General features: G+C 65.4%; 57 protein-coding genes and 1 other RNA gene (2 of these 58 cut by a window edge). 25 read left to right on the top strand and 33 right to left on the bottom strand.

Annotation, left to right across the window (positions count from 1 at the left end; all coding sequences use genetic code 11):
• Positions 1–208: the end of a carbon starvation CstA family protein gene (locus GGR61_RS08650; protein WP_184621140.1), read on the top strand. It extends 1865 nt beyond the left edge of the window; only the last 208 of its 2073 coding nucleotides appear in the window; its start codon lies off the left edge, out of view; it ends in the stop codon at positions 206–208.
• The gene (locus GGR61_RS08645; protein WP_184621139.1) at positions 208–432 is read left to right on the top strand and encodes a CstA-like transporter-associated (seleno)protein; all 225 of its coding nucleotides are present in this window, start codon (positions 208–210) and stop codon (positions 430–432) included. Before GGR61_RS08650 ends, GGR61_RS08645 begins: the two co-directional genes overlap by 1 nt.
• Before the next feature lie 645 nt (positions 433–1077).
• On the opposite strand, the gene GGR61_RS08640 is transcribed toward GGR61_RS08645, so the two are convergent.
• The gene (locus tag GGR61_RS08640) at positions 1078–1782 is read right to left on the bottom strand and encodes an HAD family hydrolase (protein WP_184621138.1); all 705 of its coding nucleotides are present in this window, start codon (positions 1780–1782) and stop codon (positions 1078–1080) included.
• 244 nt (positions 1783–2026) lie between these two features.
• On the opposite strand from GGR61_RS08640, the gene GGR61_RS08635 reads away from it, so the two are divergent.
• Positions 2027–2788, top strand: coding sequence for an ankyrin repeat domain-containing protein (locus GGR61_RS08635; RefSeq protein WP_184621137.1), 762 nt, complete (start codon positions 2027–2029; stop codon positions 2786–2788).
• Positions 2789–2824: 36 nt separating this feature from the next.
• Positions 2825–4012 carry an XVIPCD domain-containing protein gene (locus GGR61_RS08630; RefSeq protein ID WP_184621136.1) on the top strand — a complete coding sequence of 396 codons (1188 nt, stop codon included), beginning with the start codon at positions 2825–2827 and terminating at the stop codon, positions 4010–4012.
• Between the two features lie 193 nt (positions 4013–4205).
• Here GGR61_RS08630 and GGR61_RS08625 read toward each other — a convergent pair whose 3' ends face one another.
• From GGR61_RS08625 to GGR61_RS08585, 9 genes are all read right to left on the bottom strand, one after another.
• Positions 4206–5456, bottom strand: coding sequence for a DUF819 family protein (locus tag GGR61_RS08625; protein WP_184621135.1), 1251 nt, complete (start codon positions 5454–5456; stop codon positions 4206–4208).
• Between the two features lie 223 nt (positions 5457–5679).
• Positions 5680–5895: a hypothetical protein gene (locus GGR61_RS08620; RefSeq protein WP_184621134.1), complete on the bottom strand. Its 216-nt coding sequence runs from the start codon at positions 5893–5895 to the stop codon at positions 5680–5682.
• A 640-nt stretch (positions 5896–6535) separates the two neighbouring features.
• Positions 6536–7144, bottom strand: coding sequence for a nucleotidyltransferase family protein (locus tag GGR61_RS08615; protein WP_184621133.1), 609 nt, complete (start codon positions 7142–7144; stop codon positions 6536–6538).
• Between the two features lie 1003 nt (positions 7145–8147).
• Positions 8148–9161: an XdhC family protein gene (locus GGR61_RS08610; RefSeq protein WP_184621132.1), complete on the bottom strand. Its 1014-nt coding sequence runs from the start codon at positions 9159–9161 to the stop codon at positions 8148–8150.
• A complete protein-coding gene (paoC, locus tag GGR61_RS08605; RefSeq protein ID WP_184621131.1) occupies positions 9158–11365 on the bottom strand; it encodes an aldehyde oxidoreductase molybdenum-binding subunit PaoC in 2208 nt (735 codons plus the stop codon). Before paoC ends, GGR61_RS08610 begins: the two co-directional genes overlap by 4 nt.
• Position 11366: 1 nt before the next feature.
• On the bottom strand, positions 11367–12317 hold the full coding sequence (locus GGR61_RS08600) for a xanthine dehydrogenase family protein subunit M (protein ID WP_184621130.1): 951 nt from the start codon (positions 12315–12317) through the stop codon (positions 11367–11369).
• Entirely contained in the window at positions 12314–12964 is a 651-nt protein-coding gene (gene paoA / locus GGR61_RS08595) for an aldehyde dehydrogenase iron-sulfur subunit PaoA (RefSeq protein ID WP_184621129.1), read from the bottom strand. The genes GGR61_RS08600 and paoA overlap by 4 nt, the downstream gene beginning before the upstream one ends.
• A 209-nt stretch (positions 12965–13173) precedes the next feature.
• A complete protein-coding gene (locus GGR61_RS08590) occupies positions 13174–13350 on the bottom strand; it encodes a hypothetical protein (protein ID WP_184621128.1) in 177 nt (58 codons plus the stop codon).
• 21 nt (positions 13351–13371) lie between these two features.
• Positions 13372–14379 carry an NAD(P)-dependent alcohol dehydrogenase gene (locus GGR61_RS08585; protein ID WP_184621127.1) on the bottom strand — a complete coding sequence of 336 codons (1008 nt, stop codon included), beginning with the start codon at positions 14377–14379 and terminating at the stop codon, positions 13372–13374.
• Between the two features lie 245 nt (positions 14380–14624).
• Between GGR61_RS08585 and GGR61_RS08580 the strand changes: the two genes are divergently transcribed.
• The gene (locus tag GGR61_RS08580) at positions 14625–16139 is read left to right on the top strand and encodes a sensor domain-containing diguanylate cyclase (RefSeq protein WP_184621126.1); all 1515 of its coding nucleotides are present in this window, start codon (positions 14625–14627) and stop codon (positions 16137–16139) included.
• A gap of 94 nt (positions 16140–16233) precedes the next feature.
• On the opposite strand, the gene GGR61_RS08575 is transcribed toward GGR61_RS08580, so the two are convergent.
• The gene (locus tag GGR61_RS08575) at positions 16234–17241 is read right to left on the bottom strand and encodes a LacI family DNA-binding transcriptional regulator (protein WP_184621125.1); all 1008 of its coding nucleotides are present in this window, start codon (positions 17239–17241) and stop codon (positions 16234–16236) included.
• 95 nt (positions 17242–17336) lie between these two features.
• On the opposite strand from GGR61_RS08575, the gene GGR61_RS08570 reads away from it, so the two are divergent.
• Genes GGR61_RS08570 through GGR61_RS08550 form a run of 5 tightly spaced genes read left to right on the top strand, consistent with a single transcriptional unit; the run spans position 17337 to position 21967 of the window.
• Positions 17337–18389 (top strand): sugar phosphate isomerase/epimerase family protein, encoded by a 1053-nt coding sequence (locus tag GGR61_RS08570; RefSeq protein WP_184408937.1) that lies wholly within the window; start codon positions 17337–17339, stop codon positions 18387–18389.
• Between the two features lie 26 nt (positions 18390–18415).
• Positions 18416–19648, top strand: coding sequence for a nucleoside permease (locus GGR61_RS08565; RefSeq protein ID WP_184621124.1), 1233 nt, complete (start codon positions 18416–18418; stop codon positions 19646–19648).
• Positions 19645–20769 (top strand): Gfo/Idh/MocA family oxidoreductase, encoded by a 1125-nt coding sequence (locus GGR61_RS08560; RefSeq protein ID WP_184621123.1) that lies wholly within the window; start codon positions 19645–19647, stop codon positions 20767–20769. The genes GGR61_RS08565 and GGR61_RS08560 overlap by 4 nt, the downstream gene beginning before the upstream one ends.
• Before the next feature lie 19 nt (positions 20770–20788).
• On the top strand, positions 20789–21652 hold the full coding sequence (locus GGR61_RS08555; protein ID WP_184621122.1) for a sugar phosphate isomerase/epimerase: 864 nt from the start codon (positions 20789–20791) through the stop codon (positions 21650–21652).
• A 36-nt stretch (positions 21653–21688) separates the two neighbouring features.
• Positions 21689–21967 (top strand): cytochrome c, encoded by a 279-nt coding sequence (locus GGR61_RS08550; protein ID WP_184621166.1) that lies wholly within the window; start codon positions 21689–21691, stop codon positions 21965–21967.
• Positions 21968–21977: 10 nt separating this feature from the next.
• Here GGR61_RS08550 and GGR61_RS08545 read toward each other — a convergent pair whose 3' ends face one another.
• The 4 genes from GGR61_RS08545 to GGR61_RS08530 are packed head-to-tail and all read right to left on the bottom strand — an operon-like array spanning position 21978 to position 25953.
• Positions 21978–22721, bottom strand: a complete 744-nt coding sequence (locus tag GGR61_RS08545; RefSeq protein ID WP_184621121.1) for a DUF1080 domain-containing protein — start codon at positions 22719–22721, stop codon at positions 21978–21980.
• 44 nt (positions 22722–22765) lie between these two features.
• Positions 22766–23341 carry a gluconate 2-dehydrogenase subunit 3 family protein gene (locus GGR61_RS08540; RefSeq protein ID WP_184408932.1) on the bottom strand — a complete coding sequence of 192 codons (576 nt, stop codon included), beginning with the start codon at positions 23339–23341 and terminating at the stop codon, positions 22766–22768.
• Positions 23341–25026 carry a GMC family oxidoreductase gene (locus GGR61_RS08535; RefSeq protein WP_184621120.1) on the bottom strand — a complete coding sequence of 562 codons (1686 nt, stop codon included), beginning with the start codon at positions 25024–25026 and terminating at the stop codon, positions 23341–23343. The genes GGR61_RS08540 and GGR61_RS08535 overlap by 1 nt, the downstream gene beginning before the upstream one ends.
• Positions 25027–25056: 30 nt before the next feature.
• The gene (locus tag GGR61_RS08530) at positions 25057–25953 is read right to left on the bottom strand and encodes a TIM barrel protein (protein ID WP_184621165.1); all 897 of its coding nucleotides are present in this window, start codon (positions 25951–25953) and stop codon (positions 25057–25059) included.
• 133 nt (positions 25954–26086) lie between these two features.
• Here GGR61_RS08530 and GGR61_RS08525 point away from each other — a divergent pair, with 133 nt between their 5' ends.
• Entirely contained in the window at positions 26087–26404 is a 318-nt protein-coding gene (locus GGR61_RS08525; protein WP_184621119.1) for a hypothetical protein, read from the top strand.
• A gap of 554 nt (positions 26405–26958) precedes the next feature.
• Here the strand turns inward: GGR61_RS08525 and GGR61_RS08520 are convergent.
• A complete protein-coding gene (locus GGR61_RS08520) occupies positions 26959–27336 on the bottom strand; it encodes a hypothetical protein (RefSeq protein WP_184621118.1) in 378 nt (125 codons plus the stop codon).
• A 157-nt stretch (positions 27337–27493) separates the two neighbouring features.
• On the bottom strand, positions 27494–28018 hold the full coding sequence (gene ssb / locus GGR61_RS08515; RefSeq protein ID WP_184621117.1) for a single-stranded DNA-binding protein: 525 nt from the start codon (positions 28016–28018) through the stop codon (positions 27494–27496).
• 274 nt (positions 28019–28292) lie between these two features.
• Here ssb and GGR61_RS08510 point away from each other — a divergent pair, with 274 nt between their 5' ends.
• Entirely contained in the window at positions 28293–29291 is a 999-nt protein-coding gene (locus GGR61_RS08510; RefSeq protein ID WP_184621116.1) for a polyprenyl synthetase family protein, read from the top strand.
• A 506-nt stretch (positions 29292–29797) separates the two neighbouring features.
• On the opposite strand, the gene GGR61_RS08505 is transcribed toward GGR61_RS08510, so the two are convergent.
• The 5 genes from GGR61_RS08505 to GGR61_RS08485 form a co-directional block, all read right to left on the bottom strand.
• Positions 29798–30598, bottom strand: a complete 801-nt coding sequence (locus GGR61_RS08505) for a dienelactone hydrolase family protein (protein WP_184408926.1) — start codon at positions 30596–30598, stop codon at positions 29798–29800.
• Positions 30599–30741: 143 nt separating this feature from the next.
• Positions 30742–32151 carry a UDP-N-acetylmuramoyl-L-alanine--D-glutamate ligase gene (gene murD, locus GGR61_RS08500; RefSeq protein ID WP_184621115.1) on the bottom strand — a complete coding sequence of 470 codons (1410 nt, stop codon included), beginning with the start codon at positions 32149–32151 and terminating at the stop codon, positions 30742–30744.
• Positions 32132–33487 (bottom strand): UDP-N-acetyl-alpha-D-muramoyl-L-alanyl-L-glutamate epimerase, encoded by a 1356-nt coding sequence (gene murL / locus GGR61_RS08495; RefSeq protein WP_184408924.1) that lies wholly within the window; start codon positions 33485–33487, stop codon positions 32132–32134. Before murL ends, murD begins: the two co-directional genes overlap by 20 nt.
• Positions 33484–33942 (bottom strand): hypothetical protein, encoded by a 459-nt coding sequence (locus GGR61_RS08490; RefSeq protein ID WP_184621114.1) that lies wholly within the window; start codon positions 33940–33942, stop codon positions 33484–33486. Before GGR61_RS08490 ends, murL begins: the two co-directional genes overlap by 4 nt.
• A complete protein-coding gene (locus GGR61_RS08485; RefSeq protein WP_184621113.1) occupies positions 33926–36535 on the bottom strand; it encodes a bifunctional aspartate kinase/diaminopimelate decarboxylase in 2610 nt (869 codons plus the stop codon). The genes GGR61_RS08490 and GGR61_RS08485 overlap by 17 nt, the downstream gene beginning before the upstream one ends.
• Before the next feature lie 181 nt (positions 36536–36716).
• On the opposite strand from GGR61_RS08485, the gene GGR61_RS08480 reads away from it, so the two are divergent.
• Both GGR61_RS08480 and GGR61_RS08475 read left to right on the top strand, forming a co-directional pair.
• Positions 36717–37595 carry a PhzF family phenazine biosynthesis protein gene (locus GGR61_RS08480; protein ID WP_184408921.1) on the top strand — a complete coding sequence of 293 codons (879 nt, stop codon included), beginning with the start codon at positions 36717–36719 and terminating at the stop codon, positions 37593–37595.
• 31 nt (positions 37596–37626) lie between these two features.
• Positions 37627–38508 carry a PhzF family phenazine biosynthesis protein gene (locus GGR61_RS08475; RefSeq protein WP_184621112.1) on the top strand — a complete coding sequence of 294 codons (882 nt, stop codon included), beginning with the start codon at positions 37627–37629 and terminating at the stop codon, positions 38506–38508.
• A gap of 403 nt (positions 38509–38911) precedes the next feature.
• Here the strand turns inward: GGR61_RS08475 and GGR61_RS08470 are convergent, their stop codons facing one another.
• From GGR61_RS08470 to GGR61_RS08445, 6 genes are all read right to left on the bottom strand, one after another.
• A complete protein-coding gene (locus GGR61_RS08470; protein WP_184621111.1) occupies positions 38912–39511 on the bottom strand; it encodes a glycine zipper 2TM domain-containing protein in 600 nt (199 codons plus the stop codon).
• A gap of 152 nt (positions 39512–39663) precedes the next feature.
• A complete protein-coding gene (locus tag GGR61_RS08465; protein ID WP_184408918.1) occupies positions 39664–40098 on the bottom strand; it encodes an OsmC family protein in 435 nt (144 codons plus the stop codon).
• Positions 40099–40360: 262 nt separating this feature from the next.
• Positions 40361–40438, bottom strand: a non-coding RNA gene (locus GGR61_RS08460) — sX9 sRNA.
• A gap of 61 nt (positions 40439–40499) precedes the next feature.
• A complete protein-coding gene (locus tag GGR61_RS08455) occupies positions 40500–41447 on the bottom strand; it encodes an aspartate carbamoyltransferase catalytic subunit (RefSeq protein ID WP_184408917.1) in 948 nt (315 codons plus the stop codon).
• A 14-nt stretch (positions 41448–41461) separates the two neighbouring features.
• The gene (ruvX, locus tag GGR61_RS08450) at positions 41462–41929 is read right to left on the bottom strand and encodes a Holliday junction resolvase RuvX (RefSeq protein ID WP_184408916.1); all 468 of its coding nucleotides are present in this window, start codon (positions 41927–41929) and stop codon (positions 41462–41464) included.
• Positions 41922–42488 carry a YqgE/AlgH family protein gene (locus GGR61_RS08445; protein WP_184408915.1) on the bottom strand — a complete coding sequence of 189 codons (567 nt, stop codon included), beginning with the start codon at positions 42486–42488 and terminating at the stop codon, positions 41922–41924. Before GGR61_RS08445 ends, ruvX begins: the two co-directional genes overlap by 8 nt.
• Before the next feature lie 79 nt (positions 42489–42567).
• On the opposite strand from GGR61_RS08445, the gene GGR61_RS08440 reads away from it, so the two are divergent.
• Complete coding sequence (locus GGR61_RS08440; protein WP_184621110.1) at positions 42568–44412, top strand: DUF4153 domain-containing protein; 1845 nt, start codon at positions 42568–42570, stop codon at positions 44410–44412.
• Positions 44409–44954: a DNA-3-methyladenine glycosylase I gene (locus GGR61_RS08435; RefSeq protein WP_184621109.1), complete on the top strand. Its 546-nt coding sequence runs from the start codon at positions 44409–44411 to the stop codon at positions 44952–44954. The genes GGR61_RS08440 and GGR61_RS08435 overlap by 4 nt, the downstream gene beginning before the upstream one ends.
• A 135-nt stretch (positions 44955–45089) precedes the next feature.
• On the opposite strand, the gene GGR61_RS08430 is transcribed toward GGR61_RS08435, so the two are convergent.
• The 3 genes from GGR61_RS08430 to GGR61_RS08420 all read right to left on the bottom strand — a co-directional run bounded on the left by GGR61_RS08430 (position 45090) and on the right by GGR61_RS08420 (position 48342).
• Entirely contained in the window at positions 45090–45764 is a 675-nt protein-coding gene (locus GGR61_RS08430) for a YitT family protein (protein ID WP_184621164.1), read from the bottom strand.
• Positions 45765–46045: 281 nt separating this feature from the next.
• A complete protein-coding gene (locus tag GGR61_RS08425) occupies positions 46046–47176 on the bottom strand; it encodes a PilT/PilU family type 4a pilus ATPase (RefSeq protein WP_184408912.1) in 1131 nt (376 codons plus the stop codon).
• A gap of 128 nt (positions 47177–47304) precedes the next feature.
• Entirely contained in the window at positions 47305–48342 is a 1038-nt protein-coding gene (locus GGR61_RS08420; RefSeq protein ID WP_184408911.1) for a type IV pilus twitching motility protein PilT, read from the bottom strand.
• A 357-nt stretch (positions 48343–48699) separates the two neighbouring features.
• Here GGR61_RS08420 and GGR61_RS08415 point away from each other — a divergent pair, with 357 nt between their 5' ends.
• The 7 genes from GGR61_RS08415 to GGR61_RS08385 all read left to right on the top strand — a co-directional run bounded on the left by GGR61_RS08415 (position 48700) and on the right by GGR61_RS08385 (position 53597).
• Complete coding sequence (locus GGR61_RS08415; RefSeq protein WP_184621108.1) at positions 48700–49392, top strand: YggS family pyridoxal phosphate-dependent enzyme; 693 nt, start codon at positions 48700–48702, stop codon at positions 49390–49392.
• A 40-nt stretch (positions 49393–49432) separates the two neighbouring features.
• On the top strand, positions 49433–50281 hold the full coding sequence (proC, locus tag GGR61_RS08410; RefSeq protein ID WP_184621163.1) for a pyrroline-5-carboxylate reductase: 849 nt from the start codon (positions 49433–49435) through the stop codon (positions 50279–50281).
• A 425-nt stretch (positions 50282–50706) separates the two neighbouring features.
• Positions 50707–51117 carry an HU family DNA-binding protein gene (locus GGR61_RS08405; protein ID WP_184408909.1) on the top strand — a complete coding sequence of 137 codons (411 nt, stop codon included), beginning with the start codon at positions 50707–50709 and terminating at the stop codon, positions 51115–51117.
• Between the two features lie 109 nt (positions 51118–51226).
• Positions 51227–51868, top strand: a complete 642-nt coding sequence (locus GGR61_RS08400) for a M23 family metallopeptidase (RefSeq protein WP_184408954.1) — start codon at positions 51227–51229, stop codon at positions 51866–51868.
• A gap of 92 nt (positions 51869–51960) precedes the next feature.
• The gene (locus GGR61_RS08395) at positions 51961–52269 is read left to right on the top strand and encodes a DUF3861 family protein (RefSeq protein ID WP_184621162.1); all 309 of its coding nucleotides are present in this window, start codon (positions 51961–51963) and stop codon (positions 52267–52269) included.
• A 222-nt stretch (positions 52270–52491) separates the two neighbouring features.
• Entirely contained in the window at positions 52492–52866 is a 375-nt protein-coding gene (locus GGR61_RS08390; protein WP_184621161.1) for a hypothetical protein, read from the top strand.
• Between the two features lie 134 nt (positions 52867–53000).
• Entirely contained in the window at positions 53001–53597 is a 597-nt protein-coding gene (locus GGR61_RS08385) for a DUF1439 domain-containing protein (RefSeq protein ID WP_184621107.1), read from the top strand.
• 149 nt (positions 53598–53746) lie between these two features.
• Here GGR61_RS08385 and GGR61_RS08380 read toward each other — a convergent pair whose 3' ends face one another.
• Entirely contained in the window at positions 53747–54289 is a 543-nt protein-coding gene (locus tag GGR61_RS08380) for a type 1 glutamine amidotransferase domain-containing protein (RefSeq protein WP_184621106.1), read from the bottom strand.
• A 105-nt stretch (positions 54290–54394) separates the two neighbouring features.
• Positions 54395–54862 carry an SET domain-containing protein-lysine N-methyltransferase gene (locus GGR61_RS08375; protein ID WP_184408906.1) on the bottom strand — a complete coding sequence of 156 codons (468 nt, stop codon included), beginning with the start codon at positions 54860–54862 and terminating at the stop codon, positions 54395–54397.
• Positions 54863–55034: 172 nt separating this feature from the next.
• Between GGR61_RS08375 and GGR61_RS08370 the strand changes: the two genes are divergently transcribed.
• Both GGR61_RS08370 and sufB read left to right on the top strand, forming a co-directional pair.
• Positions 55035–55493, top strand: a complete 459-nt coding sequence (locus tag GGR61_RS08370; protein ID WP_184408905.1) for an SUF system Fe-S cluster assembly regulator — start codon at positions 55035–55037, stop codon at positions 55491–55493.
• Between the two features lie 16 nt (positions 55494–55509).
• Positions 55510–55938, top strand: the 5' portion of a protein-coding gene (gene sufB, locus GGR61_RS08365; protein WP_184621105.1) for a Fe-S cluster assembly protein SufB. 1029 nt of this gene lie beyond the right edge of the window; the window shows 429 of its 1458 coding nt (coding positions 1–429); the start codon lies at positions 55510–55512; the stop codon falls past the right edge of the window.

The raw sequence follows: 55938 nt of genomic DNA, 5'->3' as shown, positions 1-55938 counted from the left end.
TGCGCCGGCCAAGACGGTGGCGCAGATGCAGCAGATCGTCACCAATGCCTACGTCAACACCGGGCTGACGGTGCTGTTCCTGTTCGTGGTGGGCTCGATCCTGATCTACGCGGTCAAGACCATCGTGATTGCACGCCGCAACCCGCAGCGTAGCGACCGCGAAACCCCGTACGTGGCCTTGCAGCCACACCAGATGGCGGACCTGTAATGGGCACCCAACTCGTACTTGCCAGCCAATATCAGGTGCATCGCCGCATCTGGCGGCGGCTGATCCAGACCGCGCGGCTGTGCTGCGGCATTCCCGACTACGACAACTATGTGCGCCACATGCTGGAAAAACATCCCGACAAACCGGTGATGGAGTACCCCGCGTTCTTCCGCGAACGCCAGGATGCGCGATATGGCGGCAAGAGCGGGTTTCGCTGCTGTTGATCGGTGATCGGTGATCGACAGATGCAAACGCAACAGGGCGCGATGCGAATCGCGCCCTGTTGCGTTGATGTGGACGCGAGATCGCGGTTTTCTTTACGCGATTGGACATTGCGGTAGATTGGTTGCAGAGCGGTTGATCTGCGGATTTACTGCAGGGCCCTTACCGGCTCACCATCGCGCAACACGCTGCAAGCTGACGGGCTGATCGTTGGCTTGGCTGCAGGGCCCTTGCCCGCCCACCGTCGCGGGACACGCCGCAAGTCTGTGTAGGCTCTTACGCGGCATCCATGCCGCGTAAGGTCCCGCGACGGTGGGCGGGCAAGGACCAGTCGAGATGGTCGGTGTGCAGGGTGCAAGCAATGCATGAGGCGCTTCTAATTCGCTAATTCTCCTGTTGTTGCGACCCGTACCAGTAAGCCAATGCAACTAGCGAGATGGCCCGTTTTTCACCTAGCTACCGACCAACTCTCTGGTGCGGTGCCCTCACCGATTGCGGGACCGTGTGGCGGCATGGATGCCGCCACCGAGCCTACATGGACGTACTTGCGGCGTGTCCCGCAAGCGGTGAGGGCATCGCACGCTCGACCAACCAGGCTTTTGATCTAAGCACTGACTGCAGCCAAACGATGCGACGACTCGACCTCCTCAACCAGCGCGTTTTTGCGCGAGCCGCTCGAACAACGCGGGCAAATCGCGCATATCGTCGAACACCGCCAGCACACCAAGTCGACGCAAGGTGTCAGCATGTCCCTGCGGAATATGGCTGGCACCGGTAAAGCCCAGCACCTGCATCCCTGCCGCCACTGCGGCCGTCGCACCGGTGGGGCTGTCTTCGATCACCAGGCAACGCTCCGGCGCCACACCTGCCGTGCGCGCGGCCAGCAGATAAACGTCCGGTGCCGGCTTGGGCCGCTCCACCATGTCAGCGCTGAAAATGCGTCCGGCCGCACGCGCGGTGAGCCCGGCCCGCTCCACCGACGCGATCACGTTATGCCGGCGGCTGTTGGAGGCCACCGCCAGCGGCAAGGGAATCTGTTCCAGCGCTGCGCGTACGCCCGCAATCGGCTGCACCTCGGCGGCGATCAAGGCCTCGCTGCGTGCCTGGATCTGCGCCAGCAAGGTTTCTGGCAACTGCAGCGCAAAGTGTTCTTCCACCCGCCGCAATACCTCGCGCGTGGTCTGCCCGAACGTGGTTTCCAGCAGATGTTCCAACGGCTCGGCCGGCACCAAGGCCGCCAGCGCCTCGCGCATCACCCGGTCGGCCAGGATTTCGCTGTCGACAAGCACGCCATCGCAATCGCTGATCAGTAATTCGTAGACCATTGCACCCATCTGCTCGCAAAGCGCCATTATGCCGGCCAGGTTGTGACCGTTGGCTGTGGCGCAGCATGCGCGGGTGACACGCGCCATCACATCTGTGCGATGCGCCAGGCAGCCAGCCAGCCAGCGAACAGGCGCGACAAGTCCCTCCTCGCAGCGTGGCATGTCACACGATCTTACCGCGCTTCATTTTTGCAGCTGCTAGCATCGGCCCCGCTGCGCAAGGACTCACCCGCAGCGTCACCAGGAATGCGATCAGGATCAGGAGATCTCGATGCAGATGCGATTGCCTCCCCTGCTCGTTCTAGCGACCGCGTTTTTCGCGGTCTCATGCACCGCCTCGCCCGGTGCCAAGGAGCACACCATGTCAGCTACGCTGCAGGATCACACCGTCGCCTTCCGCGACCCCAGCCTTGGCGACATCGTCCATGCCATCGCGCATGGCGAGGTCGCACGCATCAGCGCACTTGCCCCCACGGTCGATCTCGCCGCGCACGGCGATCAGAACGTGACACTGCTCGAATGGGCCATCTGGAACCAGCAGCCGCGTGCGCTGGCAGCATTGCTCGATGCTGGCGCAGATCCGGCATTGCCGGGCATGGACCAGGAGACCGTCGTGCATTTGGCGGCGATGGCGCAAGACGCGGACTATCTGAAGATTCTGCTTGAGCACAAGGCGCCGATCGACGTGGTCAGCGCGCGCGCGGGCTGGACCCCGTTGTTTCGCGCGGTACAGAGCAAACGCGATGCGCAGATCGGCTTGCTGATCGAGGCAGGCGCCGACATCCAGCGCGTCGACAACACCGGCAACAGCGTGTTGCATCTGGCCGCGCAAAGCGGCGCAGCCAGTCCGGTGGTGCTGCAATTGCTCAAGGCCGGTGTGGACCCCACGCTGCGTAACGCACAGCAGAAGACCTTTCAGGCGTACTTTTTCACCACGCCGGATCGTCTGCTCAATGCCGGCGGCCAGCAGGTCAGGTCGGACGTACGCGCATGGTTGGCCGCCCATCATATTCCCGTGGAAAGCAGCCGCTAAGCGGGCTTTTCGCACGACGAACGCAAGGAGCCGCGCATGAGCTCGTCAGATTTCACTCCGTCGTCCACGTCATTCGCAGAGTCGATGCGTGGCCAGCAACCGCACCCGCAAGACCGCCAGTTTCCGGCCGTTCTGCAAGATCTCTACGCCACCGCCTCGCAGCGACGCGAAGGCGGCGCCGAAACCTTTGCGGCCCTGCCCAACGGCTGGACGCGCATGGACGACAACGCGCTGCAACAGGCAGGCATCGACCCCGGTCTGCTGCACGATGCCAAGAGCGGCTTCGATGCCGCGTTCTATCGCAACGATCAGGGTCAGGTGGTGCTCGGCTTCTGCGGCACCGACGAAAGCAAGGACTGGAAGCACAACATCGGCCAGGGCCTGGGCTTGGACGATGCGCAATATGCCTCGGCGATCCAGCTCGGCAGCCAGGCCAGGCAGGCGTTCGGCGACCAGGTGGTGATCACGGGGCACTCGCTGGGCGGCGGTCTTGCGGCGGCATCGGCAATGGTCAACGACATTCCCGCCGTGACCTACAACGCGGCAGGCGTCAACGATCGCACGCTGGAGCGCCAGGGCCTGGATGCAGCGGCAGCCAAGGACTACGCCAGCAGCGAATTGATTCGCGGCTACCACGTCAAGAACGAGATCCTCACGCATCTGCAGGAAGACAGCATCCCGTTGAAGTGGGCAATGCCCGATGCGGCCGGCCACCAGATCCAGTTGCCGGAGCCGGACCCGCTGTCGTTCGGTCAGCGCCTGGTGCCGGGCATGATGCTCAAGCATCGGCTGGACCTGCACGGCATGGAGTCGGTGATCAAGGCACAGGAGATGCAAGCCCAAGGTCAAGCGCAAGGTGCAGGCTTGCAGACCGGCAGCCAGCTTTTCAACGACGCGGTGGTGCACCTGAATGGCCAGCGCCAACGTCTGGGCCTGCGCGACGACACTGCATTTCTCAATACCGCCGCCAGCGTTGCTGCACGCGCAGGCAGCGATGGCCTGCAGCGGATCGACCACCTGCTGCCCAGCCGCGAAGGCGACAGCCTGTTTGCCGTGCAAGGGCGCATGGACGACCCCACCCATCTGCGCAGCCATGTGCAGACCGCAGCTGCGGCCAACGAACCTGCGCAGGGCAATGTCGGCCAATTGCAGCAACACAATCAGCAGCAATCCCAGCACGGCGCGCCGGCCCAGGAAGAGCAGCGCCGGACGATGCAGCAGTGAATCGCGACCGGGCACCGGTTCTCCGACCAGTGCCCGGTGTGCAACGGCTGACCTAGCGACTGGCACGCAATCCCAGGTGCGGACAACAGCCTGGAACGACAGCGCCGGAACCGCAATGAGCGCGTGATGTGCCCCTGCTCCAGTCCAGCCGCGCCCAGCCTGCACAACCACACAAGCGAACGGGTAGGCGCTGTCAGCCGGCTCCCGCCATCGCGCGCAAGGTGATGCCGACCAGATACGCCAGATAGGTGCCGGTGGCGTAGCCCATCGTACCGAGCAGGACGCCGACCGGCGCCAAGGCCGGGTGGAACGCGGCCGCCACCACTGGCGCCGAGGCCGGGCCGCCGATATTGGATTGCGAGCCGATCGCGAAATAGAAGAACGGCACCCGCAGCAATCGGCCCAACCCCCACAGCAAGGCGATATGCACCGCAATCCAGATCAGGCCGAGCAGGAACAGCCACGGCCGGTCCAGCAGCGCGAGCAGATCCATCTGCATGCCGATGCAGGCGATCAGGAAGTACAGCAGCAGCGAGCCGATCTTGGAGGCACCGGCGCCTTCCAGCGTACGCGCGCGGGTGAAGCTCAGCAGCAAGCCCACGCTGGTCGCCAGCACCACCACCCAGACGAACGGCGTGTCCAGGCTGAACTGGCTGGACCAGCGCAGGTTGGCCTTGCACCAGGCGGCCAGTGGATGGGCGAGCGCATGCGCCAGCCCGACGCCGCCAAACGCGACCGCCACAATCACCATCAGGTCGGCCAGGCTGGGAATACGCGCGTGCTCTGCCTGGAAACGCGCCATGCGCTCCTGCAGGGCATCCAGCGCGCGGGTGTCGGCACCGCTGCGTGCATCGATCTTGCGCGCACGCCCGGCCAGGAAGATCAGCGCAGCCATCCACACATAACCGACGCCCACATCCACCACCGCAAATTGCCCGAACGTGGTGGCGTCCACATCGAACACCTCACGCATCGCCAGCATGTTCGCGCCACCGCCGATCCAGCTGCCCGCCAGCGCGGCCATGCCGGCCCAGGTGTCGCCCGCGACGGTTGCCGGATGCAGCCAGCCCATCACCCAGAACGCGATCACCGCACCCAGCATGATGCTCAGCGAGGCGCCCAGATACATCGCGACCAGCTTGGGTCCCAGCCCCAGGATCGCGCGCAGATCGATGCTCAAGGTGAGCAGGATCAACGCGGCCGGCAGCAGCACGTCGCGTGCAATCGGGTTGTAGAGCCGGGTATTGGCGCCGTCGATCAGGCCGACCGTGTTGTAGATCCCGGGCAGCAGATAACACAGCAACAAGGCGGGCACGACCGCATAGAAGCGCTGCCACGGCCCCCGCGTGCGCGAGGAGGTCCAGAACACCGCACCCAAGGTGGCGGCGATCAGGCCGAAGACGACAATATCGTTTTGGATCAGAGCAGAATCGGCGGCATTCACGACGAGCGGACATCCAGACAGGCGGCCGCCAACGTGCGGATCGGACCGACAGCGGCCGATGGCATGAATCTAGCCGACCTGGCCGCGCGCGCAAACCCCGCCAGCGCCGCAGCACGCGGCCTGCTCAGGACGTTGGTGATTGACTGCGAAGGCAGCGCGACACGCACTGCCTACAATGGCGTTGCGACGCGCTTGCTGCAGATGCACGCCACGGACATCGCTTTCAGCCGTAGCGCCGCACCAAGCGGTCGCCCTCGGCAGTGTTCAGCACCACGCCACTGGGCTGGCCGGTGGTCAGGCAATGCAGCCTGGCCATCGACTCGGCATTTTCCAACGCGCCCTGCTCGCGCAGGTAACGCAACGGCGACCACTGCGGCCGCGTCACCCACCAGCTGCCCTGCTCCGGGTGAATACGAACGACATAACGGGACTCATCCATCAGGCCTCCGGCCAGTACGTGTCGCGATCGGACACGCGGCGGAGCCCCGCAGCAAAGCGCGGCCTGCTCCGTCCGAGAGTCCCGTTGGGGATGCCGGCGTGCCCTTACTCAAGGGGCCGCGGGAGAGTAGCCAAGGGCTCCGCGTCCGGCATAGCCAGGATGCACATTTACTTATGGCAAAACCGTCGGGCAGATACTGGCATTGCGGTAGGAAAATTCCTACGTGACACCACTGGTGGGGAGCGCTAGATTCGGCTGGAGCGACCAGCACGGTGTCGCTGGCAGCCGTCGGATGAGCGCGGACGGGTGCAGTGAATGGGGAAGCGCTCCATCGCGCCTCGGGGGAGGATCCACAATGTATCTGCTCAGAAAGTTTCAGTTTCAGGTCAAGGCCGCGCTGGTGCTCGGCTATGTTCTGGTGATCAGGCAAGCGCTGGTGCTGTGGTCCTGAGCGTGTCGGGGAGATAAGGCGTGTGCGGTCGGCGGTTGCCGCATGCAGCCGTCCGTCCAGCGCCGTGCACGACACGACTTCAGCGCGCGCTGCGTGCGCGAAGCAACCCCGGGATCGGCGCGATGGCGACGTGCCGATCCCGGACAGCCGCCGCGCCCGTGGTCGTCCTGCGACAGGTTTGTCAGGTGCTTAGTCGGGATCGACCCAGCCGCGCTGTTGGGCGGCGGCCAGGTCGGCGGGCGTATCCACGTCCAGGGCCAGCGCAGGTGCGCTTACACAGCCCAGCGTCAGCACGTCGAGACCGGCGAACAGACCGCGCAGGCCGCTGTCGGCCTGCAGTGGCACCTCCGCCCAGGCGGCATGCGTCACCACCGCAGGAATACCGCGCACGCCGGCGTAACCGCTGGTGGCGCAGCCAGAGACAGCGTGGCCGGCCTCTTCCAGCAGGGCGCGCAGGTGTGGCGCGTCCAGCGCAGGCTGATCGCATCCCAGGATCAGGCTGCGTCGTACTTGCGTATCGTGCTGTAGATGCTGCCGCAACGCCGCCAGGCTGGAGCCCATTCCGTCAGCCCACCTGGAGTGCCGTAGCACCTCCACATCCAGGCCATGCAACACCTCGACCAACCTGTCGGCATCGGCGCCCAACACCACCACGCAACGACGCGGAGAGGTCTGCAACGCGATGCGTGCGGCACGCCGCACCAGTGGCTCGCCATCGCGCAGCAGCAGTTGTTTCGAGCGACCCAACCGACTTCCCGCGCCTGCGGCCAATACCAATGCGGCGTGATCGGTGCTCACGCGCCAACGCCGCAGGAGGCGACAGAGCCCTGGCTTCGCGCGGCGGGCCGCAACGGTGTTGACCTATCCGGCCTTCGGCCGCGCACGTCGCACATGTGTGCAACCGAAGTGCGCAAGACAACACCGGCTGGGTTGCGATATGCGTCGTGATGGCGATCAAGAGTCATGGCGACGCGGTCTGGACTGAAGACGCGCTCAGCGTAGAGTCCCCGCTGTGGGCACGAAGTGACTAAGAGCGGCTAACAAAACGACTTCGCGTCAGCCTGCTGCAGGCCGGCTGGTCTGCGGCCTGGCTGCAGGGTCCTTGCCCGCCCAGCGTCGCGGGACACGCTGCAAGTACGTCCCTGTAAGCTCTTACGCGGCATCCATGCCGCGTAAGGTCCCGCGACGCTGGACGAGCAAAAACCAGTCGAGATGGTCGGCATGCATGGGTTTAAACCAAGCAACCAGCGGAGTCTCTGGTGCGGTGTCCTCGCCGCTTGCGGGACCGTGTGGCGGCATGGATGCCGCCACCGAGCCTCCAGGGATGGATTCACGGCGTGTCCCGCCAGCGGTGAGGGCACCGCGCATTCGACCCACTCCGTGTTTGATCTGGACTTCTGACGGCATCCACCAAGATACGGCCGACAAAACAACTGCACTCACTGACAGGCGCTCGCTAGGTTTTGTTAGCTACTCTAAATCGGCATGTGGTCCTTGTCGGGAGCACACCGTCGCCTCGCCGATTGGCGGGAGATGTCCGCAAGCGATGCATGCGTTCAAGACCGGCGGCATCCATCGCAGCTCCGTATCGATATGGCCGCACGAAGCGCAACGCGGAATGGTCGTGCGATCTCTCGCCCATGCGTCATTGGATACGCATCTCCACACGCGACCCAACGATGGCGAACGGCGCGGCATCCACCGCAATCAAGACGCCTGGCATGTCAGCGACCAGATCCGCAACCTCCATCGCTGCCGTCCCGGGATCGATGCGCCCGGCCGTGCGCGCAACGCAGCCCGCTTATCGACTCGACGCCACAGCACGCAGGTCCGCCACCGCCTGGGTCGCCTCGGCAATGATGCCGAGCGCAATGGTGTGCGGCGAAGAGCGACCCATTCGCCACCCGGCGGGCAATCGCAAGCGCGCGAGCGCCGCATCGTCGTGGCCGAGTGCACGCAATGCCTGCAGACGGCTTTCGCGTTTGCGCAGGCTTCCCAGGATGCCGATGCAGGCGACATTGGATGCAAGCCCACGGCAGGCGACCTGCACATCGCTATGGCCATCGTGCGCCAGGCTGTACAGCGCGGTGTCGGCATCCAGCTCAAGATCCTGCAGGGCATCGCCCAAGGCACGACGATCGTAGTGTTCCGGCGCCAGCCCGGGGGGCGGGTCGCTCGGCCCGTGCGGCCGCAGCACGCGCACCTCGATCCCCATCTGGCTGGCCAACGACACGAGCACCAGCAGGGCTGGGTCGGCGCCGACCAGCACCAGCCGCAATGGTGGACGGTGCGTGCGCAGGAATTCGTCCGGCCGCACGTCCTGTGCCGTGGCCGGATAACGAACCGCGCCGGAGCGGCGATCCAGCGCCACATGGAAGGGGCGACGGTGCTGGCGCGCGTTGCGCCACCGCGCCAGGTGCTCGCCCAGATCCTGCACCGGCCAGACCAGCACGCCGATGCGGCCTCCGCAGCTGAGCTGGATGTCCAGCACCTGGCTGCCTTCGCCGTAATCCAGCCAGCGCGGTTGGCCATCGCGCAATGCGGCGCCGGCTTCATGCGCCACCGCCGCTTCCACGCAGCCACCGGAGACGTAACCGGCAACACGGCCGTCGGCGCTGATCGCCATCTCACTGCCAAGCGGGCGCGGTGACGCGCCTTGCACATCGATCAAGGTGGCGATTGCCACACGCTGCCCCGCCCGGTGCCAGGCGGTGAGCGTGGGCAACAGATCATCGTGTAACGCATAACTCGGCCATGCCGGCCATACCGGCTCGGCCGGCGTCGGCTGCGCAACCGGGGCCGCCACTGCGTTCACGCGCGCAGCAACTCGGGCATCTGCGCGAGCAGCTTGTCGAGTGTGACCGGGTAATCGCGGACACGCACGCCAGTGGCGTTATAGACCGCATTGGCGATCGCAGCGGCCACACCGCAGATACCGAGCTCGCCCACCCCCTTGGCCTTCATCGGCGACGACATCGGGTCGCTCTCTTCGAGGAACACAACGTCCTGGTGCGGAATATCCGCATGCACCGGCACTTCGTAACCGGCCAGATCGTGATTGACGAAGAAGCCCAGGCGCTTGTCGACCGCCAACTCTTCCATCAACGCCGCACCCGCGCCCATGGTCATGCCGCCGATCACCTGGCTACGCGCAGACTTGGGGTTGAGGATGCGCCCGGCCGCACACACCGCGAGCATGCGACGGATGCGCACTTCGGCGGTGGCGATATCCACGCCCACCTCGACAAAGTGCGCACCGAAGGTCGACAGTTGATGGGTTTCCGACAAGTCACCGAACTCGATCTTGTCTTCCACCACCAAGGCACCATTGGCTGCCGCATCGCCGAGTGCGATGCGCTTGCCGCCCGCATGCACATGGCTGTCGGCGAACTCGGCTTTCGCTGGATCCAGCCCCAACTGCCTGGCGATGGCTTCGCGCAACTTCACTGCAGCGGCGTAGACGCCAGCGGTGGAGCTGTTGGCGCCCCACTGACCACCGGAACCGGCCGACACCGGAAAACTGGAATCGCCCAGCCGCACATCCACCCAGTCCAGCGGCACGCCCAGCATCTCGGCAGCGGTCTGCGCAATGATGGTGTACGAACCAGTGCCGATGTCGGTCATGTCGGTTTCCACCACCACGCGACCGCCTTGCTCCAGCCGCATGCGTGCGCCCGAGGTCGTCACCGGCGCATTGCGGAATGCGGCCGCCACGCCCATGCCGACCAGCCAGCGACCATCGCGCGTGCTGGCGGGCTTGGCCTTGCGCTTGGACCAATCGAAACGTTTTGCACCCTCTTCCAGACACTTGATGAGCTGACGTTGCGAGAACGGCCGCTGCGGATTTTCCGGGTCCACCTGGGTGTCGTTGACGATGCGGAACCTCACCGGATCCATGTTCAATTTTTCGGCCATTTCGTCCATGGCCACTTCCAGCGCCATCAAACCCGGCGCTTCGCCAGGCGCGCGCATCGCGTTGCCTTCTGGCAGATCGAGCACGGCCAGGCGTGTGGAAATCAGGCGATTGGCACCGGCATACAGCAACTGGGTCTGCGCGGCCGCAATTTCCGGCCCGCCGCCGGGCAAATCGCCGGACCAGGTTTCGTGCGCGATCGCAGTGATCTTGCCATCGCGCTGCGCACCGATACGGATGCGTTGCACGGTGGCTGGACGATGGGTGGTGTTGTTGGCGATCAGCGGCCGCGGCAACATGACCTTGACCGGGCGTCCCACCTGGCGTGCCGCCAGGGACGCCAGTACCGCGTCGGCGCGCAGGAACAGCTTGCCGCCGAAGCCGCCACCGATATACGGCGACATCAGACGCACGTTTTCGCGTGGGATACCGAGCGTCTTGGCCAGATCGCCCGCGCTCCAGTCGATCATCTGATTGGAGGTCCACACGCTCAGCTTGTCGCCTTCCCACATGGCGATCGATGCATGCGGTTCCATCATCGCGTGCGAATGATCGGGCGTGGTGTATTCGGCATCCAGCTGCACCGGCGCGGCCGTGAAGGCACTGTCGAAATTGCCGACTGCGCTGTTCGGCGCCCCGTCCTTCTTGGTGACCTTGGCGCCATCGCGCGCCTTTTCCAGATCGTAGGCACCGACATGGCGACCGTAGTCGACCTTGATCAGCTGGCCCGCGGCACGCGCCTGTTCGAAGGTCTCGGCAACCACCACCGCAATGGCCTGATGGTAATGCTGGATCTCCGGGCCGCCCAGCAATGTGGCGGTGTTGTATTTGCCTTTCTGCAACTTGCCTGCATTCTGTGCAGTGACGATGCCGAGCACACCCGGCGCATTGCGCGCAGCGCTCAGATCGATGCTGCGAATGCTGCCTTTGGAGATGCCGGCGCCGACGACATGACCGTAAGCCGCGCGACCAGGCAGGTCATGGTGCTCGTACGCATACGGCGCCTGACCGGTGGTCTTGAGCGGACCATCGATGCGATCGACGGGTTTGCCGACGATCTTGAGTTGATCGATGGGATTGGTACCGGCGGGAGTGTCGAATTTCATGTCAGGCCCTCGTGTCGGCCAGGATCGCGGTCAAGGTGCGCTCGACCAGCGGCAACTTGAAGGCGTTGTGTTCGGTGGGCTGCGCGCCGTCGAGCAGCACCGAGGCAATGGCTCGCGCGCCTTGCTGCGACTGCGCTTCGGCCGCCTCGCTGCGCCAAGGCTTGTGGGCGACACCGCCAACGCCGACACGCACGCTGCCATCGCGTTGCACGACTGCCGCAACCGACACCAGCGCGAATGCGTAGGAAGCGCGGTCGCGCACCTTGCGATAGACGTGCGTGCCGCCGAGCGGCTTGGGCAGACGCACTGCGGTGATCAGTTCGCCACGTTCCAGCACGGTTTCCAGGTGCGGCGTCTTGCCGGGCGCACGATAGAACTCAGACAACGGCACCGCGCGCGTCTGTCCATCCGGACCCACTGTTTCGACAACCGCATCGAGGACGCGCATGGCAATGGCCATGTCGCTGGGATGGGTGGCGATGCACTCTTCGCTCACGCCGATCACCGCCAATTGCCGGTTGAACCCGCCAATCGCCGCGCAGCCGCTGCCCGGCAGGCGCTTGTTGCACGGCTGGTTGGTGTCATAGAAATAGGGGCAGCGGGTACGTTGCAGCAGGTTGCCTGCGGTGGTCGCGCGATTGCGCAACTGCCCCGAGGCACCTGCCAGCAAGGCGCGCGCGAGCACGGCGTAATCGCGGCGCACACGGGCATCTGCCGCCAGATCGGTATTACGCACCAGCGCGCCGATCCGCAAACCGCCCTCCGGAGTGGCCTCGATGGTGTCCAGGCTCAGGCCGTTGACGTCGATCAGGTGCGATGGCGTTTCGATCTGCAGCTTCATCAGATCGAGCAGGTTGGTGCCGCCAGCGATGAATTTGGCGCCTGGCTGACGCGCCGCCTTGGCCGCAGCATCGGCTGGCGAGGTCGCGCGCTCGTAACTGAAAGCCTTCATGCGCGCTCTCCCGCGACCTCGTTGATCGCCTCGACGATATTGGAATACGCACCGCACCGGCAGATATTGCCGCTCATGCGTTCCTGCAGTTCTGGCGTAGTGAGCTTGGTCTTGCCGGTGAGATCTTCGGTGACGTGGCTGGGAATGCCGCGCTTGACCTCGTCCAGCACCGCCACTGCGGAACAGATTTGACCGGGCGTGCAATACCCACACTGATACCCGTCGTGCTTGACGAACGCGGCCTGCATCGGATGCAGTTTCTCCGGGGTACCGAGTCCTTCGATGGTGGTGATCTTGCCGCCCTGGTGCATCACCGCCAGCGACAGACACGCGTTCATCCGCTGCCCATCGACAATGACCGTGCATGCACCGCATTGGCCGTGGTCGCAGCCTTTCTTGGTGCCGGTCAATTGCAGATGTTCGCGCAGGGCATCCAGCAAGGTGGTGCGATTGTCCAGCGTCAGCGTCACCTGCTTGCCGTTGACCTCGAACGCAACCTGGCTGGACACATTGGACGGCTCGACTGCCTGAGGTTGCGACATCGCGTTGGCTGCACTGGCGGCCATCGATTGGGTTGCGGCAACGCCGGCTGCCGAGGCCGTGCCAGCAATCAGTACCTCGCGACGGGTCATCTTGATGTCTCTCATGGCTGGCATCTCCGACAATGCTGGCTAATACAGTTCTTTAGCAAATGTGCAGCGCATGTAGTCACAAGCGCGTGAGCATGCAGCCATGAACGTGCGAATGGCGCAGCAATAGGCCCTAATTCTAGTCGCCGGCTGTGCAGGCATTGTCGCTTTGCGACGCTAGCGCCCCTGAAGCGCGCTCATCATTATCCGCCGCGATCTCCATGCCCTCAGGGCCGAATGCCGCTGCGATCGATGACCGAATCGAGCACCGTGGTGTGATGCATGCACAGGCCTTTCGGTTTCAAGGCCGCATCACTGCTGGCGCGCGGCAGCCATGCGTGCACGTGCCAGCGATGCGTTCCTCCGCGTTCCGCCGAGGCGGTCACTGGCATCTGCATCGGCACCAGTGATCGCTTGCGCGCGGATCAGAATTCCAATGCGATCTTGCCCAGATGCGCGCCTGACTGCTGCAGTGCGAACGCGTCGGCAATCTCGTCGAGCGCGTACGTTCGATCGATCACCGGCCGTAGCGGCAGCACCTCCAGCGCGCGCACCAACGCTTGCTGATGCTTGCGACTGCCCACCACCAGCCCCTGCAAGCGCTGCTGGCGGCCCATCATCTCGGCGGTCGGCACCGGGCCGGCGGCGCCGGTCAAGACACCGATCAAGGCGATATGCCCACCGATGCGTGCGGCACGGATCGATTGCGCCAGCGTGCCGGGACCGCCGACCTCGACCACATGATCCACCCCGCGCCCGTCGGTGATGTCCAGTACCTGTGCGGACCACTCGCGGTGCTGCCGATAATTGAGGGTGTGGTCGGCACCGAGCGCCCGCACTTTCTCCAGTTTTTCGTCGGACGAGGATGTGGCGATCACCCTGGCGCCCATCGCCTTGGCCAACTGCAGCGCAAAGATCGACACGCCACCGGTGCCGAGCACCAACACCGTGTCGCCCGCCTTGAGGCCGCCATTGACCGCCAATGCACGCCAGGCGGTAACGCCGGCCGTCGTCAAGGTCGCAGCTTCGGCATGGCTGTAACCGGCTGGCGCATGCGTGAATGCAGTCGTATCGGCCACCACCGCAGCACGCGCATAACCATCGACGCCATCGCCTGGCGTGGTGGCAAATCCGGCGTGCAACGCCTCGCCATCGACCCACTGCGGAAAGAAGGTGGACACGACATGATCGCCGACAGCGAACTCGCTCACCTCCGGACCCACCGCTTCCACCACCCCGGCGCCGTCGGACATCGGAATACGCCCGTCAGCAGCCGGCATCTGGCCCAGCACAATGCCCAGGTCGTGATAATTCAGCGAGCTGGCATGCAGCCGCACGCGGATCTGTCCACGCGCAGGTTGCCCTGGATCGGACAGCTCGACCGACTGCAGCGATTGCAATCCTGCCGGATGACGAAGACGAATAGCGCGCATCGAAACCTCCTCAAATAGTCGCGCATGGGATAACACGCAGCGCGTGATGCGATCGCAGTCGAGTCGGCTTGTCCGGGGCTGCGGCGGTTCAAGAGCGGCGTCTGCAATGCGCCAGGCATCGTCCCGCACCACGCAATGCAAGCGGACTGTTGCGTACCAACGGGCACGAATCACAGATCTGGGTAGCGCACCGGGTCCAGACCCGGCCAGCCCGGCATCGGCTTGCCCGCTGGCACAGCGGTTGCATGGCTGCAGTATCCAGACGGGTAGCGACAGTGACCTCAACAACCAAGCGATGGCGACAACAAGCTCGACGCATTGCGTTGCACTTTGTGCTGACCATTACGTGGATATTGTTGCTCGGCTCGGAATATTGCTCGATCCACGAAGAACGTGCGGCCGCGCTGCGCACTGCGCAAACACAATCGCTGAACCTTGCCAACCTGCTGGCGCAGCACGCCAGCGACACCTTGGCGATCGCCGAGGCGGTGTTGTCCGGCTTGGTGTCGCGGGTGGAGCACGACCAACAGTCGGCCATGGCGCGCTCGGCAATGCATGACTTCCTGGTGGACGAAGCGCAGCGGTCGGACCGGCTGCACGGTATTTTCATCTACGCCGCCGACGGCAGCTGGGTGAGCTCGTCGTTGGATGGCATGCCCAAACACCGCAACAACGCCGACCGCGCCTATTTCAAGTACCACCGCGATCATCGCGACGCCTCCTCGTTGCTGGGCCCGCCGGTAAAGAGCCGCTCCGACGGCAGTTGGGTGCTGACGCTGAGCCGGCGCCTCAATACGCCCAGCGGCGAGTTTGCCGGCGTGGTGCTGGTGACGCTGCAACTGAAGTATTTTCAGGACTACTACAGCACCTTCGACGTCGGCCCCAACGGGACGATCGGCATGATCAACGACGCGGGCACCGTGCTGGTACGTCGGCCCGACCAGCAGGGCGTGATCGGCACCTCGATCGCAGGTACCTCGATTTACGCTGACATCCGCGCACGCAAGCACGGCACCGAAACCTACCGTTCGCCGATCGACGGTATCAGGCGCATCTCCAGCTTTGCACCGGCACGGCCATACCCGCTGACCGTGCTGGCCGGCGTGTCGATGGACGATGCGCTAGCAAACTGGCGGCAAACTGCCGGCCAGCGCATCGTGATTACCACGCTCGGTTTCGCGTTGCTATTGGGCGTGGGCATCTGGCTGGACCTGCAACTGCGCCGCATGCATCGGGACGAAGAAAAACTCAGCTCCGAAGCCTGGGTGGATGCATTGACCGGCATCGCCAATCGTCGTGCCTTCGACCATCGGCTATCGCAGGCATTGCAGGAGGCGGTGCGCCAACACACGCCATTATCGGTACTGATGATCGACGTCGACCATTTCAAGCTCTACAACGACACCTATGGCCATGTGAATGGCGATGCCTGCTTGCGCCTGATCGCCAGCGCAATCGCCGGCTGCTCGCGCCGCAGCGAGGACGTTGCCGCACGCTACGGCGGCGAGGAGTTCGGCATGATCCTGCCGCACACCGACGCCGCCGGCGCATTGCAGTTGGCCGATGCGGTTCGCACCGCCGTCGCCGAGCTGGGCCTGATGCACCTGTCCAGCCCCACCAGTGCAAACGTGACCGTCAGCGTCGGCGCAGCGACCTTCGAGCCAGGCCAGGCGCCACTGACTCCCGACGCCATCGTGCAAGATGCCGATTCGGCGCTGTATCGCGCCAAGCAGAAAGGCCGGGATCGTACATCGGCCTAAAGATGCTGCACGCTTCTTGATGTCCAATCTGCTCGGGGAGGGAATTGGACTCCACCCCGAGGGGCGACTCAACATTGGGGGAACGTCGCGTTACCTACCCCCTCGGCGCACCCGTGGACCCACGCAACATCAAACTGAAATCCAGCGTCTGCTGAAGCGGCACGTCCACCCTTTCGATGATGGCGAGCAGCAGGTTGACCGCGCGAACACCGATCTCTCGCATGGGTTGCCGGATGGTCGTCAATGGCGGTGTGAGGTAACTCGACGACGCCAGGTCGTCGAAGCCGACAATGGACAGGTCATCCGGCACGCGGATGCCCAGGTCCCGGCAAGCGGCCAGGGCCCCCAGCGCCATCTGATCGCTGAAGCAGAAGATCGCGGTCGGCGCGGGCGCACGGACCAATAGCGCCATCGCAGCCGCATGGCCGGATTCTACGGAGAAGTCGCCCGGCACGACGGTCAGGCTGCGCAGGCGGCGGCGTGCCTTGCCGCAGGCCCGGACCCCTTCCAGTCGTTGCTGGTGCAGCGGATTGTCGGGCGGGCCGCCCACCACGGCGATCCGCTCGTGCCCCAGTCCATACAGGTGTTCCATCATCGCGCGCGCAGCGGCCGCGTTGTCGATGTGGACGCTGGGGATGCCCTGCGCCGGGTCGAACTCGCATCCGTTGACCACCGGCGCGGCGGCGCCCAGCTGCTTGACGATCTCGCGCGCTGTCGGCGGAAGGCGGTGCCCCAGCACGATCAGGCCGTCTGCCTCGTTGCGCCGGAGCATCTGCGCGTAGCGCTCCTCGCGGTCGGGCTGGTGCTGGGTATCGCCCAGCAGGACGGCGTAGCCGACGGCCTGCGCCGCTTCCTCCGCGCCTTGCAGGATCTGGGCGAAGAAGGGATTGGCGATGTCCGGGACGGTGACCAGGAGCTTGCCGCTGCGCTGGGTCTTGAGCGTCCTGGCCACCGTATTGGGGACATAGCCCAGCGCGGCGGCGGCCTGTTCGATGCGCGCGCGCGTGGCCGGCAGGACTTTTTCCGGCCGGGAAAGCGCCCGCGACACCGTGCCGGCGGTGACGCCAACGTGCTTTGCGATGTCGTAGATGGTTGTTGCCATGACCTGGGTTCTTCTTGCTGCTGTGCGGTGCACAACGGGTCTTGCGGGCGGCCCATGCTAGGATGATTCAATCGATTGCATGAGGGCGAATCACGTTGAAGACGCTCAAGGGTCCGGCGCTGTTTCTGGCACAGTTCATCGCCGACACACCTCCCTTCAATCGCTTGGACACACTGGCCGGCTGGGCTGCGGGCCTGGGGTATTCTGGCGTACAAGTGCCGACCAGCGCGCCCCACCTGTTCGATCTGGCCCAGGCCGCGCAGAGCCAGGCGTACTGCGACGACGTCGCCGGCATGCTGGCCGGGTACGGCCTGCAGGTCACCGAGTTGTCGACCCACTTGCAGGGGCAGCTGGTCGCCGTCCACCCCGCCTACGACCACCTGTTCGACGGATTCGCACCGCCGGACAAGCGCGGTGATCCCGCCGCCCGCCAGGCCTGGGCGGTTGAACAACTGCTGCTGGCGGCCAAGGCCAGCCAGCGCCTGGGGCTGACGGCGCATGCCACGTTCTCCGGCGCGCTGGCCTGGCCTTACTTCTACCCCTGGCCGCAACGCCCGCCCGGGCTGGTGGAAGCAGCCTTCGCCGAACTCGGCCGCCGCTGGCGCCCCATTCTGGATGCCTTCGACGCCTGCGGCGTGGACCTGTGCTTCGAGATCCACCCGGGCGAGGATCTGCACGACGGCGCGACCTTCGAGCGCTTCCTCGATGTCGTGGACCACCACCCACGCGCCAAGATCCTGTACGACCCCAGCCACCTGCTGCTGCAGCAGATGGACTACCTGGGCTTCATCGACCGCTATCACGCGCGCATCGGCATCTTCCACGTCAAGGACGCGGAGTATCGCGCCAGTGCGCAAAGCGGCGTCTACGGCGGCTACCAGGACTGGATCGATCGTCCGGGGCGGTTCCGTTCGCTCGGCGACGGCCAGATCGACTTCAAGGCGATCTTCTCGAAGTTCGCGCAATACGATTTCCCGGGCTGGGCGGTGCTGGAGTGGGAGTGCTGCCTGAAGCATCCGGAAGACGGCGCACGCGAGGGTGCCGCGTTCATCCGCGACCACCTCATCCGCGTGACCGAACGCGCCTTCGACGACTTTGCCGACAGCGGCGCCGATCCGGAATCGCTGCGCCGCATGCTGGGGATCTGAGCCAATACCGCCTGGGAGGGCAAGCCATGAGGCACACCATGTCGCGCTTGGGCGCGATGATGTTTCTGCAGTTCTTCATCTGGGGAGCATGGTTCGTGACCCTGGGCACGTACCTGGTGCAGGGCCCCCTGCAGGCCAGCGCGAGCCAGGTGGCGACGGCGTTCCTCAGCCAGTCCATCGGGGCCATCGTGGCGCCCTTCCTGGTCGGCCTGGTCGCCGATCGCTACTTCGCGGCGCAGCGCATCCTCGCGGTGCTGCACCTCGCCGGCGCGGTGCTGATGTGGCTGGCGTCCACGGCGACGAGCTTCGGCATGTTCTCCGCCTGCGTCATGGGGTACATGCTGCTGTTCATGCCGACGCTGGCATTGGCCAACAGCGTGGCGATGCGGCACATGCAATCGCCGGAAAAGCAGTTTCCGCCGGTGCGCGTGGCCGGCAGCGTCGGCTGGATCGTGGCCGGCGTGCTGATCGGCTGGCTGGGCTGGGAACAGGCGCATCGGCTCGAACTGACGTTCCGGATGGCGGCGATGGCATCGCTGGCGCTGGGCCTGTATGCCTTCACCCTGCCGCACACGCCGCCGCTGGCGCAACAGCGCGACGCCGGGCTGGGACAGATGCTGGGACTGGACTCGCTGCGGCTGCTGAAGTCGCGCTCCTATCTGGTGTTCTTCCTGGCATCCATCGCCATCTGCATTCCGCTGGCGTTCTACTACAACTTCACCAACCCGTATCTCAACGATCTGGGCGTGCGCGGCGCGGCCGGCCTGCAATCGCTGGGCCAGGTGTCCGAAGTGCTGCTGATGCTGGCGATGCCGTTCCTGTTCGTGCGGCTGGGGGTCAAGACGATGCTGGCGCTGGGCATGGCGGCGTGGGTGCTGCGCTACGTCATGTTCGCTTTTGGCGATGCGGGCGGCGGCTTCTCCCTGCTGGTGATCGGCATCGTGCTGCACGGCATCTGCTACGACTTCTTCTTCGTCACCGGCCAGATCTACACCGATGCGCATGCCGGCCCCGCCGCGCGCAGCAGCGCGCAGGGGTTCATCACGCTGGCCACCTACGGCGTGGGCATGTTGATCGGCACCTTCCTGTCCGGCGCGGTCGTGGAGCACTACACCACGGCGGCGGGCCCGGACTGGCAGCAGATCTGGCTGTTCCCGGCCGGCGTGGCGCTGGTGGTGCTGGTCGCCTTCCTGCTGCTGTTCCGCGACCGGCCGGTCGTGGCGGCTGCGCCCTCCACGCATTCAGAGCCCACCCGATGAGCAAGCTCGGAATCGCCATCGTCGGCGCCGGCATGATCGGCGCCGTGCATCGTCGCGCAGCGCTGCTGGCCGGTGCCGAGGTCCGCGGCGTCGCTGCCTCTTCCCCGCAACGCGCACGCGAGGTGGCGCAGTCATGGAACGTGCCGCGCGCCTATCGCGACATCGAGGACGTGGTCGCCGATCCGCAGGTGCAGGTCGTGCACGTGTGCACGCCCAACCATCTGCACCGCGCCATGGCGCAGGCGGCGCTGCAAGCCGGCAAGCACGTGATCTGCGAGAAGCCGCTGGCCACGACCTTGCAGGACGCCCAGGCAGTGGCGGCATTGGCCGCCGCGACCGGGCTGGTCGCCACGGTGCCCTTCGTCTACCGCTACCACCCGGTGGTCCGCGAGGCGCGCGCACGCATCGCGCAGGGCGACCTGGGGCCGCTGCGCCTGATTCACGGCAGCTATCTGCAGGACTGGCTGCTGGACCCTGCCAGCAACAACTGGCGCGTGGACCCGGCACTGGGCGGCGCCTCGCGCGTGTTCGCCGACATCGGCTCGCACTGGTGCGACCTGGTGGAATGGGTCGGCGGCGAGCGTTTCGTCGAGGTCAGCGCAGCGTTCGCCACCGTGATCGCCGAGCGCGGTGCCCTCACCGGGCAGAGCTTCAGCACGCCGGCGGCGGGCGGCGCGATGCAGGCGGTAGCGAGCGAGGACGTGGCCGCGGCGATGTTCAGAACCGGCGCGGGCACGCTGGCGTCGTTGACGGTCAGCCAGGTCTCGGCGGGACGCCGCAATCGCCTCTGGTTCGAGATCGATGGCGCCAGGGCCAGCGTGGCGTTCGACCAGGAGGACGCCGAACGGCTATGGATCGGCCTGCCCGACCAGCGCGAAGAAATCTTCGTGCGCGGGCCGGGTGCCGGCAGTGCCGAACAACGCCGGCTATCCACATTACCGGCCGGGCACGCGCAGGGCTACGGCGATTGCTTCGAGGCGTTTGTCGCCGACACCTATCGCGCCATCGAAGGCGAGCGACCGGAAGGCCTGCCCACCTTCGAAGACGGGGTGCGCTCGGCGCTGATCGTCGATCGCGTCATCACATCGGCCAGGACGCGCGCCTGGACGGCCATCGGTTGAATTCCGGGAGGACTTCTTAATGCATACACCTATCCGCAGGACCGCGACCCTCGCACTGCTGCTCCTCGCACTGCCCGCCTTCGCACGCGACGCCACTGGCCCGCACCCCCCCATCGCGGTGCAGATGTATTCGCTGCGCAACGCCGGCTCGCTCGAGCAACAGCTGAAGATCGTCCACGACGCGGGCGTGGGCGCGGTGGAAACGGTCGGCACGCAGAACGTCAGCGCGGTGGAACTCAAGCGGCTGCTGGACAAGTATTCGATCAAGGCGGTCTCGTCGCACGTGCAACTGGCCGATCTGCGCAAGGACCTGGACGCCGCAGTCGCCTTCAACCGATCGATCGGCAACACCACGCTGGTAGTGCCTTACCTGGACCAGAAGGATCGGCCGACCGATGCCGCGGGCTGGACCGCATTGGGCAAGGAACTGGGCCAACTCTCGAAGCGGGTGCGGGCCAAGGGCATGCGCCTGGCCTACCACAACCACGACTTCGAACTGGTCGACTTCAATGGCAAGACCGGCCTGGAACTGCTGTTCGCCGCGGCCGGCCCCGATCTCGAGACCGAGCTGGACCTGGCCTGGGTCGCGCGCGCGGGCTACGACCCGGCGGTGATGCTGGGCAAGTTCAAGGGCCGCATGTTCGCGGTACACGCCAAGGACAACGCACCGAAAGGCCAGGCCGAGGACGAGGGTGGCTTCGCCGCCGTGGGCAAGGGCGTGCTGGACTGGAACGCGATCCTGCCTGCCGCGGCGGGCGCCGGCGTGCGCTGGTACATCATCGAGCACGACCGTCCGCGCGATCCGGCCACGGTCATCCAGACCGGTGCCGACTACCTGCGTGCACACCTGCCCACCAGCCTGCCCGCCAGCACACAGCGCTAGCACGCGAAGGAGCCCCGCTTGAAAACGATTTTGACAATGGTCGTGGCTCTGCTGGGGGCGACACTTGCGACCACGGCGTGGTCCAAGGACGACCCTGCGGCCGGCGCGCAACTCTACGCAACGAACTGCACCGCCTGCCACGGCGCCAATCGCGCGGGCATCCCAGGCGTGTTCCCTGCGCTCACCGACGTGGGCAAGCGGCTGGAATCGACGCAGATCAAGGAGAAGATCAGGAACGGCGGCGGGTTGATGCCGCCCTTTCCGCAGCTGTCGCAACAGGACGTCGACGACATCGCCAGCTTCCTGGCGGAATAGGACGTCGGCGCTACAGCTCGCGCACCCAGATGTTGCGGTAGCTGACCTTGGAATCGTGCTCCTGCAGGGAGATCGGCGCGCACGCATGCGGCGCGTACGAAGGCGCGCCGATGTACTCGGTCTTGCCAGACAGGACGGTGTCGTCCTGCACCAGCACGCCGTTGTGCAGCACGGTGATGCGGGCGGGCGAAATGAGCCCGCCGCCCTGCGAGAAGCGCGGTGCCTTCCAGATGATGTCGTAGGCCTGCCACTGGCCCGGCGCACGCGAGGCGTTCACCAGCGGAATGGCCTGCTTGTAGATCGCGCCGGCCTGGCCGTTGGCATAGGTCGGGTTGTTGTAGCTGTCGAGCACCTGCAGCTCATACAACTCCTGCAGGAAGATGCCGCTGTTGCCGCGCTGCTGGCCGTCGAAACCGCCGGTCGCGGTAGGCGTGCGCCACTCGACATGCAACTGGATGTCGCAGAAGCGCTGCTTGGTGCGGATGCCCTTGCTCCCCGGCACCACGGTCAGCGCACCGTCGGCGACACTCCAGGGCACGCGTCCGCCCTGCTCCGACTCCCAGGCGGAGAGATCCTTGCCATCGAACAGGACGATCGCGTCGGAGGGCGCGCCGCCCACGGGCGTGGCCACGATCGCGGGCACGGGCTTCCACGCCTCGGTCTTCGCCGGATCGCGCGACGGGTCGCCGCTGGCCTGCGCGAACGCAGGCGCTGCGGCCAGCAGGCAGGCCGCCATCAGCAGGGGTCTGGTCATCGTGTTCCCGGGGAAGTGGCGCATGGGCGAAGCGTTGCGGTCCATCAGTTGGTCGCCCAGGCGGGCGTACCGGGGGCATAGGCCAGGTCACCATCGTAGCGGCCCGGCACGGCGACGTAACGCAGCACCTCGGTCGCGGCGACCTTCGAGGTGAAGAAGCTGAAGATGGCCAGCTGCTTGATCATCGTGAAGTGATGCGGCATCGCGTCCGCCACTTTGGCGGTGCCGGTATCGGTCATTGCAACCACGTGCTTCCTGGCTTCCGCATCCAGGGCGCGCAGCAGCTCGGTGCGGGCCTGCGGCGCGAGCGACACGAAGCGGCCGCCGGCGCGTTTGTCGATCTCGGCCAGGCCGGCGCGGAACGTCGCCTGCTGCCGGGCGGTGTAGCAATCGGTGACGAATTGCGCCATGAACAGGCCGACACCGGCATCCTTCGCCCCCGGCGTTGCGGTCCGCGGCAGGATGGTCTCGGCGATCTCGTCCAGCGTGCCGACATCGGCGGCGGAGAAGGCATTGTTCGCCCTCTCGGCCGGCGCCTGTGCAAGGCCCAGCGCGGGCAGGCCGATCATGGCCGCGCCCGTGGCGGCGACGATCATCTTCAGCAGTTCGCGGCGTTCCATCACAGGTTCCCCGCTTTCAGTTCGCGCACCGCATGGTCCGCTGCCCGTGCGGTCAGCGCCATGTAGGTCAGCGAGGGATTCACGCAGGCGCTGGAGGTCATGCAGGCGCCGTCGGTCACGTAGACGTTCGGCGCGTCCCAGACCTGGTTGTGCTGGTTCAGCACCGAGTTGCTGCGGTCACGGCCCATGCGTGCGGTGCCCATCTCGTGGATGCCCTTGCCCGGGGCGTAGTCGTCATCGTGCATCTGCACATCCTTGACGCCGGCGGCCTCGAACATCTCGGCGGCATCGGCGGCCATGTCCTTGCGCATGGCCTTTTCGTTCGCGCGCAGGGACACGTCCATCGCCAACACCGGCAGCCCCCATTTGTCCTTGCGCTGCGGATCCAGGCGAATCGTATTGTCGTGGTGAGGCAGCATTTCGCCGAAGCCGGTCATGCCGATGCGCCAGTCGCCCGGCTGGGTCAGCGCGTCCTTCAGGTCGGCACCGATGTTCAGCTCGGCGATCTCGCGCGACCAGCCGGTGCGGCTGGCGCCACCCTGGTAGCCGAACCCGCGTAGATAGCCGCGCTTGTCCGCAGCGACGTTGCGGAAACGGGGAATGTAGAAGCCGCAGGGACGACGGCCGAAGTAGTACTTGTCGTCATAGCCCTCGACCCGCCCTGAGGCGCCCGCGCCGAAATGATGGTCCATCACGTTGTGCCCAAGCTCGCCGGACGACGACCCCAGCCCGCCTTCCCAGACATCGGTGGCCGAGTTCATCAGCAGCCAGCTCGAGTTGAAGGAGGACGCATTGAGGAAGATGACGTTGGCGGTGTACTGGTAAGTCTGACCGTTCTCGGCATCGATGATCTCCACGCCCCGCGCACGCTTGCGGTCCTTGTCGTAGAGCACTTCCTTGACGATCGAGAACGGCCGCAAGGTCAGGTTGCCGGTCTTCATCGCCGCCGGCAGCGTCGCCGACTGGGTCGAGAAGTAGGCGCCGTAGGGACAGCCCAGGATGCACTTGTTGCGATACTGGCAATTGACGCGGCCCTGCTCGATCTTGGGCTGGGTGATGTTCGCGGTGCGCGAGTGGATCAGGTGCCTGGTCCCGCCAAAGGCCTTCTTGATCCGCGCGGCCACGTCCTTCTCGACGATGTTCAACGGGATCGGTGGCAGGAACTCGCCGTCGGGCAATACGTCCAGGCCCTCGCGCGTGCCGGCGATGCCGGCGAACTTCTCCACGTAGTCGTACCAGGGCGCGATGTCGGCGTAACGGATCGGCCAATCGGTGGCGATGCCGTCCTTGAGGTTCGCCTGGAAATCCAGGTCCGACAGGCGATAGCTCTGCCGTCCCCACATCAGCGAGCGACCGCCCACGTGATAGCCGCGGAACCAGTCGAATCGCTTGATCTCGGTATAGGGCGATTCCTTTTCGTTGGCCCACATGCCCTGCAGGTTCTCGACCAGGGCGTAGTCGCGCTTCAACACCGGATAGTCGGCCTGCATCGCCTGGGTCGGCCGGTTGTAGTGCGGGAAATCCCACACCTCCTTCATCGCGTTGACGTAGTCCTTGACGTGCTCGATGTTGCGTCCGCGCTCCAGCATCAGGACCTTGAGACCTTTCTCGGTCAGTTCCTTCGCCGCCCAACCGCCGCTGATTCCCGAGCCAACGACGATGGCGTCGTAGTGATTGTCTGCCATGAGTTCTACTTCACCTGGGTGGATAGGGTTTCAGACGTCGCAGAGGCGGATCGCCTCGCGCAGCGAGCCGACGGGATCCGGCGCCGTCGGAATGAATTCCTGCGCCAGATAGCCGTCGAAACCGGTATCGCGGATCGCGCGACAGATGGCGGGATAGTGGAGTTCCTGATCGTCTCCGATCTCGTGCCGGCCAGGCACCCCGGCGGTGTGGTAATGCTTGAAGAACGTGTGATGCTTGCCGATGGTGGCGATGATGTCGCCCTCCATGATCTGCATGTGGTAGATGTCGTACAGCAGACCAAAATGGTCCGAGCCGATCCGCTGGCACAGCTCCACGCCCCATGCCGAGTGGTCGCACAGGTAGTCGGGATGATCGACCCTGGAGTTCAGCAGTTCCATCACCAGCACGACGCCGCGCTTCTCGGCATGCCCGAGGATGCGCTTGAGTCCCGCTTCGGCGTGGGCCATGCCTTCCTGGGCATCCATGCCGTTGCGATTGCCGGAAAAACAGATGAGGTTGCGATAGCCGGCATCGGCCACCAGGTCGATGTGCCGCGTGTAGCGCTCGACCAGCTGGTCGTGGAACTGGCTGCCGGCGAAGCCCTTGTCCAGGCCCATCTCCGCGCCGTTGCACATCGCGCTGTACACGCCATTGGCCTTCAGCGTGGGCCAATCTGCCGGGCCGACCAGATCGATGGCGGCGAACCCAATGCCCTTCACCGTCTGGCAAAGCTGGGCGATCGACTGCTGCGGAAACGTCCAGCGGGCCACGGAATGCTTCAGCTTGCCTTTGCGCGACGTGGCAGCGGCAAACGCAGGCAACATGCCCGCAACGCCGAGGCCAAGGCTCCCGGCGACAGCAACGCGCAGCGCATCTCGCCGCGTGAACCCCGGGGCCGGCGCCGGTCCGCTCGATTGGATAGACATCCGTTTTCCGGCCTCCCAACCGGTATCAAATGCTAAGGATTCGCCGCAATTCAATCGATTGAACCATAAGGTAGGGAATCGCTTTTTTGCAAGACGCAGCGCACGAAACCCATGCTGCAGGGCACAATGCCTGTTGCGCCTGTTGCGCCTGTTGCGCCTGTTGCGCCTGTTGCGCCTGTTGCGCTTGTTGCGCTTGTTGCGCCTGTCGCTGCATGACGGTGATGGAATGTCGAGCGACGCAGCAGTTGGACTGCCAGGTCTGCAGCGAAAAGCAGGCATCCGTAAACCATGGCCCGCGACGCAGGCGAAGCATGGCGAGCAACCGGTGCAGCCATCGCTTCTCCTTGAGGCGATGGCACTGGATTGCCTGGATGATGGTCGGGGTTGCCGTTTCGACGGCGAGTTTCAGGCCTATTTGCCGCGCCGGCTAAGAGCAGCTAACAAAACCTAGCGAGCGCCTGTCAGTGAGTGCAGTGGTTTTGTCGGTCGTATCTTGGTGGATGCCGTCAGAAGTCCAGATCAAACACTGAGTGGGTCGAATGCGCGGTGCCCTCACCGCTCGCGGGACACGCCGTGAACCCGTCCCTGGGGGCTCGGTGGCGGCATCCATGCCGCCACACGGTCCCGCAAGCGGCGAGGACACCGCACCAGAGACTCCGCTGGTTGCTTTGTTTAAACCCATGCATGCCGACCATCTCGACTGGTCCTTGCCCGTCCAGCGTCGCGGGACACGCTGCAAGTACGTCCTTGTAAACTCTTACGCGGCATCCATGCCGCGTAAGGTCCCGCGACGCTGGGCGGGAAAGGGCCCTGCAGCCAGGCCGCAGATAGCCGGCCTGCAGTAGGCTGACGCGAAGTCGTTTTGTTAGCCGCTCTAAGCGCATTCACGACACTTGACCGGTTCCGGTCGGGCTGTCCCCGCCCGTGAGCGACAGCATGCACTCGGCATGAAAGACCGCGCCAAGTCGTTGCTCGCGCTGGCCGCTGGTGAAGCCACGCTGGCGATCAACCTATCCGCGGAGGCAAGAACAGCCAGACGCTCGCCGCTAGCGGGCACGCTTCGGCGCGACATTCCCCAAGCGTGGGAAGCACGACTCCTCTGCCGCCGATCGACCGATACGGCCTGGCTTCGCCCTTCGCTGGGGTGCAGGACGCGAACTCGCGCTGCAGATTCGCCGCGCCGTTCCGTCGATCCATCCTCCTGACACGCGGGGCAGTGTCAACGAAGCCCACTGGATCGAGGTCTTGCGCGCTTACCTGCCAGATCGCGACAAGGTCGGGACTGGCTTTGTGATCGACAGCGCCGGCGGCCACAGCGAACAGATCGAGATCATCATCTTCGATCGACATTTCATGCCACTGTCCCTCGACCAACAGCGGCATCGCTACGCCCCGCCGAAGCGACGTACGCCGTAGTCGTCCCAGCCGTACTTCGACAAGGGCGACTTCACATACGGATCAGCACCATTGAGCAAAAGAAAAGCCCCATAAATAAGGGGCTCTCTTCAGACCTTTACCAACACCTAGCGCTAAGTGTGTCTTAGAACGGAATATCGTCATCCGCAAAGTCATCCATCGGCGGTGCGGACTGCTGCTGCGCCGGCTGCTGACGACGCGGGGCGTAATCCTGCCCGCCGCTGCCCTGCCCGCCGCCACCGCCCTGCTGCTGGCGCGGCGCCTGCGCACGCTGCGGGCGATCGCCGCCCATGCCACCGCCACCGCCGCCTTCACCACGGCCGCCAAGCATCTGCATCTCGTTGGCGACGATGTCGGTGCTGTACTTTTCCACGCCATCCTGGCCGGTGTACTTGTCATAGCGCAGTTCGCCTTCGACGTACACCTGCGAGCCCTTGCGCAGGTACTCGCCGGCGATCTCGCCCAGCTTCCCGAAGAACACCACGCGGTGCCACTCGGTCCGCTCCTGGTTATTGCCCTCGCGGTCCTTGCGCATGCTGGTGGTGGCCAGGCTGACGCGGGTGATCGCCATGCCGGCCTGGGTGTACTTGGTGTCGGGATCGTTGCCGAGGTTGCCGACGAGGATGACTTTGTTGATGCCGCGGGCCATAGATGCTTCCGAGATGATGCGCCGGCGCCAGTGGGGCGCGGCGGTGAATGTCTTGGGCCAATGTTACCGCACCTGCCCGCCCCGGGTGCCGGCGGATCCCCGCACCACCGGGCCGGGGAATGCCGCGTCGGCAGGTCGGAATCCGGGCGCTCCCGGACAGGCCCGACGCTGGCACCGCAAGGGTTTGCGGCCATCGTGGAGGCCGTCGGCCACGGCCGACGGGACGGATCTGGCCCAGACACCTATAATCGACACACACCACGAACGCCTGCGCATGACCATCGCCGAAGACCTCCCCACCGTCCTGGGCCTGCCCCAGATCCAGTCCCTCGCCGCGCCCGACATGGCGGCAGTGGATGCGCTGATCCGCCGCCGCCTGGCCTCGGACGTCGTGCTGATCAACCAGATTGCCGATCACATCATTTCCGCCGGCGGCAAACGCCTGCGTCCGATGCTGGTGATGCTGGCCGGCCACGCGGCGGGCGGCTCCGGCCCGGAGCACCACCAGTTGGCGGCGATCATCGAGTTCATCCACACCTCCACACTGTTGCACGACGACGTAGTGGACGAATCGGACCTGCGGCGCGGGCGCAGTACCGCCAATGCGCTGTGGGGCAATGCGCCCAGCGTGCTGGTCGGCGACTTCCTGTATTCGCGCAGCTTCCAGTTGATGGTCGAGCTGGACCGCATGGAAGTCATGCAGATCCTGGCCGACACCACCAACCGCATCGCCGAAGGCGAAGTGCTGCAGCTATTGCATGTGCACAACCCCGACACCGACGAAGCCGCCTACCTGCGTGTGATCGAGCGCAAGACCGCGGTGCTGTTCGCCGCGGGCACGCGTCTGGGCGCGCTGGCATCGGGCGCGAATGCCGATGTGCAGCAACGTCTGTACGACTACGGCATGCAGCTGGGTTTTGCCTTCCAGATTGCCGATGACGTGCTGGACTATGCCGCCGACGCAGCGGATCTGGGCAAGAACCTGGGCGACGATCTGGCCGAAGGCAAGGCGACCTTGCCGCTGATCCACGCGATGGCCCACTCGGATGCACCCATCAGGGAACGCCTGCGCCAGATCGTCGAACAAGGCGATGCGAACGCAATGCCCGAAGTGCTGACGGCGATCCATGCCACCGGCGGGCTGGAGTACAGCCGCCAACGGGCGGCCGAATACGCTGCTGCTGCCGAACAGGCACTGGACACCTTGCCGGCCAGCCCTGCGGTTGCCGCGCTACGCGGCCTGGCGCGTTATGCGGTGGAACGCACGCATTGATGCACGCCACGGGTGTCACCTGCCGCAATGGTTGAAGCCATCGCAGCGGTGACCGCCGCGCTGGTCGCTACTGATATCTGACGGGTTTGCGTGGCCGGTGGCGAGTGGTCACGCCCTGGCATTGCCGGCAGCGCGATGCAGTCTGATCTACAGCGCGACAACGCAGGATCGCAGACGAGGCGAACTGCATGTTGTGCTGCACATGCAGTGCATGGCCGGATGCAACAAATCATCGCGCCGACCGCCTGCGCATGCCTGCATGACCGCAATGCACCCTGCAGTGCGATCGCTGCCAGCACTCGCGTTGTGCTCGCGCTGCAACCGGGAAAGCGACGCGCCAGGAAGCGCTCTACGGCGCCCCGGCAATACGGCCTCGAAGAAATACCACGCGACTGCAAGCCCACCAGCCAGGTGCAGCATGCGCAGAGGAATCGACACATACCGCTGCTCCACTGCGATTCCTCCACGCATGCGCCACGGCTGCATCGCCGCGCCTGGCCGCGACATCAATCGCCGAAACGCTCGTCGAAGAAATCGCCGAGCATGCGGAACGCACGTTTCGCCGCGCGTGGGTTGTATAGGCAGCCCGGCGGGCTGTTGGCGTCGGCCTCGGCGAAGCAATGCACCGCGCCGCTGAAGTTGACGAACTGCCAATCGGCACCAGCTGCATTCATTTCGGTTTCGAACGCGGCGATGTCCGCCTTGGTCACGCTCTTGTCGTCTGCGCCGTTGAGCACCAGCAGCGGCGTCTTGGCCGAGCCGGCAGCGGCCGGGCTGGGCGTGGCGATGCCGCCGTGCAGGCTGACGACGCCGGCCAGCTGCGCGCCAGCACGCACCAGCTCCAGCACCGTCGTGCCACCGAAGCAGAAGCCCACCGCACCGATCCGCGATGCATCCAGCGGCGCCTTGCCGGCCTGCGCCTTGAGCACGTCGACCGCTTTCAGCGCGCGTGCGCGCAGCGTCGGCGGGTCCTTCTTCAACGCGCCAGCGAACTGCCCGGCCTCGCTGTCGTTGGCCGGACGCTTGCCCTTGCCGTACACATCGGCAACCAGCACCACATAATCATCGCCCGCCAGTTGCTTGGCCTTGGTCACCGCCGACTCGTTGACGCCGCGCCAGTTGGGCACCATCACCAGGCCCGGGCGCTTGGCATCGCCGGCATCGTCGTAGACCAGCACGCCACTGAAGGTGTCCTTGCCGATCTTCCATTCCAGCGGCTTGGCCTGCATCGCGGCGGTCGCCGGAAATGCCAACGAGGCCAAGACGCCGATCAACCCAACGCCACGCCATGTCCATTGCTTGTGCATGTGCTTGCTCCCGGGAATGTCCGGCGAGTGTAGGCGCTACTGCCGTGCAGGCCGGGTCATTGGAGGCGACCACAGACCAATCGCGTCGGCGTTCTGCCACGGCCATCGAAAAAACGCAGGGCCACAACGCGATCGACGCAGCGCTACTGCACGCCCAAGCCGGGAATCGCGCTGATTGCCGCCGGGTCGAAACCGGCCAGCTGGGCAAAATGCCGACCACGCGCAACGTAATCGCTGTAGGCGCCGAAGCTGGGCGCGCCCGGCGACAGCAGCACCACACCGCCCTGCTCGCCCAGCGCCTCGCGCGCCAGCCGCATTGCGTGTTCCAGGTCGTTGGCGGCATGCAGGCCGAAGCGACCGGCCGCGGCCAACGGAGCCAGCAGCGCATGGATGCGCGGCCCGTTCGCACCCATGGTGACAATTTCCAGCGGCGCCTGCTGCGCCATCTGCGCGGCAAAATCCTGCCAGTCCAGTCCGCGATCGTGTCCACCCACCAGCAAGGCCACACGGCGTTGCGCAAAGCAGGCCAGCGCCGCCAACGACGCATGCGGCGTGGTGCTGATCGAGTCGTTGACGTAGCTGATGCCGTCCACGCTGCCGAGCAACTGCAGGCGATTGGGCAATGGACAAAAGCTCAGCGCGGCCGGCGCCAGTGCTGCCGCATCCAGCCCCAACGCTTCCACCGCTGCCAGCACCGCGCACAGGTTGCGCCGGTTGTGTTCGCCGGGCAGCGGCACGTTGGCGGTATCGAACACAGGCTGCTCGCCGCGATACACCACGTCGCCGCGCAGATGCCAGCCATCGGGATGGTTGAACCAGCGCACCTCGCTGTCCGGCAACTGCAGCTGCGTCAGATGCGGATCGGCGGCGTTGAGCAATGCAATGCGCGGCCGGCCTTCGGTGACCAGCGACAGCTTGTCGCGCATGTATGCCGCGTCGCTACCGTGCCAGTCCAGATGTTCGGGAAACAGGTTCAACACCAGCGCCAATTGCGGACGCGCACCGCTGCGCGCCACTTCACCGGTCTGGTAGCTGGACAACTCGATCGCCCAATACGCCGGTGGCGGTTGCGGCGCCAGTACTTCAAGCAAAGGCTGGCCGATATTGCCGACCAAGGCGGTGCGATGTCCGGCCGCACGCAACAGATGCGCCAGCAGCGCGGTGGTGGTGCTTTTGCCCTTGGTGCCGGTGACGCAGATGGCACCCGGCACGCTGCCATCGGCAAGCGCATGCTCGGCAAACCACAGCGCGGTGCCGCCAATGAATTGCGTGCCGTGCTCGGCGGTGGCGGTTTGCGCTTCAGTGCGATACGGGCTGATGCCCGGCGACTTCACCACGATCTGGAAGCGGCCCAACGCCTGCGCGCTGGCCTCGGTTTGCACGTACAACGCGGCATCGGCCAGCGTCTCCAGCTCGCGCGCTTCTTCGGCGTTGCAGAATATCGTCAGCGATTGGGTGGGCAACACGGCGCGCAGCGCGCGATAGGCCGCGCGTCCTTCGCGCCCCCAACCCCACAACGCAACCGCCCTGCCCTCAAGCTGCGAAATTCGCACGCACGCGCTCCCACAGCGCCGATGGAACACGGTGCTCGCCATCGATGGCCATCAACGGCTCCAGCTGCAATTCCTGCTGGTCCAGCTGCGGTTGGATCTCGCGGATGAAACGCATCACCAGCGCGTCTTCCTTCCATTCGGCACGGCTGGCCAGTACCGCCATCGCCGCGCGCGACTCGCGGCCTTCGCCAACGCATTCGAACGGCTTGTGGTCCTGGAATTCCAGCAGCGCATCGTAGCCGCCGGCCTGGGTTGCATCGTCGAGCAGATTGCGCCCGAAGATGTTGACCAGGCGCGTCTTGGGCATGAACGGCGCCAACGCCAGGAACACGAAATGGCACTTCGGGCAGACGCCGCACCAGCGATGTACCGGGCGCTCGCCCATGATGTGGAAATTGCGGTTGCAGCTGGAAAAATGCGCGTCGTAGTGATCGGTCTTGGCGAACTGCCGCGCCACCGCCAACTCCGACAACGGCCGCAGCAACGAGTAGTACCGCAGATCGGCCGCCACATGCCGCTGCACATAATCGCCGAACGCCTGCTCGAACGCCCACCCCTTGGACCACTGGTGATTGACCTCGCCGGTGCCGGGAATCTGGCTGCCGTAACTGGCCGAACGCTCGTTGGAAAACACCACCTGGTCCACGCCATTGAGCAAGGCCGACAACACCAAAATGGCCGAATTCACGGCGGTCACCGGAATATGCCCGTTCCACGCGCCCTGCCGATTGAGCTCGAACAATTCCGGCGCCAGCACGCGGCCGATGTTGAGCACCGGCAAACCGGTGCGCTCGGCGCAGGCGCGGATCAATTGCGAACCGCCGATCCAGCTGACGGTCTGATCGATGCCGGCATGACGCAAGGCTTCGATGCTGACCAGCGAATCCTTGCCGCCACCGATCGCAACCAAGGCATGCTCGCGCAGGCCCAGCGCCGGCGCATCGCCAGCGGCGTGTGTACCGACAGGAAAATTGATCTTGCCGTGCAGGTTCAAGCCGTTGCGATAGGCGAACTCACCCAGTCCATGCAGGTAGACGCTTTCCACCAGCGCAGCGGTATCGGCATCGATGCTGTAGCTGTCGATGGCAATGGTCGGCGGCACCGCGGCCTTGTAGTAACTCACGCCCGCGATGAGGTGCAGCAACTGCAAGGCCTGTTGCACGGCGGCGGCACGCGCGCCGTCCAGCACGAATGGCGCACCGGGCACGGCAACGGTTTCCACAAGCTCCGGCCCTTGATCGAAGGCATACACCAGCGTCGCCACGCCGGTCTGCGCGTCGAGTGCGCAACGCACGAAACGGAAGGTGGAAATCTGGTGTTTGTCGAAAGCGCTCATGGACTACCTGCTGGAACACGCACACGACGCAGATAACGTCGGCACAGGACATATTCAATCATGGAAAACGGCACCGCAGCCCACAGCAGCGGCAGGCAACCGAACAGCACCGCCAGCAACAGCACATCCGGACGTGCAGTCGTGGCATCGCCGGACACCGCGAAGGCGGCGGCGAGATACAGCGCCACCACCGGCACATAACTCAGCGCGCTCAACAGCACCGTGCGCACCGCCATCCCGCCACTGCGACGCGTGGGAATCCGCGCATCGCGCCGACGTTGCCAACGCCCGGCCAAGCACGCGCCGATACCGGCGGCGACCAGCGCGGGCAGCGCCCATTTGAAGGTGTCGCTCCACGGCATGCCCAAACTCGGTTGCTGGAGCGCGGTGGCGAACACGATCGCAGCACCACCGGCCAGCGTACTGAGTGCAACGAACTCAGCCTGCGGGCGCATCGATCACCTCTTCGCGCGGCAATTCGCGCTGGTTGTAAGTGCTGGCCATCGAGTAGCCGTAGGCACCGGTATCGGCCAGCAGCATCACATCGCCCGGCGCGGTCGCGGCAGGCAGACGACGGCGCTTGCCGAACACATCCGACGACTCGCAGATCGGCCCGACGATATCGAACCCACCATCGGCGGGCGCATCGAGCTGGCTGAGGTTTTCGATATCGTGCCAGGCGTCGTACAGCGCGGGACGGATCAGCGTGTTCATGCCCGCATCCAGGCCCACACGCTGTACGCCGTCCTTTTCGATCACTTGCGTGACCTGCGCCAGCAGCACGCCAGCTTCGGCCACCAGATAGCGGCCCGGTTCGATCGCCAGGCGATAGCCCGGATGCACGGCCTTGACTTCAGCCAGGCCCTTGGCCCACAGCTCCAGATCGAACGGCTCGTCTTCGGCGCTGTACGGAATCGGCAAGCCGCCACCGATATCGATGGTCTCCACCGTGCCGATGCGGCGCGCAAAGCCGGCCAGTTCGTCGTACATCATCCGCCAGTGCTCGCCGGTTTCCACGCCGCTGCCCAGGTGCGCGTGCACGCCGGTGATGGTGACCTCGAGCGTGCGCGCCACTTCGACGAACTCATCCACGCGCGTGGACGACAACCCGAACTTGGATGCCTTGCCGCCGGTGTTGACCTTTTCGTGATGCCCGTCGCCGTGCCCCAGGTCGATGCGCAACCACACGTTGCGGCCGCGGAACACCTCCGGCCAGCGGCGCAGCGCTTCGACGTTGTCCAAGGTGACGGTCACGCCCAGCGCGAAGCCGGCTTCGTATTCGGCCTTGGGGGCAAAACTCGGCGTGAACAGCACACGGCGCGGCGACAGCTCGGGCAAGGTATCGAACACGCGGCGCAGCTCGCCGTGCGAGACGCATTCCAGCCCGAAGCCGGCCTGTTCCAACGCCATCAGGATCGCCGGATGCGCATTGGCCTTGATCGCGTAATAGCGCTGATCCACCGCCGCGATCTGCGCCAGCGCCTGCGCGCGCGCGCGCACCGTGGGCAGGTGATAGACGTAACGCGGCGTACCGGCCTTGGAGAGCGTGAGCAAATGCGTGCGCTCGGCATGCCACCACGGCGTGGGGCGCGGGCGCACCGAGCCGATGATCTCGCGCCAGCGCGGGCCGAACACCTCGCCCTCGCTCACCGGCATCGCGCCACTGTCGATCAACTCGCCGTGCAGGATCGGCAACAAGCCATCGGCATCGGCTTCGTCGATGACGAAGGTCAGGTTCAAGTCGTTGGACGATTGCGAAATCATGTGCACGCGTTCCTGCCCGAACGTGGCCCATACATCGGAGAGCTTGTGCAGCAGCGAGCGCATGCCGCGCCCGACCAGCGTGATCGCCGCGCAAGGAACAATGATCTTGACCTTGCAGATCTGCGACAGATCGGCCGACAACGCCGCCAGCACATCGGTGTTGACCAGGTTCTCGGACGGGTCCAGCGACACGGTGACATTGGTTTCGGCCGAGCCGATCAGATCCACCGACAAACCATGCTTCTTGAACAACGTAAACACATCGGCCAGGAAGCCGACCTGCTGCCACATCCCGATGCCTTCCATCGACACCAGCACGATGCCGTTGCGGCGGCTGATCGCCTTGACGCCCAGCACCGGCTCGGCATTGCCGTCGATACTGGTGCCCGGCAGGTCGGGGCGCTCGGTATCCAGGATCGCCATCGGCACGCCCGAATCGCGGCACGGCTTGATCGAACGCGGATGCAGCACCTTGGCGCCGGTGGTGGCGATTTCCTGCGCTTCGTAATAGTCCAGGCGGGTCAGCAGCCGCGCGTCCGGCACTTCCTTCGGGTTGGCGCTGAACATGCCAGGCACATCGGTCCAGATTTCCACCCGGCTGGCGCCCAGCAGCGCACCGAAATACGCCGCCGAGGTATCCGAGCCGCCGCGCCCCAGAATCGCAGTGCCGCCATCGGCATGCCGCGAAATGAAACCCTGGGTAATCAGCAAGCGTGCGGGCTGCGCATCGAAACGCGCGCGCCAGTCCGCATCGGACTGCCACTGGCACGACACCGACAGGCGCTTGGACCATTCGCTCTGATTGGGCTGCGCCGGCAATGCCGACAGCCACTGGCGCGCATCCAGCCAGCCCATGTCCAGGCCGCTGGCGTGCAGATACGCCGCGCCGATGGTGGAAGACAGCAACTCGCCCTGCCCCAGCACCTCGGCCTGCCAGTCCAGCGTGCGCGTTGCCGCGCGCGCATCGCCCAGCAAGGCATGCAGCGCAGCGAGTCGCTCGCCCAGCACTGCATCGGCATCGAGTTCGAGCTCGGCCAGGAACGCGCGGTGACGCTGCTCCAGCGCGACCACGCGCTGCGCGCTGTCGGCGGCACCATCGGCGATCGCGGTGAGTTCGTTGGTCACGCCCGACAGCGCAGACACCACCACCAGCACGCGGCCGCCGGTTTCGTTCGCCCGTTTGCTCGCCAGTGTTCCAATCGTGTCCCAGCGATGACGACGCGACACCGAGGTGCCGCCGAACTTGAGGACGATCCAACGATCGGTAGTGTGGGAAGCTGACATTGAGATAGGCGTTTAGGAGTGGGGGGGAAGCCGGAAAGCCGGGCGCAACCCCCGATTCTACTGCCAATGCCGCTCAGGTGACCCCGCGTGCGATCACAGCATGCCGACAGTCGCCCGCCCTTCCACAACGGTTTGTACTGCAACCATCGGCACGCACGCCATCGACCGAGATCCGCTTCCCATGAGCAAGCACCGCTACCTGCAACTGGACGTCTTCGGCGGCCCATCCGGCAACGGCAATCCGTTGGGCGTGGTCCTCAACGCAGAGGTGTTGTCGTCCGAGCAGATGCAGCAGATCGCCGCGTGGCTGAACCTGTCGGAGACGGTGTTTTTCCTGCCGGTCAGCGCGCCGGATGCCGACTACCACATCCGCATCTTCACTCCGCGCGCCGAGTTGCCGTTTGCCGGCCACCCCAGCGTCGGCGCTGCCTGGGCGGCGGCGACGCACGGGCTGGTCTCGTACAAACACGACGGCAGGCTGCACCAGCAATGCGCGGCCGGCGTGCTGCCGGTGGACGTGATCGACCGGCATGGCGCGCTGCTGGTACGGCTGCGGGCACCGCGTGCGCGGGTCATCGACACTGGCGAGGTGCAGGTTGCCGCACTGCGCGCGGCCTGTGCCGGCCTGCAGCTGGCCGGGCAACCGGCAGCGCTGTGGAACAACGGTCCGAACTGGTGGTTGCTGGAACTGGCCGATGCCCAGGCGGTGCGACAGGCCCTGCCGGATCTTGCGGCAATCGGCCGGTTGACCCAGGCCAGCGCGGCCGTTGGCCTGGCCATCTATGCGCCCGACACCGCCGGCGATGCGGATCTGGTGGTGCGCGCCTTCTGCCCCGGCGACGGCATCCCGGAAGATCCGGTCACCGGCAGCGCCAACGCCTGCATCGCCGCGCGCCTGCACGGTGAAGGGCGCTTGCCCGGTGAGGCCTCGCGCTATAGCGCCAGCCAGGGCCGCGAGGTCGGCCGCGATGGCCGCGTGCATCTGGAGGTGGATGACGCAGGCGAAGTGTGGATCGGCGGAACGACGCGACAAATGATCGAGGGGCGTCTCGATTGGTAAGCTGCCGCGCCCTGTTCGCGGATCTGCCACCATGACCACCCGCCGTTTCCTGCAACTGGATGTGTTCTCCGCCCGCCCCGGCAGCGGCAATCCGCTGGCGGTGGTGCTGGATGCCCAGGGCCTGGACGATGCCGCGATGCAGGCGATCGCGCGTTGGACCAAGCTGCCGGAAACCACCTTCGTATTTCCGGCAGCGGATGCGCACAGCAGTTATCGGCTGCGAATGTTCTCGCCGCAAAAAGAAGTGCCGTTTGCCGGCCATCCCAGCGTCGGAACCGCCCATGCGGTACTGGAAGCCGGGCTGGCCGCGCCAGACGACGGCGTGCTGATCCAGGACGGTATCGCCGGCCAGCTGCCGCTGCGCGTGGAGCAGATCGCAGGTCACCGCAGCATCGCCATCCGCACCCCGCGCGCCCGCGTGGCCGAGCAGGTGGAGGCCGACGACCCGCGTCTGCGCGATGCGCTACGCGGCTGGCCACTCGGCAGCCTGCCGCCTGCACTGATGGACGGCGGCCGCACCTGGTGGGTGGTGGAGCTGGCCAACGAAGCCGCACTGCGTGGCCTGCAACCCCATTGGGACGCGATCGCCGCGCTGGCCGAATCCACCGGCAGCATGGGGGTGTTCGCCTACGCACGCGCCACCGCACCAGGCGCCTACGACCTTGCAGTACGCGCCTTCGTCGGCAACGGCCGGCGCTTCGAGGACGCCGCCTCCGGCGCGGCCAACGCGGTGCTCGCCGCCTGGCTGGACAGCCGCAGCGCACTACCCGGCAAGGAGCGACGCTACGTGGTCAGCCAGGGCCGCGAGATCGGCTTCGATGCCTTGCTGGAACTGCGCATCGATGCCGACGGCGATGTGTGGTCGGGCGGCCAGGTGCAGACGGTGATTCGCGGAACGCTGGACTGGGAATGATCGCGTCTGATCCTGCGGCCTGACGCGCGCCGAATGACAGCACCCGACGCGCAGCGCTGCGCAAGGTGGCACTCGCGGTTCTCACGTCGCCGCCGAAGACGTGCATGAAGAAACGCACGACCTGCACGTGTCGAGGAACCGCAGGCCTGACGCGCAGGCACGGTGTCGGGTCTGTGCTGCTGGATCACGTCTGCCACCATCCGTGCAACAGGGGTTGAACCGCTTTCGATCCAGCGCAGCACGCACGATGCAGTGATCGCAATCGCGGCACTGGCAACACGGCACGACGACAGCAGCAACGTGCCCATGCAGAACGAAAAACGCTGCGGTCGCCCGCAGCGTTCTTCGTTATTCACCATGCTGGTGGTGATCGCCCGACCACACCCGCGCGCGCGCCCACCGCTTAGTCGGGACGCACGTCCACACGCACACGAATGCGGTCGCCGGGGTTGTAATCGCTGCGGGTGTGGTAGGTGCGGCCCGCGTATTCATAGGTCACATCGTAGCCTTCGACACGATCGCGCTCACGACGATAAGCCACCGGTTCGCAGACGCTGACATTGCTCTGGTAGGTCCGATTGTTGGCTTCGTAGATCGAGCGACCCGCCGCGACACCGGCCATGGTGCCCACTGCGGTGCCGACCAGACGCCCGTTGCCGCCGCCGACCTGGCTGCCAAGCACCGCACCGGCAATACCACCGATCACGCTGGCCACGCCACGGCTGGACGGGTTGGGACCATAGCTTCCGCCACCACGGTAGTAGCCATCGTTGCTGGTGTAGTAACCGTCGCCTGGACGGTTGTAGCACCGCTCGCTGGTGCGTTCGGTGTATGCATCGGAGACGATGATCGGGTCGACGCGAACCACCCGCGCATACTCGTAACGACCATCCTCGTAGCCACCGCGGTAGGTGTCGCGATAGCCGCCATCGTAACGCTGAGCCGTCGCGTTGCCCGCCACGACCAGACCCATTACCAGCGCACCAAGCACAAGAGTTTTCATAGCGGCAGCTTCACAGGGAGGACACGCTGCCGATGCTCGGCCTGTGCCGGTGAAACCGCACTGAATCGTGACGGCTTTGCAAATGGCTATTCAGCAAGCCGCCAGCTGCGCGCGCCGGTGTCTTGCACCGGCGCGTCACAGCGTGACAGCACTCAGCTGGAAAATTCGGTTTCCAGGCTGATCGGCACTGCGCTCAGCGCCTTGGAAACCGGGCAATTCTTCTTCGCCGCATCGGCCAGTTCGCGGAACTTGGCTTCATCGATGTTGGGCACCACCGCCTTGAGCTTGAGGCGGATCTGCGACAACTGCGGGCCGCCTTCCATCGAGAGATCCACATCGGCGCGCGTATCCAGCGAGGTCGGCGGGAAGCCGGCTTCGGTCAACTGCGCGGACAGCGCCATGGTGAAGCAGCCGGCATGCGCGGCGGCGATCAGTTCTTCGGGGTTGGTGCCCTTTTCGTCGCCGAAGCGGCTGCTGAAGGCGTAGCGGGTGTTGTCCATCAAACCGCTTTGCGGCGTGCTGAGCTGGCCCTTGCCGGTCTTGAGATCGCCTTCCCAATGCGCGGTGGCGTGACGTGAAATACCCATTGCGGTCTCCTGCTATGAAAGGAATGCACACGATAGGGCAGTGGGTGTTATGGCTTGGTGCCGGGATTGGGGAATCGGGAATCGGGAATCGGGAATCGGGAATCGCAACAGCAGACTATGGGCTGCAGCTGGCCGCAAGGTTGCTGTCTGTTGCCGCAAGGCTGCCGTCCGTTTGCGACCGGCAATGTCGCGCAGCTCGCATTGGGTATCGAGCGCGACCGCCGCCGCGTTGCGCGGCCGCGTTGCTGATAGTGCTTAACGTGGCCAACAAACGGCGCGCGCAGTCGTCAGGTGGGTGCGGACGGCGCGCTCGGAAGCCGCAGTGTACGGAGTGGCACATGCCGATTCCGGGTATCGAACGCGACCGCGCAGTGGTTGCGCGGCCGCGTTGCCTGTCGTTCTTAACCGAGCAGGGTTTCCAGCACGGCCATGCGCACGGCCACGCCGTTGGCGACCTGGCGCAATACGCACGATTGCGCGCCGTCGGCGACCTCGTCGGTGATTTCCACGCCACGGTTGATCGGGCCCGGATGCAGCACGGCCGCGTCGCGGCCGGCGCGCGCCAGACGCTCGCGGGTGAGCCCGTATTCGGTGTGGTATTGCTCCAGCGACGGCACCAGACCCTCTTCCATGCGCTCGCGCTGCAGGCGCAGCATCATCAAGGCGTCGGCGCCTTCCAGCATGGCGTCAAAATCCTGGCCCACCACGCAGCCGTCCAGCATGTCGTCGTCGGGCAGCAGGCTGGCCGGACCGCAGACGCGGATCTCGCCGGCGCCCAGTGTGCGCAATGCATGCAGATCCGAGCGCGCAACGCGCGAGTGCTTCACGTCGCCGACGATCACCACCTTGAGCTTGGAAAAATCGGTGCCCTTGGCCTGGCGCAGGGTGAGCATGTCGAGCAGGCCCTGGGTGGGATGCGAACTGCGCCCGTCACCGGCATTGATCAACGCGGTGCCCTCGCCTGCGGCAGCGGCCAGCGCTTCCACCGCGCCGTCGTCGGGATGGCGCACCACGAACCCACGCACGCCCATCGCCTCGAGGTTCTTCAAGGTGTCGCGCGCGGTCTCGCCCTTGCGTGTCGACGAGGTGGAGGCATCGAAATTGAGCACGTCCGCGCCCAGCCGCTGCGCGGCGAGATGAAACGAACTGCGCGTGCGCGTGGAGGGCTCAAAGAACAGCGTGCATACCGCAGTGCCGGCCAGCACGCTGCGCTTGCCGACGCGCCCGACGGCCGCGTCGCGGATCTGGCCGGCGCGATCGAGCAGTTGCAGCAGCGTGGTGCGCGGCAGTCCTTCCAGGGTGAGCAGGTGGCGCAGGCGTCCGTCCGAATCGAGTTGCATGGTGGTCATCGCAGGTCGGGAGTTCAGGGAAGAAGGGTGGCTTGGTCGGGCGCGGCCAACCAGCGTTCGACGATCACGGCCGCCGCCATGGCGTCCAGCGCCTCGGCATCGCGGCGGCGCTTGCGTCCATCGGCGCGCTCGCGCGCGAAACGCTGCGCGGCTTCGACCGAACTGGAACGCTCGTCGATCAGCACCACCGGCAGCGCATAGCGCTCGCGCAGTTGGCGGGCAAAGGCATGCGCACGCTTGCGTGCGGGTTGATCCTTGTCGTCCAGGGTGAGCGGGTCGCCGACCACCAGGCCGTTGGGGCGCCATTCCTTGTGCACGCGATCCAGCGCAATCCAATCGGGGCCGTTGGCGTGCACGTTGATGACGGCCACCGCACGCGCGCCAGCGCCCAGCGCGGTGCCGACGGCCACGCCGATCCGGCGCGATCCCACGTCGAAGCCCAGCACCGTGCCATCGGGGCGGATCGCGCCCGCCTCAGGCATGCCCGGAATAATCCGTCAGCCGAAACAGATCCACGCCGATGCGCCCGGCAGCGGTCTGCCAGCGATCTTCCAGCGCGGTGGCGAACAGCACATTGGCATCCGACGGCGCGGTCAGCCAGCTGTTCTCGCCCAGTTCGAATTCCAGTTGGCCCGCGCCCCAGCCGGCACAGCCCAGCGCCACCAGCGCATTGCGCGGGCCTTCACCGGCCGCCATGGCCTCGAGGATGTCGCGCGAGGTGGTCAGGAACACGCCCTGCCCCACTTCCAGGCTGGAATCCCACTCGCGCGCATCGTCGTGAATGACGAAGCCACGCTCGGGATGCACCGGCCCGCCACTGAGCACGATCTGCTCACGCAGGCGGTCATCGACGGTGTCGATGCCCATCTGCGACAGGACTTCGCCCAGCGTGTATTCGGAGGGCCGGTTGACCAGCACGCCCATGGCGCCGTTCTCGTCGTGCTGACAGATCAGCGCGACGCTGCGCGAAAAGGTGGGATCGGACAGCGCCGGAAGCGCGATCAGCAATTGGTTGGCCAGAGGCGTGGGCAAAACGGACATGGCTGCATTCTAGCCGTTCGCTCTGCCGCGCGCAGAGCCGATGCCATAATTGAGGCCTATCGCTTGCCAAGGACCGACGATGCCGCCGACCCCAGGAACCGCACCCGCACTGCCCGATACGCCACTGTCGCGCCAGACCCGCGCATTCATCGTGCTGGTCGCGCTGCTGCAGGGCGGCCTGCTGTATCTGGCCGCAGTGGGCGAACAACATGGCATGTGGCCCTTCACCGGATTGGGCGTGCGCATCTGCTGGTACGCCGTGGTGTTGACGGTGCCCAGCCTGGTGCTGCTGAGCGTGCAGGATCTTCGCGAGTGGCGCCTGTGGCAGCACGTGGCGGCAAGCACGCTGGTGTTCGCCGCCCTTGGCAGCTGGGCGGCGTGGAGCGCTACTGGCGCACCGGCCCTGCAGATCGCCCCGGTGCTCTGGTCGTTCGGCTTCACCGTCACGGTCGGGTGGTTCGTCGCCCTGCCCTGGCTGCAGCACCGGCAACTGCATGGCCATTGGCGGGCGAGCTACCACGCCCTGTTCGAACATGCCTGGCAGAACGCTCTGACGCTGGCGCTGGCGCTGCTGTTCGTGTGTGTGTGCTGGATGGTGCTGGGGCTGTGGGCCAGCTTGTTCGCGCTGGTCAAGATCAGCTTCTTTGCCGAACTGTTCCGCGAACAGGCTTTTGCCTATCTGGCGACCGGCGTCATCACCGGGCTGGGCATCCTGATCGGGCGAACCCAGCACCGCGCGGTGCAGGTGATGCGCCAGATCCTGTTCTCCCTTTGCACCGGCCTGCTTCCGCTGCTGGCCGGCATTGCACTGCTGTTCCTGCTGGTGCTGCCGTTCACTGGACTGCAGGCGCTCTGGCAGACCCGTTCGGCGACCACGATCCTGCTGAGCCTGGTGTTCGGGCTGGTGCTGTTCACCAATGCGGTGTACCAGGATGGCAGCGGGCTGCCCCCGTATCCGCGCTGGTTGCGTCGGGTGATCGAGGCCGGCTTGCTCAGCCTGCCGCTGCATGCGGCGCTGGCCGCATACGCCCTGACCCTGCGCATTGCACAGCACGGCTGGACCAGCGACCGCGTCTGCGCCGCATTGCTGGCCGTGCTGGCGCTGGCCTATGCGCTGGCCTATGCGTTCGCGGTGCTGCGGCAGCGCGCCGATCGCTGGCTGCCGCAGCTGGCCGGCGGCAACATGGTGTTGTCGTGGGTGGTGATCGGCCTGGCAGTGCTGGTCAACACGCCACTGCTCGATCCCTACCGCATCACCGTGCATAGCCAGATGCAGCGCCTTGCCAACGGCACGCGCGATGCGGTGAACAAGAATCTGGAATTTCTGCGTTTCGAAAATGGCCGCCGCGGCTATCTTGCGGTGCAGTCGCTGCGCGAAGACCCCGCCTTTGCCGACAGTCCCGCGCGCAAGCAACAGCTGGAGCAGCTCCTGGCACGCACCAGTCGCTGGAGCGGCAATGACACCGTGGAAGATCAAAAGGACGAACAGCTGACCGACCTGACCCAGATCCGCCAGCATGTGACCGTGGCTAGCGGCCAGGCCGATCCGCCAGCGGATTGGTGGCAATACCTGGTGAGGTCCAAGATGCTCTCGGGGGCTTGCACGCAGGGCAACAGCAACTGCGTGGTCAGCAGCAACGACCTCGATGGCGATGGCCAGCTCGACGTGCTGCTGTGCAACCTCAACGGCGACTATGCGATCGCCTGCGAGTTGCAGACCCGCAACCGAGATGGGTGGTATCAGGCAGGTACCGCACAGCTCTATTCCCTCGACGGCGAGGCCATGAGCGAAGTGAGCCAGGCGCTGCGTAGCGGTCAGATCCAGACACGGCCCAACCGCTGGCCGGACCTGGCGCTGCCGGGGGACCGACGCCTCCACATCAGACCCAGCGAGGAAGGCATCCGGCCGGAACCTCGTCGATGAGCGGCTATTGCGCCATCGCACCAGGCCACCCGATCCATGGCCACTACCACGACCACGAATACGGCTTTCCGCAGCGCGACGAACGCGAGCTGTTCGAGCGCCTGGTGCTGGAGATCAATCAGGCCGGGCTGAGCTGGGAAACCATCCTGCGCAAGCGCAGCAACTTCCAGCGCGCCTACGACGGCTTCGATGTGGACACTGTGGCGGCCTATGGCGAGAGCGACATCGCACGGCTGCTCGGCGATGCCGGCATCATCCGCAACCGACTGAAGGTGCTGGCGGCCATCCACAACGCACAGGTCATCGGGCAGTTGCGCGCGTCGCACGGCAGCTTCGCGCAATGGCTGGACGCACAGCATCCGCTCGACAAGGCAGCCTGGGTCAAGCTGTTCAAGAAGACCTTCCGCTTCACCGGCGGCGAGATCACCGGCGAATTCCTGATGAGCCTGGGCTACCTGCCCGGCGCGCACCGTGCCGATTGTCCGGTGTTTGCGCGCATCCAGGCGCTGTCGCCGCCGTGGATGCGCAACAGCCCCGCCTAGCGGCAACGTCGGCGAGCGCACGCCGGCAAGCAGCTGCATTACGCACGGGACAGCGGCGATGCGCGACATGCCGCCTCGCCGTGATGCGTAGCTGCCGATCACAGCGACACCAACGGCGCCCGACAACGCGCTGGATCACACGCCCATATACCGGTGCGGGCGGTGATTGAACATCAGTACCAGGCTCAGCATCAGCGCGCCAAGCGCCGAATACAGCACCTTGTCGGGCGTCAGTACGAAGAACGCGACCAGCATCAGCATCGCATCGAAACTCATCTGCACCTTGCCCGCGCTCCAACCGCGCTCGCGCTGCAGGTACACCGCCAGGATGCCGATACCGCCCAGGCTACCGCGATGGCGGATGAAGAACAGGATGCCCAGACCCGCCAGCGCGCCACCGACGATGGCCGAGAACAACGTGCTGATGTGCGCGTAATCGGCCCAGCGCGGCAGCAGATCGGTGAGCGCCCCGCAGGCACCGACTGCAGCGAAGGTCTTCAGGGTGAACTCCCAGCCCATGCGGCGCACGCTCAACCAATAGAACGGCAGATTGACCAGCACGAACACCAGGCCGAAATTCCAGTGCAACGCGTAGTGCAGCAGAAATGCCACCCCGGCCATGCCGCCGATCATCAGCCCGCCCTTGGCGAAGATGGCCAGACCCAATGACGCAACCAATGTCGCCAGCACCATGCCCTGCGCGTCCTCGGCAACAGAGTGGTGAAACGCGTGATCGTCGGCGTCGGTACCTGCCGAATCCGGCGGCGGCGTCAACGGACCGGACGTCATCACTGTGCCGTCGTCGGGCAACGGCTGTTGCTCCGGACGGAGATCGGAATCGGGAAGGCTCACGGGCTGGGCACTGCGGTGGGGTGCGGATATTAGACACTATCGGCCCGCCTGGTTACATCTGAAACGCCACACCATTCCTGCGTTGCGACGCCAGGCGTTCACCGACTGAAGCGACGTCCGCCGCTGGCATCGCGCAGGCAACAGCCGCACGTACAACGCTGAATCGAATTGATTGCAGACCACCCACTCCGCTGCACGCCCCGGCCATCCGCCACGGTGTGCAGCGATCCTGCAATCGCTCAGCGAACCTCGGCAATCTCTACACCGTCCAACCCCTGCGACAGCGTCTTGGCGTCACCGCCTTGCGAGAGCTTGATGCGCAAACGCACTTCGTTCTGGGAGTCGGCGTAACGCAGCGCGTCTTCGTAGCTGATTTCGCCGGCCTGATACAGCTCGAACAGGCTTTGATCGAAGGTCCGCATGCCCAGATTGGTGGACTCCTTCATGATCTCCTTGAGCTTGTGGATCTCGCCTTCGCGGATGTAGTCCTGCACCAGCGGCGTGCCCAACATGATTTCCATCGCCACCCGGCGGCTGCGCCCATCCGGGGTGGGAATCAACTGCTGTGCGACCACACCCTTGAGATTGAGCGACAGATCCATCAACAGCTGGTTGCGGCGATCTTCCGGGAAGAAGTTGATGATGCGGTCCATCGCCTGGTTGGCGTTGTTGGCATGCAGGGTGCACAGCACCAGGTGACCGGTCTCGGCGAACGCCACCGCGTGATCCATGCCCTCGCGGGTGCGCACCTCGCCGATCATGATCACGTCCGGCGCCTGGCGCAGGGTGTTTTTCAGCGCGTTTTCCCAGCTGTCGGTATCGATGCCGACCTCGCGCTGGGTGATGATGCAGCCCTCGTGCTTGTGCACGAATTCGATCGGGTCTTCGATGGTGATGATGTGGCCGGTGGAATTCTGGTTGCGGTAGCCGATCATCGCCGCCAGCGAGGTCGACTTGCCGGTTCCGGTGGCGCCGACGAAGATGATGATGCCGCGCTTGGTCATCGCCAGCGTCTTGATCACCGGCGGCAGGCTCAGTTCCTCGACGGTGGGGATGCGCGTCTCGATCCGCCGCAGCACCATGCCCACCTGGTTGCGCTGGTAGAAGCAACTCACGCGGAATCGCCCGACCCCGGACACGCCGATGGCGAAGTTGCACTCGTGGGTCTTTTCGAACTCCTCGCGCTGCGACGGCGTCATCACGTTCAGCACCAGATCGCGGCTCTGCTGGGCGGTCAGCGGGCTCTGGGTGATCGGGCTGATCTTGCCATTGACCTTGATCGCCGGCGGCATCCCCGAAGTGATGAACAGATCCGACGCCTTCTGATGCGCCATCAGCTTGAGGAAGGAGGTGAAGTCGATGGTGCTCATGGCGTGCTCCTTCGGAGCCGGGAATGGGGAATCGAGAATCGGGAATTGGAAAAGCCAGTAGCCGGGGCTGGGGCCGGTCAGGGAAATCTGCTCTAGCGATTCCCCATTCCCGACTCCCTATTCCCGAATCACTCGAATACCCGCTTGTCCTTGGCGTACTCACGCGCCTGGTTGCGCGTGATCAGGCTGCGCTTGACCAGGTCCTGCAGATGCTGATCCAGCGTCTGCATGCCGTATTGCTGGCCGGTCTGGATCGACGAATACATCTGCGCCACCTTGTCCTCGCGGATCAGGTTGCGGATCGCCGGGGTGCCGACCATGATTTCCCAGGCTGCGGTACGCCCGCCGCCCACTTTCTTGAGCAATGCCTGCGAAATCACCGCGCGCAGGGATTCGGACAGCATCGAGCGCACCATCGGCTTTTCGCCGGCCGGGAACACGTCGATGATGCGGTCGATGGTCTTGGCCGCCGAGCTGGTATGCAGGGTGCCGAACACCAGATGGCCGGTTTCCGCAGCGGTCAACGCCAGGCGGATGGTCTCCAGATCGCGCAATTCGCCGACCAGGATGATGTCCGGGTCTTCGCGCAAGGCCGAGCGCAGCGCTTCGTTGAAACCGTGCGTATCGCGGTGCACTTCGCGCTGGTTGATCAGGCACTTCTGCGAGGTGTGCACGAACTCGATCGGATCCTCGACGGTGAGGATGTGGCCGTATTCGTTCTTGTTGATGTAGTCGATCATGCCGGCCAGCGTGGTCGACTTGCCCGAACCGGTCGGCCCGGTGACCAGGATCAGCCCCTGCGGCTGGTCGATCAGCTGGCGGAAGATCGGCGGGCAGCCCAGGTCTTCCAGCGTCAGCACTTCCGAGGGAATGGTGCGGAACACCGCACCGGCGCCACGGTTCTGGTTGAACGCATTGACGCGGAAGCGCGCCAGCGAGGGAATCTCGAACGAGAAGTCGACCTCGAGGAATTCCTCGTAATCGCGCCGCTGCTTGTCCGACATGATGTCGTAGACCAGCGCATGCACCTGCTTATGGTCCAGCGCGGGAATATTGATGCGGCGGACATCGCCATCGACACGGATCATCGGCGGCAAGCCTGCGGACAGATGCAGGTCCGATGCCTTGTTCTTGACAGAAAACGCCAATAGTTCAGCGATATCCATGCGCTGCTTTTCCCCTAGGCTGCGATTGGAAGGTACTCCCCGACCGGCAGTATAGCGTTCTGGGTGCTGGCGGGAAGCGGCGCACACCCGGTTCAGGCCGCCGCTGTGAGGCGCGCCTGAAGGCGTTGCTTTTCCGGCGTGGCGCAGGCACGGCGCTTGCGTGGACGGCGCCGCAAGCGCGTGTCGGCAGGCCACTGCGCTTGGCGTCCGGGGCGCACCCGCCCGGTGCATGGCGGTCGCGGAGGCCGATGCGCACCGCCGTTGCGCACGTGCCCGGCGACACCCCCTCGCCCACCGGCTGGTAAGGACGCTGCGGTGGGCGGCACTATAGCGATCCCCTGACTCCTGGAATGCCACGTGCCGGTTTCGTCGCTGCAGCAGATTCTCGATGCCATCCACGCCGCAGCGGCCGATCACGCGCGCGCCGATGTCCGCTTGCTCGCTGTGTCCAAGACCAAGCCGGCCGACGCCGTCGCCGCCCTGGCCGCACAAGGCCAGCGCGCATTCGGCGAAAACTACGTGCAGGAAGCGCAGGCCAAGATCGCCGCATTGGCCGCGCTTGGGCTGGAATGGCATCTGATCGGCCACCTGCAATCCAACAAGGCCGAGCTGGCCGCCGAATGCTTCGATTGGGTGCAGACGGTGGACCGGGCCAAGCTCGTTGGCTTGCTGGCACGCTACCGCCCCGGCGATCGCGCGCCGTTGAATGTCCTGATCCAGGTCAATATCGACGACGAGGACAGCAAGTACGGGTGTGCGCCCGACGCGATCGACAGTCTGGCCGAGGCCATCGCATTGCAACCACGCCTGCAGTTGCGCGGATTGATGGCCATTCCCGCACCGTTTCCCGAGCAGGCACGCCGCGCGGCGGCGTTCACGCGGATGCAGACAGCGTTCGAACAGCTCAAACGCCGGTATCCGCAGGTGGACACCTTGTCGATGGGCATGAGCTCGGATTTCGCCGAAGCGATCGCGGCTGGCGCCACCATGGTGCGGGTGGGCACGGCATTGTTCGGCGCACGTGCGTCCTCGCCTGACGCATCGGCCTGATCGCACGACGTCTCTCTCTAACCAAGGTGCCGCAATGACCCTGCCCTCTCCACCGGCGTCTTCGCCGTCCCTCGCTGCAGTCACGGCCTTTGTCGGCGGCGGCAACATGGCGCGCAGCCTGATTGCCGGGCTGATCCGGCAAGGCGTGCCCGCCGCCAGCATCCGCGTTGCCGAACCGGTGGCCGAGCTGCGCGCTGCGCTGTCGCGCGACTTCGGCGTGCAGGTTGAAGAACAGGCGCGTAGCGCGGTGCAAGGCGCCGACATCTGGGTGTTGGCGGTCAAACCGCAGGTGATGCCGGCAGTGTGCGCGCAGCTGGCCGACCTTGCGCAGACACAGCAACCGCTGCTGGTCTCGATCGCGGCCGGCATCACCGCCACCCAGTTGCAGCGGTGGTCCGGCGGCGCTACGGCGGTGATCCGCGCGATGCCCAACACGCCCGCCCTGCTCGGTGCCGGCGTCACCGGGCTGTACGCCACTGCATGCGTGTCGGACGCACAACGCGCGCAAGCGACCCGGTTGCTGGACAGCGCCGGCGTCACCGTGTGGATCGACGACGAAGCGCTGATGGACGCAGTGACTGCGGTCTCCGGCAGCGGGCCTGCCTACGTCTTCCTGCTGGCCGAAGCGATGGAAGCGGCAGCGCAGCAACAGGGCCTGCCGGCCGACACGGCGCGCACGCTGGTCTTGCAGACACTGCTTGGCGCCGCGCGCATGCTGACCGAATCGGGCGACGCCCCGGATGTGCTCCGCCGCCGCGTGACCTCGCCCAACGGCACCACGCAGACAGCCATCGAGACATTCCAGGCCGGTGGCTTCGAAGCGCTCGCCGCCAAGGCGATCGCTGCGGCGACCGAACGCGGCCGCAGTCTGTCGGCCGCCAACGATTAGGCAGCCTCCGCTTGTTCCAGCGCAAGGTTCCCGGTGAAACACGGCGCGCTGCTGTCGCTGCAAGCGAATATCGGCCTTGCGCACCGCCCGGCCAGGTGTCCAGTGCAGTCGGGACAGCAGCGCCATCGGCACGCGCAGAGAGCTGCCTCGGTCGCACCATGCAGGGACACAAACGCGTCCACCGCCTCGCGCAAACGACCTGCTGCTGTGCGTCAGACACCGGCCGAATCTGCGCATTGCGCGTGCACGACACCGAATCTGATGCGTGATTTTCGCCACTGGTGAACGAATACCCGTCAAAAGACGCTTTTTTCGGCCTGTTTCATCGTTTGCCTATTGGCGGCGCGCAACAGTTGCCCTACATTTCGCGTTGCCGACTGGGTCGGCAGACCCAACACCACCACAGATCACGGAACACATAACTCATGGCAAAAACCGCCGCTAAGAAGGCTGCCCCCAAGAAGGCAGTGAAAAAGGTCGCCGCAACCAAGACTGCGAAGCCGGCCAAGGCCGCCGCGCCGAAGCCGATCAAGGAAGCACTGAGCAAGACCGGCCTGGTCGCGCACATCGCCGAAACGACCGAGCTGGCTCCGAAGGACGTCCGCGCCGTGCTGGCCTCGCTGGAAGCGGCAGCGCACGCCTCGCTGAGCAAGAAGGGCATTGGCTCGTTCACCCTGCCGGGCATGCTGAAACTGACCACCGTGCATGTGCCGGCCAAGCCGAAGCGCAAGGGCATCAACCCCTTCACCAAGGAAGAGCAGACCTTTGCGGCCAGGGCCGCCACCACCAAGCTCAAGGCGCGTCCGTTGAAGAAGTTGAAGGACGCCGCGCTCTAATCGCGCACGCATCCGGTGTCATGGAGACGGCCTGCGGGCCGTCTTTTTTTTACCAGCGTCGCACCGCGCACAGCACATTGCGCTCATCGTCGCTGTCCTACCCTGGGCGCTGGTTGATAACGCACAGGTGCCTGTGACCGACCCATCGACAACGCCGCCGCCATCGACAGCACGTCCGTCGTCGCCTCGTAGCCCCGCACGCCGCGTGCGTAGCCTGCTGGTGTCCATCGCCCTGCTGTGCGTGTTGGGCGTCACTGCGCGCTGGACCTGGCAGCTGCCGATCGCCGAGCAGTTGCGCACCAGTTGGGAGCTCTCGCGCATGCCGCCACCCACGCAACTGGCCGTTCCGGTCGAGGGCGTGCGAGCACGGCAGATCGCCGATACCTTCGGCGCGCCACGGGGCAGCGATCGCACGCATGCGGGGGTGGATATCTTCGCGCCACGCGGCACGCCGGTGGTGGCAGCAACGCGCGGCGTGGTCAGCGCGATCCGCGACCGCGGCCTGGGCGGCAAGCAGGTCTGGTTGCTGGGCCCGGCAATGGAGCGGCATTACTACGCACATCTGGACGACTGGGCCGCCGGCCTGAAGGTGGGCGACGTCGTCGAGCCCGGTACCCAGCTCGGCATGGTCGGCACCACCGGCAACGCGCGCGGCACGCCACCGCACCTGCATTACGGTATCTATGCGCGCAACGGTGCGTACGATCCGCTGCCATTGCTGCGCCGTTCCTTGCCAGAGCCTGCAAACTGAGCACGCTGGAACACTGCGTCATGTCCCACCCTATCGAGGCCGATGCGTCCTGCGCCTATGGTGGCGACAGCCTTAAGGAACGACGCGACTCCATGTCACGCAAACGCTACCGCATCACGGTCACGCCCATCGAAAGCGACGGCCGCCCTTGTGACGATCGCTGCACCATCGAATTCGAGCAGCGCTCACGCGCCGACTGGATGCGGCTGCTTGAAGAACTGCACCTGCGCCGCGACCTGAGCAGCGACGAATGCGCTGCCCTCACCGTTGGCTCGCAATTGCTCGAAGACCTGGCCGCGCGCCCGCGCGCCCAGCCCAGCGATGCACTGGATGCCCTGCGGCCGAAGCTGCAGCTGTTGCTCGATCGCCTGCAACGCGTACAGCCCACCCCGCGCACCTGAGGGTGGTATCGGCAGCGCACGTACTCGCTACACTGCGCGCATCGGGGAACGGGAGGCACCATGCACTGGCTTGCAATCGTTGGGCTCGCACTCGCACTTGCCGGCTGCAGTTGCCAGCGCACCGCCGATCAAGACGCGGCCAGTGTTGCAGCGGCGCCCGCCGCCACACCGGCAGCACCGACCACTGCGGAGAGCGGCACGCCCGCAGCAGCGGCAGATGCGATGGGTCCCGACGAGGCCGCAACGCGCGCCAACTTTGCCAATGCAAGCGCTACCGTGCAGCGGTACCTCGGTGCGCTGCCTGGTTCCGGGCGTGCGCAGGCCGACGCGCTGTGGACCGGTGGTCGTCCCCCGCCGATGCCCGACGACGCCGTCCTGCGCGGTATCGGCGATATCCGCTCGATGCGCATCGACAACGATTCGCCGATCGCGTTGGATCAGCAGCGTCCGCCGCGCCTGATCGAAGTGCCGGTGCGCGTGATCGTGCGCACCGGCGCCGGCACGCAGCAGCTGGTCGGCGCCTACCGGCTCCAGCCACGCGCCGGCAGCGACAGCTGGGAAATCTATTCGGCGACCTTGCAACCGGTGCTGCGCTAACACGCGCGCGCCGCGAGCTCCCCCCCTCCACACGCGCGCACTAGGCATCAGTGCCTAGGAGGCAACCACAGGCCCCTAATCTGTGGTTCACCGGCGCTGACTAAGGTGATGTCACCTGTTGCCGGAGTCACCCGATGAAATCGCGTTCGCTTGCCGCATCCCTGCTTGCCCTCGCCTTGGCGATGCCTCTCACCAGCGCCTGGGCCGCGCCGCAGATCCAGGGCCGCCAGATCAGCGTGCAAGCCGCCGACCTGCAGCAGTTTCTCGGTGGCCGCTTCCCGCAGACACATGATGCATTGGGTGGACTGGTCGAAATGACGGTCAGCAATCCCGCATTGACGCTGCCGCCCGGTGATCGGCTCAAGATGGCATTCGATCTGGCATTGGCAACTGCCGGCGGTGCGCCGGCGCCGGTGGGTAACGTGACCTTGACCAGTGCGTTGCGCTACGACACTGCCAAGCAGGGCTTTTATCTCGATCAGCCCACCATCGACGATTTCCGCCCGGCCAATGCCGGTGCCAAGCTCGACCACAGCACCCGCCAGCTGCTCAATGCCTGGCTGGCCGATTACGCACGCAAGGAACCGATCTACCGCATCGACCCGTCCATCGCCGCGGTGATGGGCAATGTGCAGGTGGAGTCGGTCGGCATCCAGAATGGACGCGTGGCGGTGAACTTCAACCAGAACATCGAGCAGCTGGTGCCGGCAGCCGCGCTGTCCGGAAAATAAGGCGAGCCGCCAGGCTCAACGCAGGCGTCGAATGTGCCGTTGCGCCGCTGCGGCTATCCGCGCCCGCAACTGTTCGACACAGACACAGGCCCGGCATCACCATGCCGGGCCTGTGGGTTTTCAGCCGGTTCGACGTTGCGATCAACCGATCAGGCCACCAGCGCCTTCGCCACTGCCGCAGTGAAGGCGGGGATATCGTCGGGCTTGCGGCTGGTGATCAGCGCCCCATCGACAACCACCTCTGCATCCTGCCAGCGTGCGCCGGCATTGCGCAGATCGGTCTTGACCGACGACCACGACGTCACTTCGCGGTCGCGCACCAGATCGCTTTCGACCAGCAGCCACGGGCCGTGACAAATGGCGGCCACCGGCTTGTCCGCGCCGGCAAACGCACGGATCAACGCAATCGCTTGGGCATCGCCGCGCAGGGTGTCGGGGTTGAGGACACCGCCGGGCAACACCAGCGCATCGTAGTTGTCGGCCTTGACCTGATCCAGTCGTTGATCGACCGGCACCGAGTCACCCCAATCGGTATGGTTCCAGGCGCGGATCTGGGCCGCATCGCCAGGCGCAACCACATCCACTTTGGCGCCCCAGGACTCCAGCAGGCGCTTGGGCTCGGTGAGTTCGGATTGTTCGAAGCCATCGGTGGCCAGCACCGCGACGGTCTTGCCGGAGAGCGAATACGACATGGAAGGGCTCCTCACTGAAAGAAGCCCGCACCGTAGGCGTGCGTCCGTTGCGCATGAGTGAACCGATGTATGCGTCGCGTCAGTACGACAGCAGCGCTCGGAGCCTCAGCGCTTCGGTTGCAACATCGTGCCGGTGCAGTTTTTCGACCCACAGCGACATTCCCAGATCTTCTTCAAACGCGGCGTATGACGCTCGCTCAAGGTGATGCCGTAGTTGTAGGTGAGCTCTTCGCCCGGCTTGATCGCACGCTTGGCCTCGATGAAGATCTTGTCCTTGGTGCGGTCCTCGCCCTCGGCTTCTTCGATCACCGCTTCGCAATTGGGATTGCAGCTATGGTTGATCCAGCGCGCGACGTTGCCCTCGTAGTTGGCATCGAGCACGTAGTCGTCGCTGAGCGTGAACAGGAAGGTGTGCCCGCTTTCCACATCGCCGCTGTCGTCGGCATCCACTTCCGCGTGCGTGCGCAACCGCCCCTTGTATTGAATGATGCGCTCGCCTTTGCGGAGCGGGGCGAGGGCGAACATGCCATTGCCGTGGATACGTGACTTGCGGGCGGCAACTTTGCGCGACATGAAGGGGTCCAGTGATGGGGCCGCTCATTGTGACCGCAGCGCGACGATGCGCCAAGCACAAGCGCGCCATCGCTCGCAATGGCTGGTGCTTGCCGGCGCCTGAACCGTGCGGGTGGCCCTGCCGGGCCCGAAAGAGTACAATTTCGGTCCGCTTTCGGATTTCTCGCTGCCCATGCTGCGCGTCACCAAACTCACCGACTACGCCACTGTCGTGCTGACCGTGCTGGCTGCACGTGGCAACCAGGTGCTCAGCGCCAGCGAGTTGGCCGAACAGGCCGGCCTGGAAACGCCGACAGTGAGCAAGATCCTCAAGCCATTGTCGCAAGCAGGCCTGGTCGAAGGCCTGCGCGGCGTGCATGGCGGCTACCGTCTGGCACGCGCGGCCAGCGACATCACGCTGGTGGAGATCGTCGAAGCAATGGAAGGCCCATTGGCGATCACCGAATGCAGCCAGGACCACAGCCAGTGCGGCATCGCCCAGACCTGCGGCGTGCGCTCGAACTGGCGCTTGATCAACGACGTGGTGGGCGATGCATTGCGCCGCGTCACGCTCGCGCAGATGTTGCAGCCCCTCTCCCACCCTGGCGACAGCCGTCGGCGTTCCATCGCCGCACGCGTCGCGACCACCTGACCCTGTAGGCAGCCCGATGGCCACCGAACTTGCACCCCCGCAGAACGCCGAGATTATCGAACGGCTGGGCCGACGCTACGACGCCGGCTTCATTACCGACATCGAATCCGATTCGCTCCCGCCCGGTCTGAACGAAGACGTCATCCGTGCGTTGTCGGCCAAGAAAGAAGAGCCGCAATGGATGACCGACTGGCGTCTTGAGGCCTATCGGCATTGGCTGAAGATGCCGATGCCGGAGTGGGCGAAGCTGAAGATCGCCCCGATCGATTTCCAGGCCTTGAGCTATTACTCCGCGCCCAAGGGCCCGAAGTACGCTTCGCTGGACGATGTGCCGAAGGAATTGCTCGACACCTACGACAAGCTCGGCGTGCCGTTGCACGAGCGCGCGCGGCTGGCCGGCGTGGCGGTGGATGCGGTATTCGATTCGGTCTCGGTCGGCACCACG

Source organism: Xanthomonas sp. 3058 (assembly GCF_014199765.1).
In the GTDB taxonomy this organism is placed as follows: Bacteria; Pseudomonadota; Gammaproteobacteria; order Xanthomonadales; family Xanthomonadaceae; genus Xanthomonas; species Xanthomonas campestris_B.
This window is presented reverse-complemented; position numbering and strand designations above follow the sequence as displayed.

Excerpts from the sequence above, each read along its gene's own strand:
- GGR61_RS08575 (WP_184621125.1), bottom strand. The coding sequence starts at position 17,241 with ATGGCAACAACCATCTACGACATCGCAAAGCACGTTGGCGTCACCGCC.
- GGR61_RS08535 (WP_184621120.1), bottom strand. The coding sequence starts at position 25,026 with ATGGCAGACAATCACTACGACGCCATCGTCGTTGGCTCGGGAATCAGC.
- GGR61_RS08580 (WP_184621126.1), top strand. The coding sequence starts at position 14,625 with ATGGCTGCAGTATCCAGACGGGTAGCGACAGTGACCTCAACAACCAAG.
- GGR61_RS08475 (WP_184621112.1), top strand. The coding sequence starts at position 37,627 with ATGACCACCCGCCGTTTCCTGCAACTGGATGTGTTCTCCGCCCGCCCC.
- GGR61_RS08395 (WP_184621162.1), top strand. The coding sequence starts at position 51,961 with ATGTCACGCAAACGCTACCGCATCACGGTCACGCCCATCGAAAGCGAC.
- GGR61_RS08530 (WP_184621165.1), bottom strand. The coding sequence starts at position 25,953 with ATGTCTATCCAATCGAGCGGACCGGCGCCGGCCCCGGGGTTCACGCGG.
- GGR61_RS08375 (WP_184408906.1), bottom strand. The coding sequence starts at position 54,862 with ATGTCGCGCAAAGTTGCCGCCCGCAAGTCACGTATCCACGGCAATGGC.
- paoA (WP_184621129.1), bottom strand. The coding sequence starts at position 12,964 with ATGAGAGACATCAAGATGACCCGTCGCGAGGTACTGATTGCTGGCACG.
- GGR61_RS08370 (WP_184408905.1), top strand. The coding sequence starts at position 55,035 with ATGCTGCGCGTCACCAAACTCACCGACTACGCCACTGTCGTGCTGACC.
- GGR61_RS08560 (WP_184621123.1), top strand. The coding sequence starts at position 19,645 with ATGAGCAAGCTCGGAATCGCCATCGTCGGCGCCGGCATGATCGGCGCC.
- paoC (WP_184621131.1), bottom strand. The coding sequence starts at position 11,365 with ATGAAATTCGACACTCCCGCCGGTACCAATCCCATCGATCAACTCAAG.
- GGR61_RS08540 (WP_184408932.1), bottom strand. The coding sequence starts at position 23,341 with ATGGAACGCCGCGAACTGCTGAAGATGATCGTCGCCGCCACGGGCGCG.
- GGR61_RS08405 (WP_184408909.1), top strand. The coding sequence starts at position 50,707 with ATGGCAAAAACCGCCGCTAAGAAGGCTGCCCCCAAGAAGGCAGTGAAA.
- GGR61_RS08550 (WP_184621166.1), top strand. The coding sequence starts at position 21,689 with ATGGTCGTGGCTCTGCTGGGGGCGACACTTGCGACCACGGCGTGGTCC.
- GGR61_RS08600 (WP_184621130.1), bottom strand. The coding sequence starts at position 12,317 with ATGAAGGCTTTCAGTTACGAGCGCGCGACCTCGCCAGCCGATGCTGCG.
- GGR61_RS08385 (WP_184621107.1), top strand. The coding sequence starts at position 53,001 with ATGAAATCGCGTTCGCTTGCCGCATCCCTGCTTGCCCTCGCCTTGGCG.
- GGR61_RS08380 (WP_184621106.1), bottom strand. The coding sequence starts at position 54,289 with ATGTCGTATTCGCTCTCCGGCAAGACCGTCGCGGTGCTGGCCACCGAT.
- GGR61_RS08425 (WP_184408912.1), bottom strand. The coding sequence starts at position 47,176 with ATGAGCACCATCGACTTCACCTCCTTCCTCAAGCTGATGGCGCATCAG.
- GGR61_RS08505 (WP_184408926.1), bottom strand. The coding sequence starts at position 30,598 with ATGCACAAGCAATGGACATGGCGTGGCGTTGGGTTGATCGGCGTCTTG.
- GGR61_RS08420 (WP_184408911.1), bottom strand. The coding sequence starts at position 48,342 with ATGGATATCGCTGAACTATTGGCGTTTTCTGTCAAGAACAAGGCATCG.
- GGR61_RS08435 (WP_184621109.1), top strand. The coding sequence starts at position 44,409 with ATGAGCGGCTATTGCGCCATCGCACCAGGCCACCCGATCCATGGCCAC.
- GGR61_RS08565 (WP_184621124.1), top strand. The coding sequence starts at position 18,416 with ATGAGGCACACCATGTCGCGCTTGGGCGCGATGATGTTTCTGCAGTTC.
- GGR61_RS08520 (WP_184621118.1), bottom strand. The coding sequence starts at position 27,336 with ATGCCGCTGTTGGTCGAGGGACAGTGGCATGAAATGTCGATCGAAGAT.
- GGR61_RS08445 (WP_184408915.1), bottom strand. The coding sequence starts at position 42,488 with ATGTCCGTTTTGCCCACGCCTCTGGCCAACCAATTGCTGATCGCGCTT.
- GGR61_RS08640 (WP_184621138.1), bottom strand. The coding sequence starts at position 1,782 with ATGGCGCTTTGCGAGCAGATGGGTGCAATGGTCTACGAATTACTGATC.
- GGR61_RS08545 (WP_184621121.1), bottom strand. The coding sequence starts at position 22,721 with ATGACCAGACCCCTGCTGATGGCGGCCTGCCTGCTGGCCGCAGCGCCT.
- GGR61_RS08645 (WP_184621139.1), top strand. The coding sequence starts at position 208 with ATGGGCACCCAACTCGTACTTGCCAGCCAATATCAGGTGCATCGCCGC.
- GGR61_RS08630 (WP_184621136.1), top strand. The coding sequence starts at position 2,825 with ATGAGCTCGTCAGATTTCACTCCGTCGTCCACGTCATTCGCAGAGTCG.
- ruvX (WP_184408916.1), bottom strand. The coding sequence starts at position 41,929 with ATGCCTGAGGCGGGCGCGATCCGCCCCGATGGCACGGTGCTGGGCTTC.
- GGR61_RS08455 (WP_184408917.1), bottom strand. The coding sequence starts at position 41,447 with ATGACCACCATGCAACTCGATTCGGACGGACGCCTGCGCCACCTGCTC.
- GGR61_RS08465 (WP_184408918.1), bottom strand. The coding sequence starts at position 40,098 with ATGGGTATTTCACGTCACGCCACCGCGCATTGGGAAGGCGATCTCAAG.
- GGR61_RS08480 (WP_184408921.1), top strand. The coding sequence starts at position 36,717 with ATGAGCAAGCACCGCTACCTGCAACTGGACGTCTTCGGCGGCCCATCC.
- GGR61_RS08490 (WP_184621114.1), bottom strand. The coding sequence starts at position 33,942 with ATGCGCCCGCAGGCTGAGTTCGTTGCACTCAGTACGCTGGCCGGTGGT.
- GGR61_RS08555 (WP_184621122.1), top strand. The coding sequence starts at position 20,789 with ATGCATACACCTATCCGCAGGACCGCGACCCTCGCACTGCTGCTCCTC.
- GGR61_RS08635 (WP_184621137.1), top strand. The coding sequence starts at position 2,027 with ATGCAGATGCGATTGCCTCCCCTGCTCGTTCTAGCGACCGCGTTTTTC.
- murL (WP_184408924.1), bottom strand. The coding sequence starts at position 33,487 with ATGAGCGCTTTCGACAAACACCAGATTTCCACCTTCCGTTTCGTGCGT.
- ssb (WP_184621117.1), bottom strand. The coding sequence starts at position 28,018 with ATGGCCCGCGGCATCAACAAAGTCATCCTCGTCGGCAACCTCGGCAAC.
- GGR61_RS08620 (WP_184621134.1), bottom strand. The coding sequence starts at position 5,895 with ATGGATGAGTCCCGTTATGTCGTTCGTATTCACCCGGAGCAGGGCAGC.
- GGR61_RS08440 (WP_184621110.1), top strand. The coding sequence starts at position 42,568 with ATGCCGCCGACCCCAGGAACCGCACCCGCACTGCCCGATACGCCACTG.
- GGR61_RS08390 (WP_184621161.1), top strand. The coding sequence starts at position 52,492 with ATGGGTCCCGACGAGGCCGCAACGCGCGCCAACTTTGCCAATGCAAGC.
- GGR61_RS08585 (WP_184621127.1), bottom strand. The coding sequence starts at position 14,379 with ATGCGCGCTATTCGTCTTCGTCATCCGGCAGGATTGCAATCGCTGCAG.
- GGR61_RS08510 (WP_184621116.1), top strand. The coding sequence starts at position 28,293 with ATGACCATCGCCGAAGACCTCCCCACCGTCCTGGGCCTGCCCCAGATC.
- GGR61_RS08485 (WP_184621113.1), bottom strand. The coding sequence starts at position 36,535 with ATGTCAGCTTCCCACACTACCGATCGTTGGATCGTCCTCAAGTTCGGC.
- GGR61_RS08470 (WP_184621111.1), bottom strand. The coding sequence starts at position 39,511 with ATGAAAACTCTTGTGCTTGGTGCGCTGGTAATGGGTCTGGTCGTGGCG.